Raw genomic sequence first — 55216 nt, 5'->3', positions numbered from 1 at the left:
AGCCCGGAACTCAACATCCTTCACCGTCCTGACAACTGTCGCCGAGCGCAAGCAGTTCGGCCATTGGGAGTGCGATCTCATTCAGTTTCGCAAGAAGTTCGGCAAGGCTAACGTGACCTCACACCGCAAAGTTAAAGTGTCCTGTTTCTGCAAAGTAAGAGTGTCACTCTCCCCGGGTTTTGATGAGCTGGGAGATTGCGGATGGGACTGATTGCGATGCGCGGTGTGTGCCCTGCAAAAATCTAGGTATCCATGCATCCGGACGGACGATATTCGAACCGTATTGGTCGGTTTAGCGTTGCCTTAAAGAAACTGTGCAAGGATACGCTCTTACCACCACACCGGCGAGCTGATGAAGTTTCGAAAAAACCCAGAGATAGCGCGCAGCCGCGCGGGCTGCCTAACCGGCCATGTAAGCGCCTTCGCGCCAGCGGTATTTGCGGCCATTATCGCGGCCATCGTCGTCTGGGTGGCAACGAATTGGCGGCTGGAGCGCGCTCTCGCCGATGAACGTTCGATTGTCGCCGGTGAGCTTGCCACGATATCATCTCGGCTGCAGACGAATCTGAATAGCAATGTGAAACTGTTACAAGGGCTGGCGGCGGGTATCTCCGTCGATCCCGCAATGGGTCAGAACGGATTTTCGAAACTTGCAGCACGGATCCTGCAGCCTGATTCACAATTGCGAAGCTTCGCCGCAGCGCCTGACATGGTGGTCAGTTGGGTCTATCCGGAAAAAGGAAATGAAAGAGCCATCGGGCTCGACTACCGGAAGAACGAGAAGCAACGGGCTGCCGCGATGCTGGCGCGCAACACCCACAACATCGTCTTGACTGGCCCGGTGGAGCTTGTCCAAGGCGGAATGGCTTTCGTGGTCAGGTGTCCTGTCTATATCACCGACGGAAATAGCCAGATATTTTGGGGCCTTCTTTCCGGAATCATAGATATTCCAAAGCTTTATGGAGATAGCGGTCTTCGTTCGACCGATCTTGAGATTGCCATCAGCACCGAACCGGAGCCGGAATCGCCCAAACAAGTGTTTCTCGGCGACCTGGAGACCTTTCAAAGAAAGCCGGTCGTCGCGAACGTGGATATGACCTACGGCCGATGGACCCTCGCCGCGCGTCCGAAGCATGGATGGGGCCAAAATAACGGGATCGGCGCCTTCGAGTTCTATGCAAGTTTATTGGCCTTCTGTGTCGTTGCCCCCATCGTCTGGGTCGGCTTTCTGACCAGATCGCGCCAAAGAACCATCGAAAAACTTCGCCTGCACAAGAAGAAGCTCGTTCGCGCGCGGCAGCGCCTGGAATACCTGTCACTGCACGACGCACTGACGGGACTTCCCAATCGACGATTCGTCGACCAGATGATCTCGCAGCCGCCGCGGCCGGCTCCGCACGATTGCCTGATCCTCATCCATATCGACCTTGACCGGTTTAAAGAGATCAACGACACGAAGGGCCATGCCGGCGGTGACATCGTCCTCCAGGCCACGGCTTTGCGGCTCGCCGATTTGGCCGGTCCGAACGACGTCGCGGCTCGCATCGGTGGAGACGAGTTCATTTTCGCCAGCTGGAGCGCCAATCCTGAGCCTAAAGCAACCGAATTGGCCAAGCAGATTGTCGACGCGCTTCAGCGCAACATTTTTATCGATGGAGCAGCCTATGTGGTCGGAGCAAGCGTCGGGGTCGCCTGGGAGGCTGAACCTTCTCGGCAGGACCTCGGCCAGTTGCTCCTGAATGCCGATCTGGCGCTCTACGAGGCGAAGAAGGCGGGTCGCGGTCGCGCCGCTATCTTCACCGAAGAGCTTCGAAGCGCCGCAGTCCATTCGAAAGAACTGGCGGATGAATTCAACCAAGCGCTCGAACGCGACGAGTTCGTCGCGTTCTTCCAGCCGCAGTTCGACGCAACCACATTGGCGGTCGCAGGCGTCGAAGCCCTCGCCCGCTGGGATCATCCGCGAAGAGGTCTGCTCGGCCCCACCGAGTTTCTTGATGCTGCGGAACGGCTCGGGCGTAGCGGCGACATGGATAGACTGATCCTGCAAAAGGCACTCTTCGAGCTGACGAGATGGGACGGCTTGGGACTGCAAATCCCCCGGGTCTCGGTCAATATATCCGCGCGCCGACTGGCGCAGGCAAATCTGCTTGCCGAGCTTTCGGCCCTTCCCGTAGTGAGGGGCCGCCTGTGTTTCGAGCTGCTTGAAACAATCTCCTTCGATGAGCTTCAGCCTGCTCTCAATGAGGTGATTCCAGCCATCAAGGCGCTCGGCATAGAAATCGAAATCGACGATTTCGGCACTGAACATGCCAGTATCGTCAGCTTGCTTCGATTTGAACCCCGAAGGCTCAAGATCGATCGAGAGATTGTCAAGCCGATCCTCGCCTCTCCTTCTCAACGCCGTCTGGTCTCCTCGATCATCGAAATCGGCCGATCACAGAACATCGACATCGTTGCCGAAGGCGTGGAGACAATGGAGCACGCGAAGATCCTGAAAGATCTCGGCTGCCATCTGCTGCAAGGTTACGCACTGGCGCGGCCAATGACCTCGGAGCAGCTGATCGAATTTTGCCGTCAGCCGCATAGAGGAACCGCAAAGGCAGGCCGCTAGGTTGGCCGTCGGCTGTTTGTGCTTGCGGGTCTTCGTAAGCAGGTTCATTCTTATCCCCATTGAGAAGCCGCCGGCAGCGGCCGATGTCGCTGTCGCACATGGGGTTTTCGTGAGATGCCTGCGATGGAATGCGCCGGCTGCGGTTTCGACATTCAGAGCGGTTTTGCTTTCTGTCCGCGATGCGGCGCAAGGCAACCCCTGTCCTGCGCGGCCTGCGGTTATCCATGTCAGCCTGATTTTGCCTTTTGCCCGAGATGCGGCGCGTCGATCTCAGGCAAAGCCCAGCCGGCCGCGAAGCCGGCCATCGAGACGGCACCGGCTGAATCCGATGGCGATGCCGACCGTCGGCCGGTGACGGTGCTCTTTGCCGATCTCTGCGGCTTCACGACGTTGAGCGAGCAGATCGACCCCGAAATCATGCGGGTGCTGCAGAACGAATTGTTCGAAGAGATGACCCGGGCGGTGGAAGCCTATGGCGGCTTCGTCGACAAATTTGTCGGCGATGCACTGCTGGCGCTGTTCGGGGCGCCGGTCGCCCATGAGGACGATCCGGTGCGGGCGCTTGGCGCCGCACTTGATATGATCGATCGGGCCGCTGCGGTCGACAAGCGCTGGCAGTCGCGTGCGGGCGTGCCGCTGCGCTTGCATATCGGCATCAATAGCGGCCCTGTGGTCACTGGCGGCTTCGGCGCCGCCAGTACAAAATCCTATTCCGTGACCGGCGACACGGTGAACACCGCACAACGGCTGCAATCCATGGCCGGCGAAAACGATATTCTCGTTGGTCCGCTGACCTACCGTCTCACCCGCCACGCCTTTGCCTTCGACAGCCTCGGCGCGCAAACCCTGCGAGGTAAGGTTGGAAACGTCCTCGTGCATCGGCTGACCGGACTGCTGGAAGCGCCGCATACGGCACGCGGGCTCGAAAGTTTCGGCCTTCAGGCGCCGATGGTCGGTCGGGACGCGGAATTGTCGCGCCTGTTGACCTGCCTCGATCTTGCCTGTGGCGGCGCCGCGCAGCTTGTCCGCCTGATCGGCGAAGCGGGCATCGGCAAATCGCGTCTGGCCAGCGAATTCGTCGGGATCGCCGGCAACACGGACCGTTTTCCTGGGCTTGCTATCCGCAGAGCCACCTGCTCTCCCCTCGGCGAACAATCCTACGGCACGCTCGCCGCGGTCGTGCGGAGCGCCTATGGAATCGGCGAGCGGGACGATCCCGACAGGACACGGCAACTGCTGACAACGGGATTCCGTGCCCTCGATCTCGGGCCTGACGACGTCGCGGCGCTTTTGCCGCTCTTTTTCCATGTTCTCGGCCTCGGCGATCCCGATGGCGCGCTCCGGCACATCGAACCGGAACAATTGCGTCGCCAGATCTTCTATGCGGTCCGAACCATCTTCGAGCGGCGGCTGGCACAAGGCCCTCTCCTGCTTGTGATCGAGGATCTCCACTGGGCGGATGCCGCCTCACTGGAAGTGCTGCGTTTCATGATGGACCGGCTGGAGCGCAGCCGACTGATGCTGCTTGCGATTTACCGGCCGACGTCGCAGACGGATCCGCTGAACTCCGATCGCGTCAGCGTCACTGTTCAGCGTCTCGGCCCCCTCTTCGCTGCCGATGGGCAGAAGCTGCTTGCCGCCTTTTTTGGCGAGGGTCACGGCAAGTTGCCGGCGCCAATGCGCAAGCGCATCCTCGAGCGCGCCGGCGGCAATCCGCTGTTTATCGAAGAAATCCTGCGCGGCCTGATCGACATGGGCGCGCTGCACAATGACGGGCAGCGCTGGCATGTCGCAGCCGAAGACGCGGATGTCGATATACCGGTCAATTTGCAAGCCCTGTTGCTTGCCCGCGTCGACAGGTTACCGCAGGAGATCAGACGTCTGGCGCAGGAGGCTGCCGTCGTCGGCCCGAAGTTCGATACCGCCCTGCTCCGCACCGTCGCGACCGATCCGGCCGGCATCGATGCAGCGCTGGATTATCTCTGCGATGCCAATATCATCGAGGAGTTGCGTGGACCGGACGCCGAGACAGCGCCGGGCTATCGCTTCAGCCAGACCTTGATGCACGATGTCATCTACCACAATCTGCTGCTGCAACGCCGCATGGAGCTTCACCGACGGATCGGCCGGGCGCTGGAACGCCAATATGGCGTGGCGCCGGATCGAGCAGAGCATCTGGCGCAGCTCGGCCATCATTTCAGCCTGACCACCGAAAAGGCCAAGGGGGCCAGCTATCTCATGGCGGCCGGCGATATGGCGCGCAAGATATACGCCAATGACGATGCCATGCGTCTTTACCGACAGGCTCTTGCTGCCTTCGCCGACGAGCAGGAGGCGCCGCCGGAGCAATTGGCACTGTTGGAGCGCCTTGGCGATCTCTGCGGTCCTGCCGGCCGGCGTGAGGCCGCCCTGAACCATTATCAGCGAGCACTCGCGATCCACCGCGCGAAAGATGATCGGATCGCCGCTGCGAGGATCTTGCGCAAGATCAGCCGCCTGCATCTCGATGCGGGACGCCGCGATCAGGCGGAGGCCCATTGTGCCGAAGCCGAAACGATGATCGCGCCGATCGATGCGCCGGTCGAACATGCCCATCTCCTGCAAGAACGCGGCCACCTTGCCTTCCGCACCGGCGACCAGGCTGCTGCTGCCGAATGGGCGACACAGGCGCTGCAATGCCTGCAAACACTGCCGATCGATGGAACGACCGAGGCCGGACGGGAGGCAGCGCGGGCGATGGCAGAGGCGCTGAACACCAAAGGTGCAGCACTCGCGCGTCTCGGACGCCGCCGTGATGCCGTGCAGGAAGTGGAGCGCAGCCTCTCGGTCGCCGAAAAGGCCGATCTGCAAAGCGCCGCCTGCCGCGCCTATTCCAACCTCGGCGTTCTCTACACGATCGTCGATCCGGCCAACGCCATCAGGATCTGCCGACGCGGATTGGAGGTCGCCACCCGCATCGGCGATCTCGGCTTCCAGGCGCGTCTTCTCGCCAATCTCGCGGTCTCCTGCTGCACCTTCACCGATCGCTGTGGAGCCGAAGGCGTGCCGGCGGCGGAGAAGGCGGTCGAAATCGACCGGGCGCTCGATCAGCGCGACCATCTGTCCGTACCGCTGATCGTACTCGGGCAGATACACCAATGCCATGGACAGCCAAACCTAGCTCGTAAGTATTACGAGGAAGCCCTTGAGGTGGCGAAGGAAATTGACGAGCCGCAACTGCTCTTTCCGTGTTATGATGGCTTGGCGACACTGAGCCTTGAACACGACGACATGGATGAAGCGGAACGGTATTTCGCGCTGGCGCAGGATGTGTGCATCCGCCACAAGCTTGACCCCGGCACATTCGTCGTCTTGCCGTTTCTCGACTGAAGGCTTCGCATCTCACTCGTCGCTCTGCATCAATTCGCCAAAGCGATTCAGAGACATAAAGGGAGGAACTAACAATGCAGGAGAACCACGCCGATAAACCATTACAGCCTGGGGATCGCGCGCCCAACGTGGTGCTGGATGCGATCACCCGCCATGGCAAGATCGCCATCGATGATTTTCGCGGTCAGAAGCCGGTGCTCGTCGGCTTGTTTCGCGGCCTGCACTGCCCCTTCTGCCGCCGGCAGATCGCCGCCATGGCCGAACTCACCGATGCGCTGCAGGAAAAAGGCATCGATAGCCTCACGGTCGTCAATACTCCGATCGAGCGAGCTCGCCTCTATTTCCGCTACCACCCGCTTCCCAATTTGCTCGCGGCCTCCGACCCCGAACGGGTATCGCACAGAGCTTTCGGCTTGCCGAATATCGAGTTCACCGAATCCGAGAACGAATGGCCGCACAAGGTCAGCATGAGCACAATGTCGTCAATGCAGGTCGACATGCCGGGCGAGCTGCCAGAGCCCATGGATGTGATGGCGGCGATGGAATATCTCGACAAGGCCGACGGTTATGAATTCACTGAGGACGACACGCGAATGATCGCCACTGGCCATGGCCAGCTTGTTGGCGAATTCCTGCTCGATCGAGATGGCGTCGTGCGCTGGTGTTTCACGGAAGTCGAGGAAGGTGGCCGCAACTTGTTCGGTGGTCCCGCCCCCCGCGATGTAATGTCGGCGGCTTCGAATATGGCTGTTTGACACCTGTTGTGCTTATTGCGCCCTGAAGCGGGCGTGGCAGGTCGTGCAGGTCTGCAGCATGAGGTGAAAGGCGTGCTCCGCCGGCATTGCCGACAGCTCCTGCTCGCTTCGAACGTGAGTGCCGAGGGGGCCGCCACCCATGGCCTCCCCAGGCTTCATGCGCATGCCGGCGGGCATCGGTCCCGGATTATTCCGCGCGGCGACGTCGAGCGCGACGGCATAGTCGCGCAGGTCGTTTGCGATGCGGTCGAATCGCTCGCGCTCCTCAAGAATGTTCGGCATGGCCTTTGATTGTGGGCTGGCCACCTCGGATGCGAAGTGTTCGGAAAGGACGACGCCGGATCTGTCGCGGATGGTGTCTGCTGCCCATCGGAACTCGGCTGCCTTATAGCTTGCCGGATCCTTGAACATGCCGGAAATTGTCTTTGCCGCCGCGGCCATGGCCTTCATGTCCGCTTGTCGAAGCGCCACGACATCCTCGGCGGCCGGCGACGGGACTGTCGTCAAGAGAGCGGCTCCCACGCCAGGGAGCAGTCCAAAAGTCGCCATGAAAAAGGTCCGTCTCATAGAGCTGCTTCCCAAACCGGCGTGATGCCGCCTCTACGCATATCCCTTCTCATCTGGGCAACAACAGGGCGGACACCCTCCCCGAGGTTCTCGGCAATGGGCGCTGCGGAAGCGTTAACCGCAGCCGAATAATCTGCGGCTTCGATTGGAGTGGATCAATGAAAAGTGGCTATTCGCTCGCTCAGATAGGGCTTCACTGGCTGGTCGCCTTCATGGTGCCGGTGCAGTATCTGACTGGCGGCAGCATCGAGAGAATTCATCATGCAGTCCACATGGGGATGACGCCATCCGCGTGGGATGTCGTCCAGCATCAGCTCCATAACTACGCGGGGGTCGCCATCGGCCTGCTGATGGGTGTGCGGCTCGCACTTCGCATATTTCAACCGCCCGAGCCCACCGCGCCCGGCACATGGACCGGATGGATCGCCACGGCGCTTCATCACGCCTTCTACGCCACAATCATCGGCCAGGCATGCATGGGCGCCGTCGCCAGCTATTTTTGGTTTGGAATCGCACCCTACCACGTTCTGGGGTCGAAGATCATCCTGGCGATGGTGGCGTTGCATCTGGCCGCAGCGGCCTGGCACACACTGGTCGCCCGTGACGAGACGGTCGACCGGATGCTGCTGCCGCACCGGAAGCGGCCGGCAAAAAACATCTAAGTGGCCAGCTTCAACCCCGCTGGATGCGTCATATTAAGGACTCGAATGTCGGCAATTGCTAGGTCCGCGATTGAAAACGGGCTGCATTACCTGTAGCTCTTCGGGAATGGGCAAGATGTACCGAATCACAGTGAGCACGTTGCTCGTGATGATGCGCCTGGTGATCGTCGTATCACTGGCGGGGTACTCGTTGGCGAACGCCAGCGCGGCGATGCATGGCTCACCGTTCCCCGAACCGCAAGTGGCCGCTGCAGAGATGATGCAATCCCATGAAGGCCACGACGTGGCGGCGGCGGGCCATCACGACCATTCGCGCATCGACATGCCCGATGACGATGGAGGTGCGAAGCTCGTCAAGCAGGAATGCTGCAAGGATTTCTGCGGCGGGCTCGGCATCATTTGTGAAAGCCCCGACGTCGGTGGGCCAGTCGTAACCTCGATCCGGCAGTTCGTGGACGACCGCACGACCTTCGGCGAACAGCCGCCGCTCCACCGCCCTCCGAATATCTGAATAGAGACGCGCCCGCTCGATCGGGTCCATTCGGTCGCCGCCTGACTCCGGGCGAGCGCCCGTAGCTATCTCTCATTCGGAAATTTCATAATGAAACCCTCGCTTTTTGTGGTGGGGCTGCCGCTTGTCATCGGCGGCTGCACATCCACGCTTCCTCCCGACGTGGTGGCGTCTTCCGCCACGGTCGAACAGCCGTCGCCGCACCCGGCCGCATATCGGTCACCGGTCTCGGGCTTTGTCGCCAGGCAGCCCGTCGATCCGAAGCCGTGGCGTAGACAAAACGATCTGCAGTCTCCCGCGAAAGGAGACGCCTCATGATCGGCCTCCGAAAATTGACGTCCGTGCTGGCGTTCCCGTTGGTGCTGAGCGGTTGCGTCACGGGCGCTGAATATTCCAGCAAGCAAGCAGGGTTCGCTTCTGTTGCCGACAAGACCGCGATAGCGACGGCAAAGCAAACGGTTTGGATCCAGAACCAGAATCAGGCGCGCTCTGTCGCTGCGGAGGTCAAAAATCTGCTCGCGCGACGGAAAACCCTCGATATCGAGACGGCGGTTCAGATCGCCCTGCTCAACAACAAGGGCCTTCAGGCTGCCTACGCCGATCTCGGCGACAGTGCGGCCGATGCCTGGCAGTCGACGATGTTCGTCAACCCGATAGTCTCGATCGGCGCGACAGGCATTGGCACGCCGGGATTGGAGGCCTTCAAGACCATCGAGGGGATGCTCACGACGAACATCCTGGCGCTTGCGACGAGGAATCGTGACGTGGCGATCGCCGACACCCGCTTCCGCCAGGCGCAACTGACCGCTGCCGTAAAAACGCTACAGGTTGCCGCCGAGACGCGGCGCGCCTGGATCGGGGCGGTGGCCGCCTGGGAGAATGTCGGGCAGTTGCAGCGCGCCCAGGCGACGGCGGACGCCGCCTCCGAACTTGCGGAGAAACTTGGCGAGACCGGTGCGATGACCAAGGGCGCCCAGGCGCGTGAACATGTGTTCGTCGCCGAGCTCGCCGGGGAGACTGCAAAGGCGCGCCTCGCAGCTCGCCTTGCCAAGGAGGAACTCACACGGCTGATGGGTCTCTGGGGGGCCGACCTGGACTACCGGATTCCGAACAGCCTGCCGCCGCTGCCCAAGGCCGTCGTCAGACGCGATACGATCGAAGCCGAGGCTCTGAGGAACCGCATCGATCTTCAGGTCGCGAAGCTCGAGCTGGAGGCAACCGCAAGATCCTACGGGCTCACCGAAGCGACGCGTTATGTAACCGATCTCGAAATCCTGACGGGTTTCGAAACGGAACGGGAAATCGAGGACGAGGAGAAGACCACCAGAACGACCGGCCAAATCGAGCTGGAGTTCGCGATCCCGATCTTCGACACCGGCAAGGCGCGGATGCGCAAGGCCGAGCTGGCCTGTATGCGCGCGGCAAACCAGCTCGCCGAGAAGGCCGTCAACGTCCGTTCGGAAGCACGCTCCGCATACGAGGCGTACCGCTCGAACTACGACATCGCGCGGCACTACCGCAACAATGTCGTGCCGTTGCGCACCAAGGTCGAGGAAGAATCCCTGCTGACCTACAACGGCATGATCACCAACACCTTCGAGCTGCTCACCGACACGCGCGACAAGATCAACTCCATTCTGCTCTCCGTCAACGCCAAGCGCGATTTCTGGCTCGCCGAAGCCAACCTCGCGCCTGCGATCTACGGCGGCGGCGCGACCAACGCGTCGGCAGAGACCGAAGTCGCCGCTGCCTCGGGCAGCAGCGGCGGCGGCCATTGAGAAAGGAACCCACCATGTTCAACAGACGACAATTGTTCGGTGCGAGCGCAGCGCTGCTGGCGGCGGGCACATGGACGAAAACCTCGGCGATGGGGCTGCCCGACGCCCCGACAATGGAATCGGCGGACATGCAGCCGCCTCTGCACCCGACTTCCGGCCCGGACTATCAGCCGGTCGTCACCCTCAACGGCTGGACCCTGCCCCATCGGATGAACAACGGCGTCAAGGAGTTCCACCTCGTCGCCGAGCAGGTGGAACGCGAGATGGCCGACGGCATGACCGCTTATCTCTGGGGCTATAACGGCCAGTCTCCGGGTCCGACGATCGAGGCGGTCGAAGGCGACCGGGTGCGCATCTTCGTCACCAATAAGCTGCCGGAACACACGACGATCCACTGGCACGGCATGATCCTGCCGTCGGGCATGGACGGCGTCGGCGGGCTGACGCAGCCGCACATCCCGGTCGGCAAGACCTATGTCTACGAGTTCGACCTCGTGAAATCAGGCACTTTCATGTACCACCCGCACTCCGACGAGATGGTGCAGATGGCGATGGGCATGATGGGCTTCTTCATCGTCCATCCCAAGGACCCGACATTCATGCGGGTCGACCGCGACTTCGTCTTCCTGCTCAACGCCTACGACATCGATCCCGGCTCCTATGTGCCGCGTGTCATGGAAATGACCGATTTCAACATGTGGTGCTGGAACAGCCGCGTGTTTCCCGACATCAGTCCGCTCGTCGTTTCAAGGAACGACAGGGTGCGGGTGCGGGTCGGTAACCTGACGATGACGAACCATCCGATACATATGCATGGCTATGACTTCGAGGTGACATGCACCGATGGCGGCTGGGTGCGACCTGAAGCGCGGTGGCCGGAGGTGAGCGTCGACATCCCTGTCGGCGCCATGCGCGCCTACGAGTTCGACGCCAAGTATCTCGGCGACTGGGCGATCCATTGCCACAAGTCGCATCACACGATGAACGCCATGGGTCACGACATCCCCACGTTCATCGGTACGGATAAGTCGAAGCTCGCCGAGAAGATCCGCAAACTTCAGCCGGACTACATGCCCATGGGCACCAAAGGCATGGCCGACATGGGCGAAATGGAAATGCCCATTCCCGAGAACACCGTCCCGATGATGACCGGCTGGGGGCCGCATGGCCCGATCGAGATGGGCGGCATGTTCTCGGTCGTGAAGGTCCGCGAAGGCATCGAAGCGGACGATTACTCGGATCCGGGCTGGTACGAGAACCCGCCCGGGACGCAGGCCTGGGAGTGGACCGGCGAGCTGCCGGACGCGACCAAGGCCAAGGACGCGAAGACGCAAATCACGCCGAAGCCGACAAACGGCTGAGGCTCAATCTCCCACTTCAAAAGAAGGATGCACGCATGAAGAACTGTGTACTCGCACTGGCGCTCGCAGCGCTCGCAACTCCCGCCTTCGCCTCGGGCAACCATGCCGGTGGTCACGGCGAGAAAATGGCGGTCGGAGAGCCTGGCGACAAGGCTAAAGCGACGCAGACGATCCGCGTCACAATGAAGGAAACCGACGACGGGCAAATGTTGTTCACGCCCGCGGTCTTCAACGTCCGCAAGGGACAGACAGTCAAGATCGCGGTCAAGAACGCCGGCACCGTCGACCACGAATTCGTACTCGATCAAGAAGACAAGATTCTCGAGCACAAGAAGGTCATGGAAAAGTTCCCGGAAATGGAACATGCCGACGCTAACTCCATCCGCCTTCCGGCCGGTCAATCCGGCGAGATCGTCTGGAAATTCACCACCGACGGCGAGTTCAAGTTCGCCTGCCTGATCCCCGGCCACTACGAAGCCGGCATGCACGGCGACGTTACCGTCGCTGGCAAGTAACCCTCAGTAAAAGGAGTCACGAAGATGAAATCCGCAATGATCAAAATCGGTGTTGCCGCCCTGTTTTCAGCCAGCGCGGCCTTCGGTGCGTTCGCCGAGGAATTTACCAAGGGCGTCGTCAACAAGGTCGACGCGAAGGCGAAGAAGGTCACCATCAAGCATGAAGACCTGAAGAACCTCGACATGCCGGCGATGACGATGGTCTTCAGGGTCGAAGACCCGGCTCTGCTGGAAAAGCTGAAGGCAGGCTCGAGCATCGAGTTCGTTGCCGAACGCGTGAACGGCAAGCTGACCGTCACCGAAGTAAAATGACGCACTCCCTGTCGCTCGGGTACGTCCGGGCGACAGGGCATCGAGGAGTGGAGACGATGCACAGGAGAAGCTTCATCGCAATGGCGGCGTCCGCCCTTGCGCTTCGTGGCGGAGGGGCCTTCGCCGCCCCAACGGCGAGAATGACGGTCTACAAGGATCCGAACTGCGGTTGCTGTCACGAATGGTCGAAGGCGATGGCTGCGGCGGGATATTCCGTGGACGCCCGCAACACCGACGACCTCGCCGCGGTAAAGGCTCGGCTTGGCGTTCCCGCCGACTTGGAGGGCTGCCACACCGCCGTCATCGGGGAATACTACCTTGAGGGACACGTTCCGCTCGAGGCCGTCCAGCGACTGCTGCGGGAGCGCCCGCCGGTCCAGGGACTGGCCGTGCCTGGCATGCCGTCCGGCTCGTTGGGAATGGGCGACGACCCGCAGGCGTCCTACGACGTTTATGCGATCCCATCGGGGATCGGTGCCCCATACGTGTTCATGGAAATCCGCCCGCCGAAGGGCTAATACCTCGATTGATCAAAGCACGCCGTAATGCCGATTAGGAGAGCGGGGCGCTGCAGAGCGCTGACCAGAGATCGTGCTTCCAGTCGGTTCCCGGCCGCGCCGAAATGTCGACCGCATAGTCGGCGGAATTGATCCGCACCATCGCGGGCGAAACGCAGCGCACGCTCGCCTTGTGTCTTCCTCCGTCTTGATAGAGCACAGCCCCGCCACCGTCGAATTCCGACAACGTGATGACGACGTCGAAGTCGAAGGCGGGATCGCGGGACGCAGTTCCCTCCGCGAGACTGAGACTGACCGACTGGCTGCCGCCGAACGAAGCGGTGTGGAATACGGCAAGCTCGGCCGCCGCCGACATCGATGCGGACTGCGCGCAAAGGAGCAAAGTCAGAAGGACACGGCGCATTTACCCCTCCCGTGGTGAATGCATTTTGATCCTATCATATCCTTGGAGGCTTCGCGACAGGGCCTTCGGGGTCGCCTCCGCTATGGCCTCCAGAACGTCTGCATCTCTTCGGGTGTGACCTTGCCGTCCTTGTTGGCGTCTACGCTACCGAAGATCCGCTTGTGGATCGCCGTCACCTCCTCGAAGGACAGCGCGCCATCCCCGTCGGTGTCGGCGATCGCGAACATGATCTTCATCATGGGCCCGCGCATACCCATCGTTGGCATCCCCCCCATCATGCCGGGCTGCATCGGCATGCCCCCGGCCGCGCCAGGCTGCATCATCATGCACTGCATTGGCATCGCATTGCCTTGGCCTTGTCCCATCATGGCGGACTGCATCATGCCTGATCCGCCCGACATTGCCCCCTGGCCTTGCGCGGTCGTGTCCTCCATTCCCGACGGCTCAGTCGCCTGCGCCGAGTCCGCAGGATGGTGGGGATCCCCCCCGCTCGTCTGCGCCAGGGCGAGCTCTGCACTGCCGACGGCAATCGCCGCGGCCAGCAGGATAACATTTGGCATTGTCATACCCATGTCGTTTCTCCTTTGGTTGGTTCTATCCACGCCTGCTTTCCGACGCGGGAATAGGATGAAGTCGAATATGGCGGCCGGCGGACGCGCCGCTAGGCTACCTGGTCGATCGCCCCACCTTTTGTTTCGAGTTTCGTGAAGCTCGCGGCAAACACGATGACCGCGGAATTGATGATCACGAGCTTCAAAGCCCGTAGGCCGATGTGTCAGACATCGTCTTCCTCCGTCTTCGGTTGGCTAGCACCGGTCCCATGACTGGCATGGTCGTGGCGGGAATGGCCGGTATGTCCGCCATGGCCGTGATGCATGAACAGATGCATCAGCGGGCAGGCCAGGATCAGAAGCCAGGGCAGAATGCCGAGGACGTGCACGCGGTGCTCGTAAGCAATGAGCGCCAGAGCGATCGCGGCGAAGGCGATGAAGACGGTGCGGCTGTATGCGCTCCAGGCCGCTGGGGAATGATTGTCGTTCATAACGGTGTCTCGTTCGAAAGGGTTTCGGAAAGGCTTTCGGTCTTGGGACCACTGAAAATTGCGGCGGTTCATTGCAATCGGTCCTCTATCGATGCCGGCCATTGTCTCAGGCTTCCTGAAGGAGGCCCGCGGATTCGACCGGATAGCGCCGAGGCGCAATCCGGCATCCTCAGACCGGGAAACGAGGAGGGCCTAGCGTGGGAGGAGATGCCAGGCCGCTGCCGGTCTGATTGCCCCACGCGACAGGAAGAAAGGAATTTTGGGCTGCCTGAGCTTCATTACGGTCCGTCAAGATCGCGGCAATGCAAAAACCGTATGCCACCGAGCAGCAGGCCTTGTGGTCGGGTGCTGCTTGAGAGCCGGTCTGACGCGAAGCATGGGCATCGTTGTAGAGGGGGGAGCGTTCGAACTGCTCTTGCACCGAACGGTCATGGCATAGCATCGCTTGCACGCCGGACGCCGGCACGAAAAGAAGCGCCAGCGCGACCAGGACGGCCTGCAATGCGTTCATCCAATCGAAACAGCAGCGGTCGGCGCCCATCTCTCCGGCTCCGTTACCCCGTTCAGCCGAAACGTCGACTGATGAAATTAAAGATAGCCGCAATCAACGCACCCGCATAGCCGCCGAAGATGAGGCTTTGAACGATGCCGAGTGCCAAACTTCGAACGTCGAAACCGGTCAGCCCCAGGTAGAACTGCAGCCATGGCCTATGTAGACCCCATTCCGGGGCGATGAAACCGAGCAGCATGCACAGCAGGAATGAGATGGTGGCGAAGGCGGCGAGCGTCGCGCCGAGCACCGGCACGGAGACATGCGCCGACATCGCCGGGGAACTTGCAGGTTGAGCATGAAGAACAGTGTTTGCCATCGAGCGATCCTCCGACCGGCCGCCGTTGCAGCCGTACGACAGCGCGATCATCTACCCGCTCACCGCAAACTTCCTTGATGCAAATCAAATACGAAGGCGATCCAACTCTGAGGACTCGCCTGGCCTTTGAAACCCTAGTGTAAGCGACATGGGTTAAGGGAGACCGGCCTTGCGGTAGCCATCGACGAAATGCTGAAGGGTTGCCGCATCGCGGAAAGGCTCCGTCGTCGCCCAGTGACCGATTGAAAAATGCGGGTTGGCGACGAGAAACAGTTCCGCTTCGGCACGCGCCTCGTCGAGCCGGCCGAGCTGGGCCAGGCTCGCCGCCAGGAACCGGCGTGAGCTTGTGCGATAAGTCTCATCCCGCCGCAGCGTCTCGATAGCGGCCTCGTATTTCCCCACCGCATACTGTGCCTGGCCGAGCGCCAGATAATACCAACTTGCCGGAAACGGGTTTAGCCGGAATGCCTTGCCGATATAGTCTAGCCCCTCGTCGATCCGCCCTGCGAGGACCGAGATGTCGGATAATGCGGCAAAGGTGTCCGCCTCATTCGGGTCGAGTTCGATCGCCTTGGCGAATTGCGCATCCGCTTCGGCGAAATCGCGTGCATAAGCAAGCAGATAAGCGAGGACCCAACGGCAGCCAGCATCGTTCGGATCGATCGCATCAGCCTTGCGCGCCAGTTCCAGAGCAGCGTCGCGGGTCGATTCCGTCGGTCCGCCGCTATGAACCCATCCCATCCAGTGGTTCACGGCAAGCCAGCGATAGGCCTCAGCATAGTAGGGGTCGAGGGAGATTGCGCGCGTCAGCATCAAATGCGCTTCCTCGGCGGCCTGCGGGGAATCATCCATGAGCTTGCGCGCCCGCACGCAGAGATCATAGGCCTCGAGGTTCTTCGGCCGATTTCGCGGCGGCGGCGCGCGCAGCCGGCCGAGCAGCGCTTCGACGATCCTGGCCGTCACCTCGTCCTGAACGGCGAAAATATCTCCCAAGCTGCGATCGAAGCGTTCCGCCCAGAGATGATCGCCGCTGACCGCGTCAATCAGCTTGGCGTTGACGCGCACGCGCCCAGCGGCACGCCTTGCGCTGCCCTCGAGCAGGTAGCGCACACCGAGCTCCTCGGCGATCCTCTGCACGTCGATCGCCTTGCCCTTGTATGCGAAGACGGAGTTGCGGGCGATGACGAACAGCCCGGGCATCCTGGAGAGATCGGTGATCAGGTCCTCCGTCAGCCCGTCCGCGAAGAATTCCTGTTCGGGATCGTTGCCGATATTGAGGAAGGGCACCACAGCGATCGACGGTTTATCAGGCAGCAGCAAGGTTTTTCGCTTCATGCCGCTCAGTCGATGCACGGCTCCCGTGAAGCGATAACCAACGCGCGGAACCGTTGCAATCCATTCGCCGCCGCCGGTGGACGGGCCGAGCAGCTTGCGCAGCTGCGCGATCTGGACGGTAAGGTTGCCTTCCTCGACCGCCATGCCTGGCCAGGCGGCGTCCATCAGTTCGGTCTTGGCAAGGATTTCACCTGGTCGCCCGACGAGCGCCGCAAGCAGCTTCAGCCCGCGGTGGCTGATGGCAATGGGATTATCGTTCCGAAGAAGCGTTCCCGCATCCGGATCAAGCACGAACGGACCAAAGGCAAAGCGCGAACCCTGCATAAAGCGGATCTATAGTCCGTTTGGTAGTTTTTGAGAACGTTTTGGCGAGGCTTAATTACGCCGCTCCTCCTATCCCGCAGAATTCCAACCTCTTTCAACTCATGGGCTCGACCCACTATTGACCGAGGAGGAGATCTGCATGACCGCCGCAAGCACGACATCAGAGAGCGGGGATCGGATTCCATGGACTGCGATGGCCGGCATTATCGCGACGGTGATGGTGTTTGCCGTCGCGCAAGGACTGACCTACCCGCTGCTGAGTTTCATCCTGCAGCGACAGGGAATAACATCAGGCCTGATCGGCCTCTCGGCAGCGATGACGCCACTGGGTTTCATCATATCGGCGCCCCTCATTCCGGCGCTTTCGCGAGGCGTAGGCGGGGCGCGGCTGGCCATCCTCTGTTCGATCCTGGCTGCCCTTACCCTGGTGGCGATTGCCTGGACCCAGCAGGTTTGGGCCTGGATGCCGCTGCGTTTCCTGCTCGGCTTCTTTGCCAATCCGCTCTACGTGATCAGCGAAACCTGGCTGATCACGATCACGCCGGCACCGCGCCGCGGCCGAATCCTCGGCCTCTATTCATCGATCGTTTCGGCTGGTTTCGGCGTGGGCCCACTAGCCCTCGGCCTCGCCGGCACGGAAGGCTGGCCGCCCTTCATGATCGGCACCATGGCCTTCCTGGCCTGCGGCCTGATCGTGCTTGCCGTTGCCCCACGCCTGCCCAACATGCCCGATGACGGCAAGGCAACTTCGGTCGGCGGCTTCTTCGCGCTGGCGCCGCTGCTGCTCTTTGCGGTTTTCACGGCCGCCGCTTTCGAGCAGATCCTGCTTTCGCTGTTCGCCGTCTACGGAGCGTCACTCGGCAGCACCGAGGGGCGCATCGCTTCGCTCATCACTTGTTTCGTCGCCGGCAATGCCGTGCTGCAGATTCTGCTCGGGCGGGCGGCCGAGCGGTTCGGCGCAACGCGCACGATATTATTCTGCGCCCTGACTTGCCTCACCGGCTGCCTGCCGCTGGCGTTCGTCTTCAACACCTGGCTCATCTGGCCTCTGGTTTTCGTCTGGGGCGGCGTCTCCTTCGGGCTCTACACCGCGTCATTGATCGAGCTCGGCGAGCGTTTCACCGGCCAGACCGTGGTCGCCGGCAATGCGGCCTTCGCCTTCGCATGGGGCATTGGCGGCATGGCGGGCTCGCCCGCGGCCGGATTGGCAATGCAGCTGATCGGGCATCAGGGTCTGCCACTATCCCTCGGTCTGCTCAGCGGTGTGCTGGCATTGCTCCTATGGGCAGAGAAACGGCGCGGCAGCGCCTCCCCGATCGCCGCAGTGAAGTGTCAGACCAATGTCATCGAGACCCTTTAATGCGCCCCGCTATGAATTGGATTGATGCGAGGTGCTTTCGATGGCGACATTGCAGCAGGTCGCGTTCCGGGCAGGATGTTCGCTGGCGACCGCAAGCAGAGTTCTAAACCGCAACGGGCCAGCCAGCGATCTGATGGTGCGCAAGGTGCGCCGGGCTGCCGCGGAACTCGGCTATCACTCCGCCGGCCGGCTCGGACGCAGGCCGGTGGTCGGCGTTTTAATCCCAAGCATCACCAATCCGGTCTTCGCCTCGTCGCTGTCAAGCATCCAGAACCGCATGCTGGTCGCCGGCCACGGCGTGTTGATCGCACAGTCGAATTACGATCCGGCGCGCGAGGCCGATGCCGTCGCCGCACTTCTGAACGACCGGCCGACCGGGCTGATCCTCACCGTGTGCGATCCGTCGACGAGCGAGGCGCTGCTTTCCGGGCTGCCACCGACCGTGCTTCTCAACAACCTGCCGACGGCGCGGTTTCCGGCGGCCGTCACCGCCGACAATCGCAGTGCCGGCCGCGAGATCACGGCCTTCCTGATAGGCATGGGACATCGGCACATACTGTTTCTCTCCGGCAATTTCGCAGCCTCCGACCGTGCTCGCCTTCGCTATCAGGGCTATCTCGACGCGATGGCCGAGAACGGCCTAACGCCGCATGATGCGATCCAGATCTCCTTCGTCGGCGGCTACGACCAGCTCGATCTCAGCACGGCGATGAATTCGCTTTCGCCGACGGCGATCATCGCGTCCAATGATCTCCTTGCCCTCGGCGTTATCGGCGCGCTGAAACGCGAGGGGATCTCGGTGCCGGAGGATGTTTCGGTCGCGGGCTTCGACGGCATCGCCATCGGCCGGCTGATCGATCCGCCGCTGACAACAATCGAAATGCCGGATGCCAGCATGGGTGCGACAGCCGCCTCACTGCTTCTCGACATGGCGGAGAACGCCGCCCCTGCCCGCCATCTCGACGTCACTTATACGCTGCGCCGCGGCGGCACGGTGCGCGCCATCTGAAATGCCAGGAAAAGCAAGAGGCCGCTACGCACTTGGCGTGGCGGCCCCTACCCTGGGTGGGGAAGCTGATCAGCTGCGCGGCAGCATGCCTTCGACATCGGCGGCCGCGTCGTCAAGCGCTTCCTTCGGATTGGCCGACTGGTCGACGATGCGCGACAGGTTATCGACGATCGTCTGCGTGACCTTGACGCCGTTCGAGCCGGGGAAGGCATACCAGGGGATCATGACCGGCATCTGGCTGAGACCTGCCTGGAACAGCGGGTTCTGCTTGTAGAAATCGCCGAGATATTCGGGCGACTTGGCGGCGAGCTCGTTGTTCGGGACATAACCGGTGCCGGGCACGACGACGGAAGCGCCGTAAGGACCGGCGGCGAATTTGGCGAACTTCCAGGCGGCATCCTGCTTGGCAGCGTCATGCGTCAGGATGACGACAGCGTTGCCGCCTGTGGGAAGGCGGCCGTTAACCGGATCGATCAGCGGGATCTTGGCGGTGCGCAGATCGAATTTGCCGCCGACATTCTTGATGGTGTTGCGCAGTGCGCCCGTCGTCTGGAATTCGAAACCGACCTTGCCGGCAGCGAAAGCCTGCTCGCCGGCGGGCTTGGTGAAGACGGGCATACCTCCTTCCGTTACCAGACGATGCAGGACCTCGACGGCCTTCTGGCCTTCCGGACCGTTGAAGGCGACCTTGCTTTCGTCCTCGCTCAGCATCTTGCCGCCGGCGCCGAAGAGCAGTGCGGAAAACATCCAGTCGTCGCCCTGCCAGCGGAAATCGATGCCGTCGACGCCGTTGCCGAGCGCCTTGATCTTGCCACCGAGCGCGATGACTTCATCCCAGGTCTTCGGCGGATTGTCGGGATTGCCGCCCGCCGCCTTCACCAGATCGGCGTTGTAATACATGATCGGGTTGGAAGTTGCGAAAGCGAGACCGACCTGCTTGCCCTTGACCTGGGCGAGTTTGAGGATCGTGTCGGAGAAGCCCTGCTCGGCCATGTTGCCGTCCTTCTGGACGAGCGGGCTGAGGTCGACGGCGACGTCGCGCTCGTCGAGCATGCGCAGGCGGTTCAGGCCGATGAAGGTGATGTCGGGCATTTCACTGGTGCCGGCCTGGCGAAGGATCGTCTGGATGCCTTCCTCATAGGTCGCGGACGGGCTGGCGAACTGGATCTTGATGTCGGGGTTCTCAGCCATGAACTTCTTCGAGATCGTGTCCATCACGTCCTTGAAGAAGCCCGGCATCGGGTAATGAACCGTCAGTGTCGTCTCTGCATGCGCCGGAAGCGCGATTGCCAAGGATATGGCCGCTGCGGCGAGAAGCTGGGTGATATGTTTCATCGCTCGTTCTCCTGGGTTGAAGCCGGTCAGCCTTTGAGACCGGTCATGGTGATACCCTCGACGAAACGCTTCTGCGCAAGCAGGAAGGCGGCAACGAGGGGAAGGGTAATGATGAGGGTCGCGGCCATCAGCGCGCCGTAATCGTCGCCGGCCTCGGCGGCGCGGAAATACATCAGCCCGAGTGGCGGCGTGGCGTAGTCCTGCTTGCTGATGACGACCAGCGGCCAGTAGAGATCGTTCCAATGCGCGACGACCGAGAAGATGGCGAAGGCAGTAACGGCCGGCCAGGCATTCGGCACGATGACGCGGGAAACGATGCCAAGTTCCGACATGCCGTCGAGACGCGCGGCATGGATGAGATCATCCGGCATGGCGCGGAAGAACTGCAGGAACATGAAGATCGCGAAGACCGAAATGGTGAAGGGCGCAACGAGGGCGGCGTAGCCGTTCAGCAGCGAGGCGCGGTCGAAGGCGACATAGAGCGGCAAGGCAGTCGCATGGATCGGCACCAACAGGCCGAGCATGACCAGCACCATCATGGCCCGGGCGGCGCCGAAGCGCAGCTTCGCCATGGCAAAGGCGCAAGGGATCGCCACCAGCACCTGGAAGAAGAAGATCAGCCCACAGACGACGACGCCGTTCCACAGGAGCCGCGCCATCGGCACCCGGATCAGCGCCTTGGCAAAGTTCTCCGCATAGGTGAGATGCGCCGGGATCAGCGACAGCGACGAGGTGAAAATATCGCTCTGGGCTTTGCCCGCCGCCGAAATCATGAAGACATAGGGCGAGAGGAAAATGATCGCGCCGAGCGAAAGCAGCGTCAGGCGGATGATCCGGCCGAGAGAAAAAGCGCCCGTCATGTGTAATGCACCCGCCGATCGAGGATGCGGTACTGCAGGAACATCAGCACCACGAGGATCAGGAGAAAGACGACGGTCATCGCCGAGGCGTAGCCGACGCGCAGGTAGACGAAACCTTCCTGATAGATTGTAAAGAGCAGCACCTCCGACGCCTTGTTCGGGCCGCCTTCCGTCAGCGTCTTGACCGTCTCGAAGACCTTCACAGCGTTGGTGACGCTGATGGTGATGACGAAGAGCGTCGTCGGCCCGAGCATCGGCCAGGTGACGAGCAGAAAGCGATCGAGGGCGGATTTGGCGCCGTCCACCTCGGCTGCCGCGTAAAGCTCGCGCGGGATCGCGGTAAGCCCGGCCAGGAACAGCACCATATTGAAGCCGGCCGACTGCCAGACCCCGATAATCGACAGGCTGTAAAGCACCGTGCCGGAGCTGCCCAGCCAGTTCGGGCCGGGCAGCCCTGCAAGAGACAGCAGCGCATTGATCGGGCCGATGGTCGGATGAAACATATATTGCCAGACGGTCGCCATGGCGACGATCAGTGAAGCAACCGGCAGGAAATAGGCGGTGCGGAAGAAGCTGCGCGCCGTCGTCCCGCTCTCGATCAGCATGGCAATGACGAGGCCAAGAAGGATCGAGACGGGCGCGACGATCGCCGTGTAGACCGTCGTATTCCAGAGCGACTTGCGGAACGTGCGGTCGGTGATCAGATGCGCGTAATTCTCGAAGCCGACGAAACGGAACTTGCCGTAGCCGAGTTCAAAATCGGTAAAGCCGAGGAAGATGACAGCCGCGACCGGCAAAAGCACGAAGAGGAACAGCAGGACGATCGCCGGCAGCACCAGCATCCAGGCGATGCGGGCCTCGCTGCGCCGATGCGTAACGGCGGGATTGGCTGGCATGGCCATGGAGACGACGCTAGACATGCGCCCTCTCCTGCGCGATGTCGCCTGCGGCGAGCCCATTGCCGGCCTCGGCGCGAGCAGCCAGCCGTCTACCATCCTCGGCGAAGGCCATGATCCGGCCTGTGTCGAGCCGCAGCCCGACCGGATCACCGGCGGCGAGGCCTGCAGCTTCCGGCGGCTGAACCTTGGCGATTACGGCCTCTCCGATCGCATCGAGGCGGCAATAGAGGATGACCTCCGATCCCAGGAACTCGACGCGCTCGATCCGGGCGGCAAGCCCGTCCCGGCGGTTGTGGTCGAGAGAGACGAACTCGGGGCGAATGGCGAGCGTGACCGGCATCTTGCCGGCAGGCGGGTTTTTCAGCGTCAGCCGCAGGTCGCCAAAGGAAATCACACCCTCTTCGGCTCCCGCCGGCAATTGATTGATGCGCGGCTGGCCGATGAAGCGGGCGACCTCGATATGGGCGGGATCGTCATAGATGACCTCAGGGCTTGCAATCTGCAGCAACCGGCCGCCAATCATCACAGCGACGCGATCCGCCATCGACAGCGCTTCCGCCTGATCATGGGTGACGTAGAGCGTCGGCACACCGGCGCGGCGATGAAGGTCGACGATCTCGCCACGGGCATGGACGCGCAGGTTGGCGTCGAGGTTGGACAGCGGCTCGTCCATCAGGAAGACGCTCGGCCGGCGCACCATGGCGCGAGCGAGCGCCACGCGCTGACGCTGGCCGCCGGACATCTGACCGGGCTTGCGGTCGAGCAAGTGTTCGATCTTGAGTGATGTCGCCATTTCCCCAACGTCGCGGGCGATTGCCGCGCAGGTGGCGCGCTGGCCCGGCATCAACGAGCCTATGAAGGGCAGCCGCTGCGTCGTCGACAGCCGGCGCATCGCCAAGGGCACGGCGATGTTTTCAGAGGCCGTCAGATGCGGATAAAGGGCGTAGGATTGAAAAACCATCGCGATGTTGCGGTCGGCGGCTGCCACGCCGGACATATCTTTCCCGCCGATCAGGATCTCGCCCCGGTCGGCGTGGTCAAGGCCGGCAAGCACGCGCAGGAGCGTGCTCTTGCCGCAGCCGGAGGGACCCACCAGCGCGATGAATTCGCCGGCGCCGACATCGAGGCTGACGCCATTGAGGATCTGGTTGCCAGCGAAGGACTTGGTGATGCCGCGAAGCGAGAGCGCGCTCATTCCACCGGTTCCCGCTGCTTGACCGCCTGGGGATAGACCTCGTGAACGACGTCGTCGAGCACATGCGCGGTCATGCCGGGAACGGCGACGACCGCGCTTGCGACCGACGTATCGAACTCATGGATGACGGCGCCGATCAGGCGCTCGCCCGGCATTTCCCGTTCCATCTTGTCGATGATAAAGGCGGCGGACGGCCCCCATGTCAGCTGGGTCTTGCCAAAGCCGCCCTGCCAGGCCCAATGAAGATGGCCGCTCGCGAAGAGAGCCACGTCATGGGCACCGATCAGATCAAAGAGCCTCTGGCGCTGAGCAGGTCGGACGCTCCAATAGCCGGTATCGCCTTCGTCGGGTGCATCGACGAACAGCGGCTTATGCGCGAACAGCGCCACGCGCCGCCCTGCCCTATCTTCGAGCGCCTTGGCAAGCCACTCGAACTGCGCCTCCTCCTCATCATCTTCATGGCCGAGAAGCAGCGCGTTCAATCCGATGAAGCGCCAGCCGGCCGCATCCTCCAGCCAGCGATCGTCACCGGCAAGGCTGCGCCAGCGGGCGAGCCGCTCGGCATTGACGGGCTGGTCCGAACCCTTGAGGTGCCCGACATCATGATTGCCGGGAACGATCAGCATCGGGATCGATACCTGGCGCATGAGATCCATCGAGAAGATGATGTCCTCATCCTTGTCGGCGCCGTCGACGGTGAGATCACCGGTGTGGACGATCAGATCGGCATCGGTCTCTTCGATCCAGCTCAAGAGCGGTGCCCAGTTGCCGTTGAAATGCGGCTTGCCGGGGCTGAAATGCGTGTCGGTGATGTGAATGATTTTCATGGGGCGCGTCTCCGAGAACCTCGGAAGCGTCTCCTGGACGCTCCCTTCTCGGGGCCTCTCTAGAGGGCTCCCATGTCAATCAGACATCTGCGGTTTTCAGCTGTTTTTCAGTTTTGACATCAATCTGTCACACAGCCGCAGGCCGCCTCCCGAACTGGGAGCCGGCCCATCTCCTGATTGGGTGGCGATCAGTGCCGCGGCGCGTTCGCGGGGATGGACGATACGGTCGCCGAAACGGGGTCGCTTGCGGGGAAGGTGTCTTCGAGACCTTCGTTCAGCTCCTCTTCCAGTGTTTCGCTGTCGTGGGTGGAACGCGCGCTCGGCTGGCCGATGAGACCCTTGCTGCCTTCGTCGAAGTTGCCGTTGCTCAAGGCATCATACCGATTGATGCTGCCGTCCGGGCTGCGGCCGGGAAAGGCCGTCAGCTGAACCATCATTACCTTGGCGTGGTCGAGCGCCGTCGAACTGTCTAGTTCGCCGTGCGAATTGTCGATTTTGACGGCAATCGACTCTCCTCCCTCGCCCAGAAATTCCACCGTGAAGAAGTTGCCGGACTGTGTCACGCGCGTATCGATCAACTGCATGGGAACCTCCTGTGTTAATGCCAAACCAACGGCGATCAGCATCAGGAGTTCCACGACAACGCCACTTCAACGCGATGCGTGGCGCGCCGACGGTGAAATCCGCTGATAACTCGGCCGGCATTTATGGTTAATTTATTAATAATTCGGCGCTTATCATTGGAACCATGCGGCCTTTCCGAGTGTTGTTGCTGCGCCGTGGAGGAACCCCGATGATACTGAAAATCCTTGCGCCAAAGATCGACGTCGATTGCCATGATACCGGCACCTATCCCGACGGGATCTTCGCCGAAAACCGCATCGACCTTTCATCGCGCCGCGACGACCGCCGTCGCTCGCCGCATGAACGCGATTACGGCGCCGACAGAAAACTGGAAAAATTGCCGCTCGGCTTCGCCTGAGACTACCAGCGGAAGGCCACAACCTCCTCTTGCCGGCCGGATGATCCCGGCCACATTCTCCTTTACGCCACTCGCGCAGATCAGGAGAAGCCTTTGCCCTGGATCGCCTACATCACCCATTTCATCGCCGCGGCATTTCTGGCCAACGGCATTCCGCATTTCGTCAATGGCGTCAGCGGCCGGCCCTTCCGCACCCCATTCGCCAATCCAAGTTCGCCGACGGTGAATGTCATATGGGGCTGGGCCAACTTCCTCGTCGCCTTTCTGCTCTTTGCCAATATCGGGCCGCTCTACATCGGCACTCCGGGCGATACGATTTTTGCCGCGGCCGGCGTGCTCGTCACCGGCATCCTGCTCGCCCGCTTTTTCGAAGGCAGCGCCAGATAGTAGCTTGCATGATGATAGTCACTCCTGTAGTGACATCTGCCATGCAGCGGACAAGTTTCGGCCAATTCAAATGCCCGGCGGCGCGCGCGCTCGACAGCGTCGGCGACTGGTGGAGCATCCTGATTCTGCGCGACGCCTTCCAGGGGCTGTCGCGCTTCGACGAGTTTCAGAAAAGTCTCGGCGTGGCCCCGAACATTCTGACGCGGCGGCTAAAACATCTGACGGACCGGGGCCTGTTCGAACGACGGCTCTACCAACAGCGCCCTGCCCGCTACGAATATGTGCTGACCGAGAAGGGCCGCGATTTCTTTCCGGTGTTAATGGCGCTGTTTTCCTGGGGGAGCCGGCACATTCCGGAAGAGGATCTCGCCTTTCTGCTCAGCGACGCCGCTTCCGGCAAAGCGCGCGAGACGGTGCTTGTGGACGCTCGGACCGGCGAAGAAGTAACGCCCGAAAACACCAGCCTGCTCCCTGGACCAGCCGCCGATGACGAGGTGCGTGCGCGAATCGCCCGCATGCGCGCCTGGTATCTCGGTATCGACGCATAGAGAGGAAAAGAGCATGGATCGCATCGTTGTCACCGGCATGGGACTTGTCTCGCCACTCGGCACCGGCGTCGAGCCTGCCTGGACACGTCTCGTCAACGGCGCCTCCGGTCTCAGGGTGCTGCCGGACGATGTTGTCGGCGAGCTCTCGGCCAAGGTCGGCGGTGTCGTTCCCGGCATCGCCGAGGACGCGCAGGCCGGCTTCGATCCCGACCGCTCCATCACGCCGAAAGACCAGAAGAAGATGGATCGCTTCATCCAGTTCGCGATGGCGGCGACGGAGGAAGCGGTGAAGCAGGCCGGCTGGATGCCGACCGACGAAGGCAGCCGTGAACGCACCGCAACGATCATCGCTTCGGGCGTCGGCGGCTTTCCTGCAATCGCCGAAGCGGTGCGGATCGGAGAGACGCGGGGCGTCCGGCGGCTATCACCCTTTACCGTGCCCTCCTTCCTCGTCAACCTCGCCGCCGGCCAAGTCAGCATCCGCTATGGGTTCAAGGGGCCGCTCGGCGCGCCGGTGACGGCCTGTGCCGCCAGCGTTCAGGCGATCGGTGATGCGGCGCGGCTGATCCGCTCCGGCGAAGCCGATGTGGCGATCTGCGGCGGTGCCGAGGCCTGCATCGACAAGGTTAGCCTCGGCGGTTTTGCCGCCGCGCGTGCGCTGTCCACCGGCTTCAACGAGACGCCGGAACTGGCCTCGCGGCCCTTCGACACGGCACGCGACGGTTTCGTCATGGGCGAAGGCGCCGGCATCCTGGTCATCGAAACGCTCGCCCACGCGCTGGCCCGCGGGGCGACACCACTTGCCGAACTCGTCGGCTACGGCACGGCGGCGGATGCCTACCACATGACCGCAGGTCCCGAAGATGGCGACGGCGCGCGCCGGGCGATGGTGGCGGCACTCAGGCAGGCGAAGATTCCGGCCTCCGAGGTCAGGCACCTCAACGCGCACGCGACGTCGACACCGGTCGGTGACAGAGGCGAGATCGCTGCGATCGGCACGGTCTTCGGCCGCAATGGCGCCATTGCCGTCAGCGCGACGAAGTCGGCGACAGGCCATCTGCTCGGCGCGGCGGGCGGGTTGGAAGCAATCTTCACCATTCTTGCGCTGCGCGACCAGATCGCGCCGCCGACCCGCAACCTCAACGAAGCCGATCCGGCCGCCGACGGCATCGACATCGTCGGCAAGACGGCGCGGCCGCTTGCCATGGACTATGCCATCACCAACGGCTTCGGCTTCGGCGGCGTCAATGCCAGCGCCCTCTTCCGGCGCTGGTCGTAAAGTCCGTTTTCCTTGTGCTGAAATTCGCTTACACTTCCGCTCTATCGGGGGCTCGCTCCCCGATGGAGCCGGAGATCAATCCATGCGCGCCTTTCTCGCACTTCTCATTCTGTGTGCCGCGTCCGCCCTCTCTCCTCTCTCGGCCCATGCCGAAGATCCGATCGACACCACGCGAACGATGATCGAGGAACAGATCAAAGCCTTCCTCAAGGACGATGCCGAAACCGCCTATTCCTTCGCCGCCCCCGGCATCAAGGCGATGTATCCCGACAAGAACCTGTTCTTCGCCATGGTGAAGAAGAGCTACGAACCGGTCTATCACCCCGGCAATTACGCCTTCGGCCGCAGCCGCTCGATCGATAACGGCGCGCTGATCTACCACGAAGTGCTGATTTCGGGCCGTGACGGCAAGGACTGGACGGCGATCTACCAGGTCATGCGCCAGCCCGACGGCAGCTACCGGATCAACGGCGTTCAGATCATGCCGGATGCGGACAGCAAAGGAATTTGATCAAACTGCGTTCGGCCGATCAAACGGGATCGAGATCACCCCTCGCCCATTCTTCCATAGTTTCCGCCATGAAATCGGCGAAGCGGCCTTCGGCGATCGCCTTGCGGATGCGCTGCATCAGTTCCTGATAATAAGCGAGATTGTGCCAGGAGAGTAGCATGCCGCCGAGGGCTTCGTTGGCGCGGACGAGATGGTGGAGATAGGCGCGCGAATAATCGCGCGAAGCCGGGCAATTCGATTGTTCGTCGAGCGGACGCATATCCTCGGCATGGCGGGCATTGCGGATATTGACCTTGCCGCGGCGGGTAAAGGCCAGGCCATGGCGTCCGGAGCGGGTCGGCATGACGCAGTCGAACATGTCGATGCCACGGGCGACGGATTTGAGGATATCGTCAGGCGTGCCGACGCCCATCAAGTAACGCGGCTTTTCCACGGGCAGGACCGGAAGCGTCTCTTTCAGCATGTTCAGCATCACGTCCTGCGGCTCGCCGACCGCGAGACCGCCAACGGCGTAGCCCTTGAGGTCGAGCTTGGTGAGTTCCTCGGCCGAACGGATGCGCAGGGCCGGAATATCGCCGCCCTGAACGATGCCGAACATCGCCTTGCCCGGCTGCTCGCCGAAGGCCACCTTGCAGCGCTCGGCCCAGCGCAGCGACATTTCCATGGCGCGCTCGATCTCCTTCGGTTCGGCCGGCAGCGCCACGCATTCGTCGAGCTGCATCTGGATGTCGGAGCCGAGCAGCCCTTGGATCTCGATCGAGCGCTCCGGCGACATATGATGCAGGCTGCCGTCGACATGCGACTTGAACGTGACACCCTGCTCGTCGAGCTTGCGCAGGCCGGAGAGCGACATGACCTGGAAGCCGCCTGAATCCGTCAGGATGGGATGTTCCCAGCGAATCAGCTTGTGCAGGCCGCCGAGGCGGGCGACGCGCTCCGCTGTGGGGCGGAGCATCAAGTGATAGGTATTGCCGAGGATGATGTCCGCGCCGGTCTCCCGCACCTGATCGAGATACATGGCCTTGACGGTGCCGACTGTACCGACCGGCATGAAGGCCGGCGTGCGGATCGCGCCGCGCGGCATGGAAATCTCACCGAGACGGGCACCGGCATCGGTCTTCTCGAGCGTGAATTGGAAGTTCTCTGTCATCTAGTCTTTCCGGAAAAGAAGGCTCGCGTCGCCGTAGGAGTAGAAGCGGTAGCCAGTGGAAATCGCGTGTTCATAGGCGGCATGCATGGTTTCGAAGCCTGCGAAGGCCGAGACCAACATGAACAGCGTTGAGCGCGGCAGGTGGAAATTGGTCATCAGCATGTCGACCGCCTTAAAACGGTAACCGGGCGTGATGAAGATCCCAGTGGCGCCGGCCCAGGGTTTGATCTCTCCGCTTTCCCCGGCGGCGCTCTCGATCAGCCGCAGCGAGGTGGTACCGACGCAGACGATACGCCCGCCTCTTTCCCGCACGGCATTCAAGCGCGCGGCGACATCGGCGCTGACATAGCCGCTTTCGAGATGCATTTTGTGATCGTCGGTATCATCAGCCTTAACAGGCAGGAAAGTGCCGGCGCCGACATGCAGCGTGACGAAATGACGTTCGATGCCGGCCCTGTCGAGCGCGTCGAACAGGCCAGGCGTGAAATGCAGACCGGCGGTGGGGGCTGCAACGGCGCCTTCCTCGCGGGCATAGATCGTCTGGTAGTCGGCCCGGTCGCGCTCGTCCTCGGGGCGCTTGGCGGCGATGTAGGGCGGCAGCGGAATATGGCCGACGGCGGCGATCGCCTCGTCGAGCACCGGACCGGAAAGATCGAAGGCGAGCGTCACTTCGCCCGCTTCGCCTTTTTCCTCCACCGTCGCATCGAGCGAGCCGATCATGCAGCTTTCGCCGCTGTGGCCGAAGGCGATGCGATCGCCTTCCTTGATGCGCTTGCCCGGTTTGGCGAATGCCTTCCAACGGCTGGGACCGACGCGCATGTGCAGCGTTGCCGAGACCTGCTGACCGCCGGCGCCGTCGCGATGGCGGATGCCCTCGAGCTGGGCGGGGATGACCTTCGTGTCGTTGAAGACGAGCGCGTCGCCGGCGCGCAGAAATGACGGCAGATCCGAAACGCGATGGTCCGACAGTGCGATTGCCGCTTTTGCATCCACGACGAGCAGGCGTGCGCTGTCGCGCGGCTCGGCGGGCCGCAGGGCGATGCGCTCCTCGGGCAGATCGAAATCGAAAAGATCAACGCGCATAAGCGTACTTTCAGGCAAAGCGAAACCCGCCCCGCGCTCTCGCGCAAGGGCGGGTTCCAGCAGAAATCACAATCAGACGTCGGCGGCAACCCGCATAGAGACGATCGAGTCCGGATCGGGGACCGGCTCGCCGCGCTTGATCTTGTCGACATTGTCCATGCCTTCGATCACCTGGCCCCAGACGGAATACTGCTTGTTCAGCCACGGAGCGTCGGTGAAGCAGATGAAGAACTGCGAATTGGCCGAGTTCGGGTTCTGCGAACGCGCCATCGAGCAGGTGCCGCGCACATGCGGCGTCGCCGAGAACTCCGCCTTCAGGTCCGGCTTGGCGGAGCCGCCCATGCCCGCGCGGCCGGGATTGAAGGTTTCCGAACCCTTCTTGCCATATTCGACATCGCCCGTCTGAGCCATGAAATCCTGGATGACGCGGTGGAAAACGACGCCGTCATAGGCCTTCTCGCGGGCGAGTTCCTTGATGCGGGCGACATGCTCCGGCGCGACCTGCGGCAGCAGCTGAATGACTACTTTGCCCTTGGTGGTTTCTAGAATGACTGTGTTTTCGGGATCCTTGATCTCGGCCATTATCTTCTCCTCTTCTTTCTCTCGTAACCTACTTCTTGCCCAGGGTGACCTTGATCATCCGGTCGGGATTGCTGACTTCGCCATTCTGGCCTTCACCGCGCTTGATTTTGTCTACGTTCTCCATGCCGGACACGACCTTGCCGACGACGGTGTATTGGCCGTTGAGGAAGGAACCGTCGGCAAACATGATGAAGAACTGCGAATTGGCGGAATTCGGATCCTGCGAGCGGGCCATGCCGACGGTGCCGCGCACGAACGGTGTCTTGGAGAATTCAGCCGGGATATCGGGCATGTCGGAGGAGCCGGTGCCGGCGAGGCTGGCATCGAAGCCCTTCTCCATGTTGCCGTATTTGACGTCGCCGGTCTGGGCCATGAAGCCGTCGATGACACGGTGGAAGGCGACGTTGTCATATTCGCCCTTCTTGGCAAGCGCCTCGATCTGGGCGACATGTTTCGGCGCTACATCCGGCATCAGCTGGATCACCACCGGGCCGTTCTTCAGCTGAATGGTGAGATAATGATCGGCCGACTGGGCCAACGCATCCCCCGCGAAGGAGGCGAGATACAGCACGCCGGCAAATGCGAGATAGAAGAGTTTCATGTGAGCTCCGTTGCGGCGTTATCCGCCTAGGCTTTGCGCTTGCTAGTTTGGGCGCTTGGATGTGAGGGCTTGCAGGACTGCGGCCGGGACGAAAGCGCTGACATCGCCGCCCATTGCGGCGATCTGGCGGACCAATGTGGCGGTAATGGGCCGCGACGCCGTGCCGGCCGGCAAAAAGATGGTCTGGATATCGGGCGCCATCGTTCGGTTCATGCCGGCCATCTGCATTTCATAATCAAGGTCCGTGCCATCGCGGAGGCCGCGGATCAGAAGCGTGGCGCCATGGGCACGGGCGGCGTCGACGACCAGATTGTCGAAGGCAACGACAGTGATGTTGCCGGTCTTGCCGGGCAAGACTTCGGCCAGCGACAGGCGGATCAGCTCGGCTCTCTCTTCGAACGAAAAGAGCGGCGCCTTGCCGGGATGGATGCCGATCGCGACGATGACTTTTTCGGCGACGTTCAGCGCCTGGACCAGAACATCCACATGTCCGTTGGTGATCGGGTCGAAGGACCCAGGATAAAAAGCTGTCGTCATCTGGCCCGGCCATTCGTTTGACGCCTTTTGTCACGGATGCAGACTTGTCGCAAGTGATTTACCGGGCCGCGCCGCACGGCTGAACAGCGGATGAACATGCCATTCAAGGCCGTTTCAGACGGGATCTGCTTAACTCGGATCATCAATGCAGCCGATGCCATTCCGGCAGCCGGCGCGCCCCGAAAGACCTGGATCCATGCTGATCGTGCTCGTCGCGTTTGCCGTCACTTTCTCCCTCGCCGCCGAGCTGGCCTATGGCTATTTCGCCGATCGCCACGAGGTGAACTGGGTGCGGCCGGAGCTTGCCGAACATGCGGCGATCGTGCGTGCTCAAGGCCGGCTGCGCGGAATGAAGGCCGGCTGCGCCAGGAGAAACGGTCTTCGAATCTGAACGCCAGATGAACGAGACATTCAAGGAGGCTTCAGACCGCCATTGCTAAACACCCCCTCAACATCCGACGGAACCATTCTTAAACGGATGCGTTCACTCAACCGACACAGAAATGCGTCAAAGCGCGGCAGGAAGGACTAATAATGCCCGGCAAGATTACGATGATTAACGTGCTCTGGATGGTTATGGTCACGGGCATGCTCACCGCAACTGTCGCTCTTTATGATCAGAAGGTCGATACCTCCAAGGTTTATGGCCCCTATGCCTCGGCCCGCACGGCCGTACTGGGCCAGTACTGAGGAGCGAGTACGCAACTCCCCAGGAAAGGAATGCCTATGTTCACGATCTTGACAGTGCTAACCGCCCTCATCAGCGTCATGTTCATCGTGTCTGTGGCCTCGACGATATCAGCGCTGCGGCGCGAAGGCGAAGAGGTGAAGGCGCTGAACGAAAAGCATAGCGCGTTCTGACATTCCTCTCTTCCCCTCCCATGAGCGGCACCCTTTCGCTGCCTGGGCTTTTCAAAGCCGGATGCAACCAGCGTCCGGCTTTTTTCTTGGGCAATGAGCCGGCTTGAGCCAACAGAGTGCTTCAGCTTGGAAGCAACGCTCTAACAGAAAAGGGCGGCTTGAAGCCGCCCAGTTCATTCGATCATTCCTCGGCAGCACCGCCCGGATCGCCATCGGCGACAGGTGTTTCATCGGCGCCGGCGGTACCTTCGGCCGCGTCGACCGCCCCTTCCGTCTCATCATCCTCCGGCTCGCTGATGCGCTCGACCGAGACGACCTTCTCGTCCTTGGCCGTCGAGAAGATGGTGACGCCCTTTGTGGCGCGGCTGGCGATGCGGATGCCGCCGACCGGAACTCGGATCAGCTGGCCGCCGTCGGAGACCAGCATGATCTGATCGCCGTCATCAACCGGGAAGGCCGCCACCAGCTCGCCGATCTCTCCGGTTTTCGACGTATCGGTGGCGCGGATGCCCTTGCCGCCGCGGCCGGAGATGCGGAAGTCGTAGGAGGAAGAGCGCTTGCCGAAGCCCTTTTCGGAAACGGTGAGCACGAATTGCTCGCGTGCCCTGAGCTCTTCATAACGCTCGTCGGAAAGCTGCCCCTCTTCTGTGACTTCTTCGCCAACGAGAGCGATGTCCTCTTCATCAACGCCTATCGCCCGGCGTTCGGCGGCGGAGCGCTTGAGGTAGGCGGCACGTTCCCATGGCTCGGCATCAACATGGCCGACGATCGTCATCGAGATGATGCGGTCGCCGTCGCCGAGATTGATGCCGCGCACGCCGATCGAGTTGCGGCCGGCAAAGACACGAACGTCGTCGACGGAGAAGCGGATGCACTGGCCAAGCGCCGTGGTCAGGAGAACGTCATCCCGATCAGTGCAAGTCTCGACGGAGAGGATTTCGTCGCCCTCCTCCTCGAGCTTCATGGCGATCTTGCCGTTGCGGTTTACTTGGACGAAGTCCGAAAGCTTGTTACGGCGAACCGTACCGCGCGTCGTCGAGAACATGACGTCGAGATTGTCCCAGCTCGCCTCATCCTCGGGCAAGGGCAGGATGGTCGTGATGCGTTCGCCGGGTTCGAGCGGCAGCATGTTGATCAGCGCCTTGCCGCGAGAGGTCGGCGTGCCGATCGGCAGGCGCCAGACCTTCTCCTTGTAGACAATGCCGCGCGACGAGAAGAACAGAACCGGCGTATGGGTATTGACGACGAATAGCCGACTAACGAAATCCTCGTCGCGGGTGGTCATGCCGGAGCGGCCCTTGCCGCCGCGGCGCTGGGCCCGGTAGGTGGTCAGCGGCACGCGCTTGATGTAGCCGAGATGCGAGACGGTGACGACCATGTCTTCGCGGGCGATCAGATCCTCGTCGTCCATTTCGAGGCCGCCATCGACGATCTCGGTGCGGCGCGGCGTGCCGAACTCGTCGCGGACGGCTGATAGTTCGTCCTTGACGATGGTCTGGATGCGGACACGCGAGGAAAGAATATCGAGATAATCCCGGATCTCCTCACCTATCTTGTTGAGTTCATCACCGATCTCGTCGCGGCCGAGTGCGGTCAGCCTGGCAAGGCGCAGTTCGAGGATAGCGCGCGCCTGCTCTTCGGAAAGGTTGTAGGTGAGGTCGTCGTTGATGCGGTGACGCGGGTCGTCGATCAGACGGATCAGACTTTCGACATCTTCGGCCGGCCAGCGGCGCGTCATCAGCTCTTCGCGGGCCGACTGCGGATCAGGCGCCTGGCGGATGACACGGATGACTTCGTCGATATTGGCGACGGCGATCGCGAGACCAACCAAGACGTGGGCGCGCTCGCGCGCCTTGCGCAGCAGGAACTTCGTTCTCCGGCTAACGACTTCTTCGCGGAAGGAGACGAAGGCGCGCAGCATGTCGAGCAGCGTCAGCTGCTCCGGCTTGCCGCCGTTCAGCGCCACCATGTTGCAGCCGAATGAGGTCTGCAGCGGTGTGTAGCGGTAGAGCTGGTTGAGGATGACCTCGGCATTGGCGTCGCGTTTCAATTCGATGACGACGCGATAGCCCTGGCGGTCGGATTCGTCGCGCAGGTCGGAGATGCCCTCGATGCGCTTTTCGCGCACGAGTTCGGCCATCTTCTCGATCATCGTCGCCTTGTTCACCTGGTATGGAATTTCGGTGATGATGATCTGCTCGCGGTCGCCGCGCATCGGCTCGATGGTGGCGACGCCGCGCATGATGACGGAACCGCGTCCGGTCTCGTAAGCCGAGCGGATGCCGGCGCGGCCGAGGATCTTGGCGCCCGTCGGGAAGTCGGGGCCGGGAATGATCTGCATCAGTTCCGGCAGCTCGATCGCCGGATCGTTGATCAGCGCAATGCAGCCGTCGATGACTTCGGAGAGGTTGTGCGGCGGAATGTTGGTCGCCATGCCCACCGCGATGCCGCCGGCGCCGTTGACGAGCAGGTTCGGGAACTTGGCGGGAACGACGACCGGCTCGGAGAGCGTGCCGTCATAGTTGTCGCGGAAGTCGACGGTTTCCTTGTCGAGATCGTCGAGCAGCGAATGGGCAGCCTTCTCCAGGCGGCACTCGGTGTATCGTTCGGCCGCCGGCGGATCGCCGTCGACCGAGCCGAAATTGCCCTGACCGTCGATCAGTGGCAGGCGCAGCGACCAGGGCTGCGCCATGCGGGCAAGCGCGTCGTAAATCGCGGCGTTGCCGTGCGGATGGTATTTACCCATCACGTCGCCGGTAACGCGGGCGCATTTGACGTATTTCTTGTTCCAGTCGATGCCGAGCTCGGACATGCCGTAGAGGATGCGCCGGTGCACGGGCTTCAGGCCGTCGCGCACGTCGGGCAACGCGCGGCTGACGATGACGCTCATGGCGTAATCGAGATACGACCGCTGCATTTCCTCCATGATGGAGATGGGCTCGATGCCTGGCGGGAGCTTCCCGCCGCCGGGGGGTGTTTGCTCAGTCAAAACAGATCACGATCTCTTCTAGAATCACTTGAAGATTTATAGCGGAAAGCCTGTTCCCGCGCCATTTTCTGAGCGCGTTTTGAACAGGCTTTTGCGGCCGAAAAAGGGTAAAGCACCGGACTTGTGCGGCCGGACCGGACAAATCCGCCGCGGGCCGCCGCAGCATATTTGCCAAATCGAAATCCCCGCTTCACAATCGTAGAAAACCACGCACCCATATGGGCTTCCGGAGAGACGATGGCAAGCGCCGACCAGTTGATCAACGCCTTTACCACGCTCATCGTCACCATCGACCCGCCGGGGCTCGCACCGCTCTTCCTGGGGCTGACGATCGGCATGAGCCGGACCGAGCGCCGGCAGGTGGCGCTGCGCGGCTCGACCATTGCCTTTATCATCCTTGCCGTCTTCGCCCTGTTTGGCGCAGGCGTGCTCGGCGTGCTCGGGATCTCAATCGGCGCCTTCCGCCTCGCCGGCGGGCTCCTGCTCTTCTGGATCGCCTTCGAGATGGTGTTCGAGAAGCGGCAGGACCGCAAGGAGAAGACGACCGAGGTGGCGATCACCAAGGATCATATCGAGAATATCGCCGTCTTTCCCCTCGCCCTGCCGCTGATCGCCGGCCCCGGCGCGATCTCTGCAACCATCCTGCTTTCCGGCACGCTGGCGACCTCGGTCGAAAAAGCCCAGCTGATCGGCGTCATCGCCGCCATTCTGCTGCTGACCTTCCTCATGCTGCTGATTGCTGAAAGGCTCGACCGCTTTCTCGGCGTCACCGGTCGGGCGATCCTCACCCGCCTGCTCGGCGTCATCCTCGCAGCCCTTGCGGTGCAGTTCGTCGTCGACGGCGCGAAAGCCGCGCTCAATCTCATCAGCGCGACTCCGCATTGAAATGGCAGCACATGTTCGGGGTGACCCGACGAGATCAACTGCCGTGACATCAAAGAAAAAGAGCATGACGCCGGCCCGGCCATCATGCTCTCGGATGCTCTCATAAAGCCAGAACAGGCGGCCGATCAAAACGGGATGTCGTCGTCGAGATCGCGCGAGAAATTGCCGCCGCCACCGCCGCGGCTGGACGATGAGGATGACGGGGCGCCGTAGTCGTCGCCATAATCATTGTTGCTGCTGCCGCGGCCGCCGCCGAAGCCGGAGCTCGCGCCGCCGCCATCGCCGCGGCCGTCGAGCATCGTCAGCGTCGAGTTGAAGCCCTGCAGCACGACCTCAGTCGAGTAGCGATCCTGGCCCTGCTGGTCCTGCCACTTGCGGGTCTGCAGCTGGCCCTCGACATAGAGCTTGGCGCCTTTCTTCACATATTGCTCGACGACTTTGCAGAGGCCTTCGTTGAAGACGACCACAGTGTGCCATTCGGTCTTTTCGCGGCGCTCACCCGAATTGCGGTCGCGCCACGTTTCCGAGGTCGCGATACGGAGGTTGGCGATCGGCCGGCCATCCTGAGTGCGGCGGATTTCGGGGTCTGCACCCACGTTTCCAACCAGAATTACCTTGTTCACGCTACCAGCCATGCTTTTCACCCTGCCTGCCGCCCTGCCCGGCGGCGTTAATCGATCAGCGCACCTTAAACCATAGCGAACCGCAGATGCGCGCGAACGGTGTTTAATCCACAGTTTATCCCATCAGAAAGCGGCATGCATTCATCAGGAATTTTGTTCTTTATTTGTTCTAGTTTATCCGTATGATCCTGTCAACAGAATCGAAAACCTTGAGTCATCCAGGATATTCAGCCTCGACTCGCCCGCCGGCATCACTAAATAAGGGCTGTTATCCAGAAAACCAAAGCAGAGACGATGAGCGAACTGAAGACGATCTCCATCCGCGGCGCGCGCGAGCACAATCTGAAGAGCATCGATCTCGATCTGCCGCGCAATAAGCTGATCGTCATGACCGGTCTTTCAGGCTCGGGCAAATCCTCGCTCGCCTTCGACACGATCTATGCCGAGGGCCAGCGGCGCTATGTCGAGAGTCTGTCAGCCTATGCCCGGCAATTCCTCGAAATGATGCAGAAGCCCGATGTCGACCAGATCGACGGGCTGTCGCCTGCCATTTCGATCGAGCAGAAGACCACCTCGCGCAACCCGCGCTCGACGGTCGGCACCGTCACCGAGATCTACGACTATATGCGCCTGCTCTTTGCCCGCGTCGGCGTGCCTTATTCGCCGGCGACCGGCCTGCCGATCGAGAGCCAGACCGTCAGCCAGATGGTCGACCGCATCCTCGCTTTCGGAGAGGGCACGCGCCTTTACATTCTCGCGCCGCTCGTGCGCGGCCGCAAGGGCGAATACAAGAAGGAACTGGCGGAGCTGATGAAGAAGGGCTTCCAGCGCGTCAAGGTTGACGGCCAGTTCTACGAGATCGCCGAGGCGCCTGTTCTCGACAAGAAATACAAGCACGACATCGACGTGGTGGTCGACCGTATCGTCGTGCGCCCGGATGTGTCGGCGCGTCTCGCCGACAGCCTTGAAACCTGCCTGAAACTCGCCGACGGGCTGGCGATCGCCGAATTCGCCGACAAGCCGCTGCCGCCGGAGGAGACTTCGGCCGGCGGTTCGGCCAACAAGTCGCTGAACGAGACGCATGAGCGCGCGCTATTTTCGGAAAAATTCGCCTGCCCGGTCTCGGGCTTCACCATCCCGGAAATCGAACCCAGGCTGTTCTCCTTCAACAACCCCTTCGGCGCCTGCCCGACCTGCGACGGTCTCGGCGCCCAACAGAAGATCGATCCCGACCTGATCGTACCCGAACCGGAGCGGACGCTGCGCGACGGGGCGATCGCGCCCTGGGCCAAATCGACTTCGCCTTACTACAATCAGACGCTGGAAGCGCTCGGCAAACATTACGGCTTCAAGCTCGGCACCCGCTGGAACGACCTTTCCGACGAGGCCAAGGACGTCATCCTCAACGGCACCGACGACAAGATCGAGTTCCACTACGCCGACGGCGCCCGTTCCTATACCACCCACAAAAATTTCGAGGGCATCATCACCAATCTCGAGCGGCGCTGGAAGGAAACGGATTCCGCCTGGGCGCGCGAGGATATCGAGCGCTTCATGTCGGCCGCCCCCTGCCCTGCCTGCAATGGCTATCGGCTGAAGCCGGAAGCGCTGGCGGTGAAGATCAATAAGCTGCATATCGGCGAAGTGACCGAAATGTCGATCCGCATCGCGCGCGACTGGTTCGAGGCGCTGCCGGCGACATTCAATGCCAAGCAGAACGAGATTGCCGTCCGGATCCTCAAGGAAATCCGCGACCGCCTGCGCTTTTTGAACGATGTCGGCCTGGAATATCTGAGCCTGTCGCGCAATTCCGGCACGCTGTCAGGCGGCGAGAGCCAGCGCATTCGCCTCGCCTCGCAGATCGGCTCGGGCCTGACGGGTGTGCTCTACGTACTCGACGAACCATCCATCGGACTGCATCAGCGCGACAACGCCCGGCTGCTGGATACGTTGAAGCACCTGCGCGACATCGGCAACACCGTCATCGTCGTCGAACATGACGAGGATGCGATCCTGACGGCCGACGACGTGGTCGACATCGGTCCGGCCGCCGGCATCCACGGCGGCCAGGTTATCGCCCATGGCACGCCGCAGGATATCATGAACAATCCGAAGTCGCTGACCGGCAAATATCTCTCGGGCGAACTCGGTGTGCCGGTTCCTGAGGAGCGCCGCAAGCCGAAGAAGGGCCGCGAAATCAAGGTGATCGGCGCGCGCGGCAACAATCTGAAGAACGTGACGGCATCCATCCCGCTCGGAGTCTTCACCGCTGTGACGGGTGTTTCCGGCGGCGGCAAGTCCACCTTCCTGATCGAGACGCTTTATAAGTCGGCGGCACGCCGCGTCATGGGGGCGCGCGAAATTCCGGCTGATCACGACCGCATTGATGGTTTCGAGCATATCGACAAGGTGATCGACATCGACCAGTCGCCGATCGGCCGCACGCCGCGCTCGAACCCCGCGACCTATACCGGCGCCTTCACGCCGATCCGCGACTGGTTCGCCGGCCTGCCGGAAGCCAAGGCGCGCGGCTACCAGCCGGGCCGCTTCTCCTTCAACGTCAAGGGCGGGCGCTGCGAAGCCTGCCAGGGTGACGGCGTCATCAAGATCGAGATGCACTTCCTGCCCGATGTCTACGTCACCTGCGACGTCTGCCACGGCAAGCGCTATAACAGGGAGACGCTCGACGTTACCTTCAAGCAGAAGTCGATCGCCGACGTGCTCGACATGACGGTGGAGGAAGGCGTCGATTTCTTTGCGGCGGTGCCGGCCGTGCGCGACAAACTGCAATCGCTGAAGGATGTCGGCCTCGGCTATATCAAGGTCGGCCAGCAGGCCAATACGCTCTCGGGCGGCGAAGCACAGCGCGTCAAGCTCGCCAAGGAGCTGTCGAAACGTTCGACCGGACGCACGCTCTACATTCTCGACGAGCCGACGACCGGCCTGCATTTCCACGACGTCGCCAAGCTGCTCGAAATGCTGCACGAGCTGGTCAATCAAGGCAATTCGGTGGTGGTGATCGAACACAATCTCGAAGTCATCAAGACGGCCGACTGGGTGCTCGATTTCGGCCCCGAGGGCGGTGATGGCGGCGGTGAAATCGTGGCTGTCGGCACGCCCGAGGCAATTGTCAGGGAACAGCGCTCCTATACCGGCCATTTCCTGAAAGAATTGCTGGAGCGGCGGCCTGCGAAGAAGGCGGTTGCGGCGGAATGACGATGAGGCTGGCGTCGCCTGATGATCTGGAAACGATCGCGACGCTGACGGCAGCCGCCTATCGTCCCTATACCGAGCTCTTCGGCGCTCCACCGATCCCCGTGACGGAGGATTACGCGCCGCGGATCGACCGCGGCGAGGTCTGGCTGCGCGAGATCGGCGGCGAAACGGCCGGCCTCGTCGTCGCAGAGCAGCATTCCGATTACCTCATGCTGTTCAGCATCGCGGTCTCGCCGACCTTTCAGGGCGCCGGACATGGGCTCTCGATGTTGCGCTGGCTGGAGGGCAAGGCGCGGGAATGGGACATTCCGGAGATACGCCTCTACACCAATGCGCGGATGGAGCGAAATATCGCGCTTTATCGCGCCTTCGGATTTCAGGAAACGGGTCGGCGGCCAAGCCGTTATCGGCCAGGATGGACGCTCGTCGATATGGCGAAAAAGATAGATGCAGCCTGAACGGCTGCGAACCGGGAGGACGACATGACGAAATCCGGCACTATCCGCACCGGCATCGGCGGCTGGACCTTCGAGCCGTGGCGCGGGCATTTCTTTCCCGCCGACCTGAAACAGAAGGACGAGCTGCATTATGCCAGCCGCCAGTTGAAGGTCATCGAGGTCAACGGCACCTATTACAGCACGCAGAAGCCGGCGGTTTTTGCCAAATGGGCAGCCGATGTGCCCGAGGGATTCATCTTTTCGCTCAAGGCGACGCGTTTCGTCACCAATCGGCGGGTGCTTGCGGAAGCCGGTGAATCGATGGAGCGTTTCCTCACCTCGGGAATCAGCGAGCTCGGCGATCATCTCGGGCCGCTGCTCTGGCAATTCGCCCCGACGAAAAAGTTCGATTCGGAAGATTTCGAGGCCTTCCTGAAGCTGCTGCCGGCAAAGCAGGATGGGTTGGCGCTCCGTCACGTCGTCGAGGTGCGGCACGATTCCTTCAAGGTGCCGGAATTCGTTGCTCTGCTTGCTAGATATGGCGTGGCGCCGGTTTGTGCCGAACATTTCGAGTATCCGATGATCGCCGATGTGACGGCCGATTTCGTCTATGCCAGGCTGCAGAAGGGATCGGATGATATCCCGACCTGCTATCCCGATAAGGATTTGAAGGCCTGGGCTAAGCGGCTCGAGACCTGGGCCGAGGGCAAGGTCCCGGACGATCTGCCGCTGATCGACGGGAAGCGCCAGGTCAATGCCGAGCCGCGCGACGTCTTCGCCTTCATGATCCACGAGGGCAAGGTCAATGCGCCGCACGGGGCGATCGCCCTGCAGCAGTTGCTGGCGAAATAGGCGGTTGAGACTTAGCCGGGCTAAAGTGGCAACACCTCGGCCGCGAGCTCTTCCGCCGTCAGCCCCTTGCCGGCGCGCTGGCCAGCCTCTCCGTGCAGCCACACGCCGGCGGCCGCAGCCTCGAAAGTCGGCAGGCCCTGGGCGAGCAGTCCGCCGATGATGCCGGCAAGCACATCGCCGGAACCTGCGGTGGCAAGCCAGACAGGCGCATTGGTATTGATGAGCGCGCGCCCGTCCGGCGAGGCGATGACTGTGTCGGCGCCCTTATAGACGATCGCGGCATTGGCGCGGCGGGCAGCGGCAACCGCCTTGTCCACCTTCCCCAGTGCGTCGTCCTCGCCGATATCGGGAAAGAGCCGCGAAAATTCGCCCTCGTGCGGCGTCAGCACCAGACGCGGCTCGCCGCGAAACAGGGCGAAAAGCTGTTGCGGATCGTCCTTGAACGACGAGATGCCGTCGGCGTCGAGCACGAGCCGGCGATCGGCAAGCGCAGCGACGAAATCGCGTGCCCTTGCCCCCATGCCGAAGCCAGGACCGAGGACGAAAGTCTGCAGCCGCTTGTCGGACAGCCACTCCGCAAGGTCTGCCTCGTCATCGACTGCATGCAGCATGACCGCCGTGAGATGCGCGGCATTGGCGGCCATCGCTGCGCCGGGTGCGGCGATCGTTACCAGGCCGGCGCCGGCCTTCAAGCCGGAGACCGCCGACATACGGGCAGCCCCGGTCTTGTCGGCCTCGCCTGAAAAAACGACGAGATGACCGCGCTTGTATTTATGGGTTTCGAGCCGCGCGGCCGGCAGCACGGCCTTCCAAGCCTCAGGTGTGTTCTCGGCGATTGCGCCGCCCGCCTCAGCCCGGATGATCCGGGCGGGAATGCCGATGCCGAAGACCTCCAACTCGCCGCAAAGCTCCCTTCCCGGCATCAGGAGATGGCCGGGCTTGCGGGTCATGAAGGTAATGGTGTTGCGAGCCTGGAAGGCAGCACCCAGCACCTTGCCGGTGCGGCCATCGACGCCGGAGGGCAGATCGATGGCGAGCACTGCAATACCGGCCTCGGCGACACGCTCCGTCAAGGCGGCCACATCGGCCGGCACCGCGCGCCCGAGCCCTGCTCCGAACAGACCGTCGATGACGACGTCACCGGCTTCCGGCCGGTAGAGGCCGAGCTCCTGTCCCTGCAATGGGCAGCCGGCCCGAGCGCGAGCGGCATCGCCTTTCAGCTTTGCGGAATCGCCGAGATGAAAAAGCGCCACGGTCGCTCCGCTCTCCAGCAGATGCCTTGCCGCGACATAGGCGTCGCCCCCGTTGTTACCGGGGCCGCAGATCACGACGAAACGCATCGCCCCAGGATGAAGCCTGAGCGCGGCAGCCGCGGCGGCGGCCCCCGCCCTTTCCATCAGGCCGAAGGAATCGATTCCCGAAGCAGCCGCGGCCGCATCGATGGCGCTCATTTCGGCAGGCGTGACCAGAAGCTCTGAGAGATGTTGGCTCATGAGCCTATTCAATTAAAAAAACGCACAAAAAACAACCGCCTGAAGAGACGAGCAATGGGGCTAAATTTGTGCATTTGCTTATATTTTAATCGACTCGCATCCTGCTTTTGCAGTCGACGGAAAACCTGACTTTTTCGGTTTTCGGCCCATTTTTCTTCAATGGCGATGTTTTTTCCACCTCTCTTGTCACCAAATCGACATTAAATCACCCACAGACGCGCCGGTTTCGACAAAATTGACGTCTTTTTTCAATCAGACGGATTTCAAACTGGCACGATATCTGCATCATGTCCGCGAGCGGGAACATCCCTGCCATAACAGGAGAAGCGGAGAGACATTTTCTCATGAAAAAGATCGAAGCGATCATTAAGCCCTTCAAGCTGGACGAAGTGAAGGAAGCCCTTCAGGAAGTCGGCCTGCAGGGTATTACAGTCACGGAAGCCAAGGGCTTCGGTCGTCAGAAGGGCCACACGGAACTCTACCGCGGTGCCGAATACGTCGTCGACTTCCTGCCGAAGGTGAAAGTCGAGGTGGTGCTGGCGGACGAGAACGCGGAGGCGGTCATCGAGGCCATCCGCAAGGCGGCTCAGACCGGCCGCATCGGCGACGGCAAGATCTTCGTCTCCAACGTCGAAGAGGTTATCCGCATCCGTACCGGCGAGACCGGCATCGATGCCATCTGACCACTTTGCCAAGCGCGCAAAGTCCGATAGCGTCACCGCGCCCACCTATTGTTATCACAAATTGGAGGAAGGTATTTAATGGCGACCGCAAGCGAAATTCTGAAGCAGATCCAGGAAAACGACGTCAAGTTCGTCGATCTGCGCTTCACCGACCCGAAGGGCAAGCTGCAGCACGTCACGATGGACGTTGCCAGCGTCGACGAGGACATGTTCGCTGACGGCGTGATGTTCGACGGCTCTTCGATCGGCGGCTGGAAGGCCATCAACGAATCCGACATGGTGCTGATGCCCGACACTGAAACGGTGCATATGGACCCGTTCTTCGCTCAGTCGACCATGGTTATCGTCTGCGATATTCTCGATCCGGTTTCTGGCGAAGCCTATAACCGCGATCCGCGCGGCACCGCCAAGAAGGCCGAAGCCTATCTCAAGGCATCCGGCATCGGCGACACGGTGTTTGTCGGCCCGGAAGCCGAATTCTTCGTCTTCGACGATGTAAAGTACAAGGCCGATCCCTACAATACCGGCTTCAAGCTCGATTCGACGGAACTGCCGTCGAACGATGACACCGACTATGAAACCGGCAATCTCGGTCACCGCCCGCGCGTCAAGGGCGGCTATTTCCCGGTTCCGCCTGTTGACAGCGCCCAGGACATGCGTTCGGAAATGCTGACGGTGCTCTCCGAGATGGGCGTGGTGGTCGAAAAGCATCACCATGAAGTCGCCGCCGCCCAGCACGAGCTCGGCATCAAGTTCGATACGCTGGTGCGCAACGCCGACAAGATGCAGATCTACAAATATGTCGTGCACCAGGTGGCCAACGCCTACGGCAAGACGGCGACGTTCATGCCGAAGCCGATCTTCGGCGACAACGGCTCGGGCATGCACGTGCACCAGTCGATCTGGAAGGGCGGCAAGCCGACTTTTGCCGGCGACGAATATGCCGGCCTCTCGGAGACCTGCCTGTTCTACATCGGCGGCATTATCAAACACGCCAAGGCGATCAACGCCTTCACCAATCCGTCGACGAACTCCTACAAGCGTCTCGTCCCGGGTTATGAAGCCCCAGTTCTGCTCGCCTATTCGGCCCGCAACCGCTCGGCTTCCTGCCGCATTCCGTTCGGCTCCAACCCGAAGGCCAAGCGCGTCGAAGTCCGCTTCCCGGATCCGACTGCCAACCCCTATCTCGCCTTTGCCGCCATGCTGATGGCCGGCCTCGACGGCATTAAGAACAAGATCCATCCGGGCAAGGCCATGGACAAGGATCTCTACGATCTGCCGCCGAAGGAGCTGAAAAAGATCCCGACCGTCTGCGGCAGCCTGCGCGAAGCGCTCGAAAGCCTCGACAAGGACCGCAAGTTCCTGACAGCAGGCGGCGTCTTCGACGACGACCAGATCGATGCCTTCATCGAACTTAAGATGGCAGAGGTGATGCGCTTCGAAATGACGCCGCATCCGGTCGAATACGACATGTATTATTCGGCCTGATCGGCCGCAATGACGGAAAGTCCCGGTTCGCCGGGGCTTTCACCTCCCCCGGTCATGAACGCCAGAAGGAGGATATGACGTTCATGTGACGCGCTGGTGCAAAAATCTTGATTTGCACCGCACCAATCACCAAATTTGGTGATGAAAGGAAGTCGTACCATGAAAGAAAGACTAGCAAAGTTCAATATCGGCGAAGTGGTCCGGCACAAGGTATTTCCGTTTCGCGGCGTCATCTTCGACGTTGATCCGGAATTCGCGAACACGGAGGAATGGTGGAATTCCATTCCGGCCGAGGTGCGGCCGAGCAAGGACCAGCCGTTCTACCACCTGCTCGCCGAAAATGACGAAAGCGAATATGTCGCTTATGTCTCCGAGCAGAACCTGGTGAATGACGAAAGCGGCACGCCGCTTCGCAACCCTCAGATCTACCAGATTTTCGATCAGGCCCCGTCGGGGCAGTTCAAACCCAAGATGAGCTTCGCCCACTAGGAGCGGATGACCGACGACATCGACAAGGCCTCGCATCTCCCGGCGAGGCCTTTTTCTTTGGTACAAAACCCGGCGGAATGCCCCTCATCCGGCTGCCGCCACCTTCTCCCCGTAAACGGGGCGAAGGGACCCTGCCGCCGCCCTCTCCGTTCCCTCCTCGCTCTCGCAGGGCACGTCCCCTCGCCCCGTCAGAACGGGGAGAGGGTTAGGGTGAGGGGCAGCCATTGGCGCCGTAAAGAGAGCAAAGTCCAGCAACAAAAAACCCGGCCTGAAGCCGGGTTTCCATTCCATATAGCGGCAGTTTTTACTGCGCCTTGGCGGCCTTCTGGGCGTCTTCCAGCTTCTTGCGGGCTTCTTCAGCCTTCTTCTGCATGCCTTCTTGCAGGCTGCGCTGGCTTTCGGCGAGCTTCGATTCGGAAACCGGTTCGCCGTCATAAGCGCCGGTGAAGCCTTCGAGCGAAATCTTGATCGGGTTCGGCGCGCGGCGGAAGTTGATCGAGGTGAAGATCACATCGCTGCCCTTCTTGAGGCTGGCGATCATCGCGTCGGTCAGCGGAATTTCGGCAGTGCACTTGTCCGGCAGGCAGACGGCGTAGTCGAGCTTCTGGCCCTTGCCGCCATCGATTTGCATGCTGATGCCCGGAGGAATGAGGCGTGCCGTGGGAACCGAGACCTGCAGGAGCTTGCGGTTGATCTTGCCAGTGACCGAAATCAGGCCGACAGCCGTGACGAGCTGGCCGCCATTTGCGAGGATCAGGTTCTGGACAACACAGATGTCGTTGTCTTCCTGCTTGCTGCAGGTCTTGTACCAGCCAAGCTTCGGTGCGCCAGCGGCCTGTGCCGGAGCATCGGCCGGAGCCTGTGCCGCCGCATCCTGTGCGAAGGAGGAGACCGGAGCCGAAGCGGCGCCGAACATCACTGCCAGAACGGACAGTGCTGCCCGCATTTTCTTTTCAGACTTGAACATCATAACGAATTCCGTCTCCTGATATCCGTTCAGAGCAGCGACGTGCCGCCCTAACCATCGGGTCGTTCGGCACTCCACCTCATGGAAAAATAAGGCAAATGCATGACCCCAAAACTTCGGGTTCACCTGTTACATCGCAGCGTTCAAGATATCCAGCATTTCTTTGGCGATTTGCGACGCAATTTCATATGCCGCGGAAAGAAATGGCCCCTGCGTGTTGGAATTGGTCGACCCCATGCTAATCTCCGGCATGAATCATGCCCGTTTTTCGCGAATTCAAGGATCGCCGAATGCTCCGGATCGCCATCCCTCTCGTCCTCTCGTTGCTGTGCGGCACCGTCGCCGCTGAGCCGCTGCACGGCATAGCAATGCATGGCGGGCCGGCATTGCCGGCTGACTATAAGCAATTTCCCTACGTCAATCCCGACGTGAAAAAAGGCGGCAAGATCACCTATGGCGTCGTCGGCACATTCGACAACCTCAACCCGTTCATCCTGAAGAGCATGCGCACGACGGCGCGCGGCATGTGGGATCCGGAATATGGAAACCTTGTCTACGAATCGCTGATGCAGCGCTCCCGGGATGAGCCGTTCACGCTTTACGGCCTGCTTGCCGAAACGGTCGAATGGGACGACGACAGGAGTTTCATCCAGTTCAACCTCAATCCGAAGGCGAAATGGTCCGATGGTCAGCCGGTGACGCCGGAGGACGTCATGTTCACCTTTGAGCTGATGCTTGACAAGGGACGTGTGCCCTATTCCGAACGCTTAAAAGTCGTCGCCAAGATGGAGAAGGTTGGCGAACACAGCGTGCGCTTCACTTTCAATGAGAAAGCTGACCGCGAGACGCCGCTGATTTTCGGCCTTTTCCCGGTATTGCCGAAACATGCGATCGATCCGGAAAGCTTCGACCGTACGTCGCTGACGCCGCCGGTCGGTTCCGGTCCCTATAAGGTGAAGACGGTGAAACCCGGCGAGAGTATCACATATGAGCGCGATCCAACCTACTGGGGCAAGGATATTCCGGCGAAGGTGGGGACCGACAATTACGACCAGATAACCGTTCAATATTTTCTGCAGGATACAACGCTGTTCGAGGCCTTCAAGAAGGGGGACGTCGACCTCTATCCCGACGGCAATCCCGGCCATTGGGCTAACGCTTACAATTTCCCGGCGGCCACCTCTGGGGCCGTCATCAAGGACGTGTTCACGCCGAAACTGCCAAGCGGCATGCTCGGTTTCGTGTTCAACACGCGCCGGCCGATCTTTGCCGATCCAAAGGTGCGCGAAGGCCTGTCGCTGGTGTTCGATTTCGAATGGGCGAACAAGAACCTCTATTCCGGCGCCTACAAGCGCACCCAGAGTTTCTGGCAGAATTCCGAGCTTTCGAGCTTCGGTGTTCCCGCCAGTTCAGCTGAGCTGGCTCTGCTGGGACCGATCAAGGACAAGATCGCGCCGGAGATTCTGAACGGGACCTATAAACTGCCGGTTACCGACGGCTCCGGCCGTGACCGCAACGTGCTGAAGCAGGCGGTCGGATTGTTGAAACAGGGCGGCTATACGATCCAGGGCGGCAAGATGGTCGACACCTCCGGCCACCAACTCGCGTTCGAGATCATGACGCAGAATGCCGACCAGGAGAAGCTTGCCGTCGCCTATCAGCGTTCGCTGCAGACGATCGGCATTGCGGCTTCGATTCGCACAGTCGATGATTCGCAGTATCAGAGCCGGACGAACAGCTTCGATTACGACATGATCATCAAGTCCTATACTTCGTCGCTGTCGCCTGGAACCGAGCAACTCGGCCGCTGGTCTTCGGCAGCGCGCACTCAAGAGGGCAAGGATAGCTTTGCCGGCGCCAATGATCCCGATCTCGACACGCTGATCGATCACGTATTGCGAGCACGCTCGAAAGAGGATTTCACTGCCGCCGTGCGCTCTTACGACCGGCTGCTGCTATCCAGCCACTACGTGCTGCCGCTGTACCATATGGACCAGCAGTGGGTTGCCCGCAGCAAGCGCATCGGCCATCCCGACGCGGTACCGCTTTACGGCTACCAGCTGCCGGTCTGGTGGGATACAAGCGCCCAATAGAAGCGGCCGAAACACTTCGGCCCAATGTCTCTTCCGGAGACACACAGAAGGAACATCATCATGGAGCGCATCACCATCGACGTCGTCTCGGATGTCGTCTGCCCCTGGTGCTATCTCGGCAAGGCACGGCTGGAACTCGCCATCGCCGAAGTGCAGGACGAGATCGGCGTCGACATCAACTGGCGGCCATATCGGCTCAATCCGGACTACCCGAAGGAAGGCGTCGACCAGAAGAAGGCGCTGGCTGAGAAGCTCGGGGGCGAGGAGCGCGTGGCGCAGGCGCACAAGATGCTGACCGACTACGGTCGCGAGGTCGGCATCGCCTTCGATTTCGCGGCGATCAAGATCGGCCCGAACACGCTTGACGCCCACCGGCTGATCCACTGGGCGATGATCGAAGGCCGCGAGAAGCAGGACAAGGTCGTCACCGCCCTGTTCAAGGCGAATTTCGAGGAAGGCCGCAATGTCGGCGACCATGCGGTGCTGCTCGACATCGCCGAGAAGGCCGGCCTCGACCGGTCGGTCATCGCCTCGCTGCTTGCGTCCAATGCCGATAGCGATCTGATCGTCGCCGAAATCAAGGCGGCACAGGAGATGGGCGTCAACGGCGTGCCGTTCTTCATCTTCGACCAGCAATATGCCGTCAGCGGCGCCCAGACGCCTGATGTGCTGGCGAATGCATTACGTGATATCGCCAAGGCGAAGGCCGAGGCGCGATCGGGCCTCAACTGAGGCGGAGGCTGTGCGGATCGAGATCGGCGCCAAAGTGAAATCTCAACGCATTTACCTGCTTAGTTCTAATGATAATTATGGCTGGGAATTCGCGAACCTTGAGCGGCTGCAGCTAGATAGCGGCTATCTCGGCTTAAATCACATCCGTACTCCCTGGCCGGATAGTATGCTCGGTTTGCCTCGGGGCCCGTGGCGAATACCCGACTACGCTGAAACGCCAAAGCTCATCTTTAATCCGAAGCGAAAGGTGCAAGACGTTTATGCTGTGGATTATTTCCTTTTCATCTCCGACAAATTGAAGAGCTTGCTTGAGGAGTTCGCTCCAAACTCTTGCGAATACTTGCTTTGCGAGACCGAGTTTTCGAACGGAAAAGCCGGCCCAAGAATCTGGCAGTGCAGCGTTGTCGATTCATATAGCAAGGCGGTGGATGTCGAGAATTCACCTTTAATTCGCGTCACCAAATGGGGCTGCTATATGATATCGAGCGGAGCTGATTGGTGTTTTCTGCCTCATGTTCTTAAAGCCGTGCACGTGTTTCGCTTGATAGAGTACGCGGTGGCAATTTTTTGCGATCAAACGGTCAAGGACATATGCAAAGAGAGAGGTATAAAAGGGACCACCTTCCGGCAAGTTGGTTTTTTACAGAAATAGTAAGAGACGTTTCAATGAGCATTATAACTTTACCGAAAGCGAAGTTACGGCGATTTCCTGCCTGAAACGCTTCCCCACTCAGCCCAGAACCGGAACGCAGCGCACCTCGGTTTTCACCGAATTGGCGATGAAGCATTCGTCGTGGGCGCGATGATGCAGGGTGTCGAGTTCGCCGAGCGAAGGCTGCTTTTCGCCGCTGAAGACGACATGCGGCCTTAGCGTCACCACGGTCATGGCAAGACGGCCTTCGCTGTTCTTCTCCATGACGCCCTCGGCGGCATCGGTATAGCTGTCGACGCAAAAGCCTTGCTTGGCGGCAATCGACAGGAACCAGAGCATGTGGCAGCTGGAGAGCGAGGCGACGAAAGCCTCCTCCGGATCGACCGCATCCTCGGCGGAATAGGGCAACGGAACCACATGCGAGGATGAGGACGCCCTCACCTCGATGCCGCCGTCGAAGGTCCAGCGATGGACGCGGCTGTAGCGGTTGTCGGTGAAGGTCTCGCCGTTGCGCTGCCAGGCAATCCTCGCGGCATGTGTCGCCATAGCCGTCTCCCTCTATTGCTTGGCCATCTCGGCCAGTTGCGTCATGATGACTGCCGCGCCCTGCAAGCGCTTCTCAGGCGTCGGCAGGTCGCGGGTCAGAAACAGGCTGTGATCGGGGCGAATCTTCGCCATCGTACCCTGCTTGCCGATATAGGCGACGAGATTTGCCGGGTTCGGAAATTCCTTGTTGCGGAACTGCACGACCACACCCTTCGGGCCGGCGTCGAGTTTTTCGACATTTGCGGTGCGGCAGAGCGACTTGATGTAGACGATCTTCAGGAGATGCTGGACTTCGATCGGCATCGGCCCGAAGCGGTCGATCATCTCGGCGCCGAATCCGTCGATTTCCTTGAGTTCGGTAATCTCGCCCAATCGGCGGTAGAGCGCCATACGCAGATGCAGGTCCGGCACGTAACTCTCGGGGATCATCACGGTGGTGCCGACCGAAATTTGCGGCGACCAGCCGGTATCATGGATTTCGTCGACACCCTTGACCTCGGCGACCGCCTCTTCCAGCATCTGCTGATAAAGTTCGAAACCGACCTCCTTGATGTGGCCTGACTGCTCCTCGCCGAGCAGGTTGCCTGCGCCGCGGATATCGAGGTCGTGGCTTGCGAGCTGAAAGCCGGCGCCGAGCGTATCCAGTGACTGCAGCACCTTCAGCCGGCGCTCGGCCGTCGCCGTCAGCACCTTGTTGACCGGCAGGGTAAAGAGCGCGAAAGCGCGCACCTTGGAGCGGCCGACGCGACCGCGCAGCTGATAGAGCTGGGCAAGGCCGAACATATCGGCGCGATGGACGATCAGCGTATTGGCTGTCGGCACGTCGAGGCCGGATTCGACGATGGTTGTGGACAGCAGCACGTCGTAACGGCCTTCATAGAAGGCGTTCATGATGTCTTCCAGTTCGCCGGCCGGCATCTGGCCATGGGCGACGGCGACCTTCAGCTCCGGCACGTCGGACTGCAGGAAGGCGTGCACATCCGCCAGATCGGCAAGCCTCGGGCAGACATAGAAGCTCTGGCCGCCGCGATAGTGCTCGCGCATCAGCGTCTCGCGAATAACTAGGCTGTCGAAGGGCGAGATGAAGGTGCGCACCGCCATGCGATCGACCGGTGGCGTGGTGATCAGCGACAGTTCGCGCACGCCAGTCATGGCGAGCTGCAGCGTGCGCGGGATCGGCGTCGCCGACAGCGTCAGCACATGCACGTCGCTCTTCAGCTCCTTCAGCCGCTCCTTGTGCTTGACGCCGAAATGCTGCTCCTCGTCGATGATCAGCAGGCCGAGATTGGCGAATTTAATGCCGGCGCCGAGCAGCGCATGCGTGCCGACGACGATGTCAGTCTTGCCGTCCGCCACTTCCTTCTTGGTCAGCGCCAGCTCCTTCGATCCGACAAGCCGAGAGGCCTGCTGGACGCGAACCGGCAGGCCGCGGAAACGCTCGGAGAAGGTCTTGAAATGCTGACGGGCGAGCAAGGTCGTCGGCACGACGACCGCGACCTGGACGCCGTTCATCGCCGCAACGAAAGCGGCGCGCAAGGCCACTTCGGTCTTGCCGAAACCGACATCGCCGCAGACGAGCCGGTCCATCGGCCGGCCGGCGCCGAGGTCGGAACGCACCGCGTCGATGGCGTTGTCCTGGTCCTCGGTCTCGTCATAGGGGAAGCGGGCGGCGAATTCGTCGTAAAGGCCGTCCGGCGCCGTCAGCATCGGCGCATGGCGCGTAAGGCGCTCGGCGGCGATGCGGATCAGCGCATCGGCCATGTCGAGCAGGCGCCGCTTGAGCTTGGCCTTGCGCATCTGCCATGCGCCACCGCCGAGCTTGTCGAGTTGGGCATCGGTGCCCTCGCCGCCGTAGCGCGAGAGAAGATCGATGTTTTCTACCGGCAGGAAGAGCTTGGCCTCGTCGGCATATTGCAGTTCGAGGCAGGCATGCGGAGCGCCCGCCGCCTCGATGGTCTTCAGCCCGATGAAACGGCCGATGCCATGTTCGGCATGAACGACGATCGATCCCTCGTCGAGGCCGGCGACCTCCGAAATGAAATCGGCGGCGCGCTTGCGGCGCTTGGAGCGGCGGACCATACGGTCGCCGAGAATATCCTGCTCGCCGATGACGACGAGCTCGCCCGCCTCGAAGCCGGATTCGAGATTGAGCACCGCGGCAGCGGCCTCGCCTTTCTCCAGCGAGCGTATATCCTTCAGCGCCTCGACAGGCTTGACCTTTTCCAAGCCGTGTTCGTTCAGCACCTGCAGCAGGCGCTCCAGCGAACCTTCTGTCCAGGCGGTGATGAGCACCTTCGCGCCGGCGGCGCGGCGGTCGGCGACATGCTTGACGACGACGTCGAAGATGTTGATGCGTTCGGCATCCCCTCCGCCTTCGGCATTCGAGCGAGCCCAGCGCTGGCCCTGGCGGGCGTCGACATTGACGACCCGCCTTGCCTCACCCTCGACCTCGTTGAACGGGCTGATGCGGATCGCGCCGAGTGCGTCTAGGGTTTTGGCGAAGAGTTTGCTGTCGAGATAGAGCTGGCCTGGCGTCACCGGCTTGTAGGGCGTGCCCTGGGCCATCTGGCCTTTGGCCGGCTGACCGGAATTGAGGCGGGCGTCGTAATAGTCGAGGACAAGCTTGGAGCGTTCCTCGGCTGCTTCGCGCACCGTGTGGTCAGTGACGATGCGGAAGCCGCTGAGATAATCGAAGACGGTATCGAGCTTCTCGTAGAAGAGCGGCAGCCAGTGCTCCATGCCGGGGTAGCGCCGGCCTTCGGAAACGGCGAGATAAAGCGCATCGTCACGCGTTGTCGCGCCGAAAGCGGAGAGATAGTTCTTGCGGAAGCGGCCGATCGTATCCGGCGTCAGCGTCACCTCGCTCATCGGGTTGAGATCGAGGGAGCGCACCTGGCCGGTGGTGCGCTGGCTGGCGGGATCGAAGCTGCGGATACTCTCCAGCGTATCGCCGAAGAAATCGAGGCGGACCGGCTCTTCCGAACCGGGCACGAAGACATCGAGAATGCCGCCGCGCACGGCATATTCGCCAACTTCGCGAACGGTCGCGACGCGGTCGAAGCCGTTGCGCTCCAGGCGCCCGGCGAGATCATCCATGCGCAGCTGGTTGCCTGGACGGGCCGAAAAACTCAGGCTTTCGATGACATCATGCGGCGCCACCTTCTGCAGCATGGCGTTGGCGGTGACGAGCACGATCGCGGCATGCGGCTTCTTGCGATGGGCGATGAGGCCGCCGAGTGCGGCAAGCCGGCGCGCCGAGGTATCGGCGCTCGGCGAGACGCGGTCATAGGGCAGACAGTCCCAGGCCGGCAGGGTGAGAACCGGAATGTCGGGGGCGACGAAACCGAGCATCTGTTCCAGATCAGCCATACGATGGCCGTCCGACATGACATAGGCCACCGGCTCTCCCGCTCGGGCAAGCTCGGCGAGCAGCAGCGGTTCGAGGCCGGCGGGCACATTACCGATCGTCAGCGGCTCGGCAATGGCCGCAAGCTTCTTCGCATCAAAACCAGGGATCATTCCGGCGTCCTGAGGGGCTTGTCGAAATCGGGCTTGTAGGCGGCAAGCCTGGCAAACATCGGAGTCTGGAAACGCTCGGGAACTGGCCAGGTTCCCATAATCCAGCGGACCAGATCATTGTCCTCTTCGGCCATAATCGTTTCGAACTCGTCGAGCTCGGCTTCCGACAGCGTCGCGAGCTCGGCTTCGGCGAACTGGCCGAAAACCAGATCCATCTCGCGGATGCCGCGGTGCCAGCAGCGGAAAAGGATCCGGCGGCGGCGCGGGTCGAGACCGGCACTCGTGAGCGTGACACCTGTCATGGCATTACCTTCCTGTTGATGCGCCTCTATAGACCCTCGAAAGCGGCTTGTCAGCCTTGCCAAGGCGGCATTGTTCATCGCATTTTGGCCGCATGCGCCCCGCCATTCTCGATCCGCTGTTTTCTCCTGTTTCGGGCCTTCCGGGCGTCGGCCCGAAGATCGCCGAACTGCTGGTCAAGCTGCTCGGACGCGAGACGCCGGAGGATTGCCGGGTCATCGACCTTTTGTTTCACGCACCCTTCTCGCTGATCGACCGGCGCAATCAGCCGGGGATCGCCCGGGCGCCGCAGGGCGCGATCGTCACCATCACCG

The 55216-nt window shown here is 61.4% G+C and carries 56 protein-coding genes and 2 pseudogenes (2 of these 58 only partly in view); 33 read left to right on the top strand and 25 right to left on the bottom strand.

Annotated elements, in window-relative coordinates:
* From NMA58_RS09715 to NMA58_RS09700, 4 genes and pseudogenes are all read left to right on the top strand, one after another.
* Window positions 1-121 (top strand): annotated as a pseudogene (locus NMA58_RS09715) (IS30 family transposase) (its annotated part extends 474 nt beyond the left edge of the window); the annotation flags it as partial.
* Window positions 122-352: 231 nt separating this feature from the next.
* On the top strand, window positions 353-2611 hold the full coding sequence (locus NMA58_RS09710) for a bifunctional diguanylate cyclase/phosphodiesterase (RefSeq protein WP_430959931.1): 2259 nt from the start codon (window positions 353-355) through the stop codon (window positions 2609-2611).
* 123 nt (window positions 2612-2734) lie between these two features.
* Entirely contained in the window at window positions 2735-5980 is a 3246-nt protein-coding gene (locus tag NMA58_RS09705) for an adenylate/guanylate cyclase domain-containing protein (protein WP_430960006.1), read from the top strand.
* Window positions 5981-6054: 74 nt separating this feature from the next.
* Window positions 6055-6735: a peroxiredoxin-like family protein gene (locus NMA58_RS09700; protein WP_434713155.1), complete on the top strand. Its 681-nt coding sequence runs from the start codon at window positions 6055-6057 to the stop codon at window positions 6733-6735.
* 12 nt (window positions 6736-6747) lie between these two features.
* On the opposite strand, the gene NMA58_RS09695 is transcribed toward NMA58_RS09700, so the two are convergent.
* Window positions 6748-7284: a cytochrome c gene (locus tag NMA58_RS09695; protein WP_434713399.1), complete on the bottom strand. Its 537-nt coding sequence runs from the start codon at window positions 7282-7284 to the stop codon at window positions 6748-6750.
* A gap of 176 nt (window positions 7285-7460) precedes the next feature.
* Between NMA58_RS09695 and NMA58_RS09690 the strand changes: the two genes are divergently transcribed.
* The 8 genes from NMA58_RS09690 to NMA58_RS09655 all read left to right on the top strand — a co-directional run bounded on the left by NMA58_RS09690 (window position 7461) and on the right by NMA58_RS09655 (window position 12959).
* A complete protein-coding gene (locus NMA58_RS09690) occupies window positions 7461-7964 on the top strand; it encodes a cytochrome b (RefSeq protein ID WP_430959932.1) in 504 nt (167 codons plus the stop codon).
* A 115-nt stretch (window positions 7965-8079) separates the two neighbouring features.
* Window positions 8080-8475 (top strand): hypothetical protein, encoded by a 396-nt coding sequence (locus NMA58_RS09685; RefSeq protein WP_434713153.1) that lies wholly within the window; start codon window positions 8080-8082, stop codon window positions 8473-8475.
* Window positions 8476-8565: 90 nt separating this feature from the next.
* A complete protein-coding gene (locus NMA58_RS09680; RefSeq protein WP_221112432.1) occupies window positions 8566-8793 on the top strand; it encodes a hypothetical protein in 228 nt (75 codons plus the stop codon).
* A complete protein-coding gene (locus NMA58_RS09675) occupies window positions 8790-10253 on the top strand; it encodes a TolC family protein (RefSeq protein ID WP_434713151.1) in 1464 nt (487 codons plus the stop codon). Before NMA58_RS09680 ends, NMA58_RS09675 begins: the two co-directional genes overlap by 4 nt.
* A 14-nt stretch (window positions 10254-10267) precedes the next feature.
* Window positions 10268-11614 carry a multicopper oxidase family protein gene (locus NMA58_RS09670; RefSeq protein WP_434713150.1) on the top strand — a complete coding sequence of 449 codons (1347 nt, stop codon included), beginning with the start codon at window positions 10268-10270 and terminating at the stop codon, window positions 11612-11614.
* A gap of 35 nt (window positions 11615-11649) precedes the next feature.
* Window positions 11650-12129: a cupredoxin domain-containing protein gene (locus NMA58_RS09665; RefSeq protein WP_430959936.1), complete on the top strand. Its 480-nt coding sequence runs from the start codon at window positions 11650-11652 to the stop codon at window positions 12127-12129.
* A 24-nt stretch (window positions 12130-12153) separates the two neighbouring features.
* Entirely contained in the window at window positions 12154-12441 is a 288-nt protein-coding gene (locus tag NMA58_RS09660; RefSeq protein ID WP_434713149.1) for a copper-binding protein, read from the top strand.
* Between the two features lie 56 nt (window positions 12442-12497).
* The gene (locus NMA58_RS09655) at window positions 12498-12959 is read left to right on the top strand and encodes a DUF411 domain-containing protein (protein ID WP_434713148.1); all 462 of its coding nucleotides are present in this window, start codon (window positions 12498-12500) and stop codon (window positions 12957-12959) included.
* A gap of 34 nt (window positions 12960-12993) precedes the next feature.
* Here NMA58_RS09655 and NMA58_RS09650 read toward each other — a convergent pair whose 3' ends face one another.
* The 6 genes from NMA58_RS09650 to NMA58_RS09625 form a co-directional block, all read right to left on the bottom strand.
* A complete protein-coding gene (locus NMA58_RS09650; RefSeq protein ID WP_434713147.1) occupies window positions 12994-13362 on the bottom strand; it encodes a hypothetical protein in 369 nt (122 codons plus the stop codon).
* Between the two features lie 80 nt (window positions 13363-13442).
* Window positions 13443-13934 (bottom strand): EF-hand domain-containing protein, encoded by a 492-nt coding sequence (locus NMA58_RS09645; RefSeq protein ID WP_434713146.1) that lies wholly within the window; start codon window positions 13932-13934, stop codon window positions 13443-13445.
* 203 nt (window positions 13935-14137) lie between these two features.
* Window positions 14138-14404 carry a DUF2933 domain-containing protein gene (locus NMA58_RS09640; RefSeq protein ID WP_430959941.1) on the bottom strand — a complete coding sequence of 89 codons (267 nt, stop codon included), beginning with the start codon at window positions 14402-14404 and terminating at the stop codon, window positions 14138-14140.
* A gap of 169 nt (window positions 14405-14573) precedes the next feature.
* Window positions 14574-14945, bottom strand: coding sequence for a hypothetical protein (locus tag NMA58_RS09635; RefSeq protein ID WP_434713145.1), 372 nt, complete (start codon window positions 14943-14945; stop codon window positions 14574-14576).
* 22 nt (window positions 14946-14967) lie between these two features.
* The gene (locus NMA58_RS09630; RefSeq protein ID WP_430959943.1) at window positions 14968-15273 is read right to left on the bottom strand and encodes a hypothetical protein; all 306 of its coding nucleotides are present in this window, start codon (window positions 15271-15273) and stop codon (window positions 14968-14970) included.
* Window positions 15274-15426: 153 nt separating this feature from the next.
* Entirely contained in the window at window positions 15427-16932 is a 1506-nt protein-coding gene (locus tag NMA58_RS09625; protein WP_434713144.1) for a winged helix-turn-helix domain-containing tetratricopeptide repeat protein, read from the bottom strand.
* A gap of 139 nt (window positions 16933-17071) precedes the next feature.
* Here NMA58_RS09625 and NMA58_RS09620 point away from each other — a divergent pair, with 139 nt between their 5' ends.
* Window positions 17072-18292: an MFS transporter gene (locus NMA58_RS09620; RefSeq protein WP_434713143.1), complete on the top strand. Its 1221-nt coding sequence runs from the start codon at window positions 17072-17074 to the stop codon at window positions 18290-18292.
* 40 nt (window positions 18293-18332) lie between these two features.
* Window positions 18333-19301: a substrate-binding domain-containing protein gene (locus tag NMA58_RS09615; RefSeq protein WP_430959947.1), complete on the top strand. Its 969-nt coding sequence runs from the start codon at window positions 18333-18335 to the stop codon at window positions 19299-19301.
* 69 nt (window positions 19302-19370) lie between these two features.
* On the opposite strand, the gene NMA58_RS09610 is transcribed toward NMA58_RS09615, so the two are convergent.
* From NMA58_RS09610 to NMA58_RS09585, 6 genes are all read right to left on the bottom strand, one after another.
* The gene (locus NMA58_RS09610) at window positions 19371-20636 is read right to left on the bottom strand and encodes an ABC transporter substrate-binding protein (RefSeq protein WP_430959948.1); all 1266 of its coding nucleotides are present in this window, start codon (window positions 20634-20636) and stop codon (window positions 19371-19373) included.
* A 26-nt stretch (window positions 20637-20662) separates the two neighbouring features.
* Entirely contained in the window at window positions 20663-21496 is an 834-nt protein-coding gene (locus tag NMA58_RS09605; RefSeq protein ID WP_430959949.1) for a carbohydrate ABC transporter permease, read from the bottom strand.
* A complete protein-coding gene (locus NMA58_RS09600; protein WP_434713141.1) occupies window positions 21493-22416 on the bottom strand; it encodes a carbohydrate ABC transporter permease in 924 nt (307 codons plus the stop codon). Before NMA58_RS09600 ends, NMA58_RS09605 begins: the two co-directional genes overlap by 4 nt.
* Window positions 22409-23590, bottom strand: coding sequence for an ABC transporter ATP-binding protein (locus tag NMA58_RS09595; RefSeq protein WP_430959951.1), 1182 nt, complete (start codon window positions 23588-23590; stop codon window positions 22409-22411). Before NMA58_RS09595 ends, NMA58_RS09600 begins: the two co-directional genes overlap by 8 nt.
* Window positions 23587-24417 carry a metallophosphoesterase family protein gene (locus NMA58_RS09590; protein ID WP_430959952.1) on the bottom strand — a complete coding sequence of 277 codons (831 nt, stop codon included), beginning with the start codon at window positions 24415-24417 and terminating at the stop codon, window positions 23587-23589. Before NMA58_RS09590 ends, NMA58_RS09595 begins: the two co-directional genes overlap by 4 nt.
* A 188-nt stretch (window positions 24418-24605) precedes the next feature.
* Window positions 24606-25001 (bottom strand): hypothetical protein, encoded by a 396-nt coding sequence (locus NMA58_RS09585; protein ID WP_221112418.1) that lies wholly within the window; start codon window positions 24999-25001, stop codon window positions 24606-24608.
* Window positions 25002-25210: 209 nt separating this feature from the next.
* Here NMA58_RS09585 and NMA58_RS09580 point away from each other — a divergent pair, with 209 nt between their 5' ends.
* The 5 genes from NMA58_RS09580 (at window position 25211) to NMA58_RS09560 (ending at window position 28124) form a co-directional block, all read left to right on the top strand.
* On the top strand, window positions 25211-25399 hold the full coding sequence (locus tag NMA58_RS09580; protein ID WP_434713139.1) for a hypothetical protein: 189 nt from the start codon (window positions 25211-25213) through the stop codon (window positions 25397-25399).
* Between the two features lie 93 nt (window positions 25400-25492).
* On the top strand, window positions 25493-25786 hold the full coding sequence (locus NMA58_RS09575) for a hypothetical protein (protein ID WP_434713138.1): 294 nt from the start codon (window positions 25493-25495) through the stop codon (window positions 25784-25786).
* Window positions 25787-25827: 41 nt separating this feature from the next.
* Complete coding sequence (locus NMA58_RS09570; protein WP_434713137.1) at window positions 25828-26334, top strand: winged helix-turn-helix transcriptional regulator; 507 nt, start codon at window positions 25828-25830, stop codon at window positions 26332-26334.
* Between the two features lie 13 nt (window positions 26335-26347).
* Window positions 26348-27613, top strand: a complete 1266-nt coding sequence (fabF, locus tag NMA58_RS09565) for a beta-ketoacyl-ACP synthase II (protein WP_434713136.1) — start codon at window positions 26348-26350, stop codon at window positions 27611-27613.
* An 82-nt stretch (window positions 27614-27695) separates the two neighbouring features.
* Window positions 27696-28124: a DUF4864 domain-containing protein gene (locus NMA58_RS09560; protein ID WP_434713135.1), complete on the top strand. Its 429-nt coding sequence runs from the start codon at window positions 27696-27698 to the stop codon at window positions 28122-28124.
* 19 nt (window positions 28125-28143) lie between these two features.
* Here the strand turns inward: NMA58_RS09560 and tgt are convergent, their stop codons facing one another.
* From tgt to coaD, 5 genes are all read right to left on the bottom strand, one after another.
* Window positions 28144-29274: a tRNA guanosine(34) transglycosylase Tgt gene (tgt, locus tag NMA58_RS09555; RefSeq protein ID WP_434713134.1), complete on the bottom strand. Its 1131-nt coding sequence runs from the start codon at window positions 29272-29274 to the stop codon at window positions 28144-28146.
* The gene (queA, locus tag NMA58_RS09550; RefSeq protein WP_434713133.1) at window positions 29275-30357 is read right to left on the bottom strand and encodes a tRNA preQ1(34) S-adenosylmethionine ribosyltransferase-isomerase QueA; all 1083 of its coding nucleotides are present in this window, start codon (window positions 30355-30357) and stop codon (window positions 29275-29277) included.
* A gap of 72 nt (window positions 30358-30429) precedes the next feature.
* Window positions 30430-30939 carry a peptidylprolyl isomerase gene (locus tag NMA58_RS09545; RefSeq protein ID WP_434713132.1) on the bottom strand — a complete coding sequence of 170 codons (510 nt, stop codon included), beginning with the start codon at window positions 30937-30939 and terminating at the stop codon, window positions 30430-30432.
* A gap of 28 nt (window positions 30940-30967) precedes the next feature.
* Entirely contained in the window at window positions 30968-31540 is a 573-nt protein-coding gene (locus tag NMA58_RS09540; RefSeq protein WP_183703310.1) for a peptidylprolyl isomerase, read from the bottom strand.
* A gap of 42 nt (window positions 31541-31582) precedes the next feature.
* Window positions 31583-32077: a pantetheine-phosphate adenylyltransferase gene (coaD, locus tag NMA58_RS09535; RefSeq protein ID WP_097601109.1), complete on the bottom strand. Its 495-nt coding sequence runs from the start codon at window positions 32075-32077 to the stop codon at window positions 31583-31585.
* A gap of 90 nt (window positions 32078-32167) precedes the next feature.
* On the opposite strand from coaD, the pseudogene NMA58_RS09530 reads away from it, so the two are divergent.
* From NMA58_RS09530 to NMA58_RS09520, 3 genes and pseudogenes are all read left to right on the top strand, one after another.
* Window positions 32168-32468 (top strand): annotated as a pseudogene (locus NMA58_RS09530) (hypothetical protein).
* 143 nt (window positions 32469-32611) lie between these two features.
* Window positions 32612-32767, top strand: a complete 156-nt coding sequence (locus NMA58_RS09525; protein WP_003539654.1) for a hypothetical protein — start codon at window positions 32612-32614, stop codon at window positions 32765-32767.
* A 36-nt stretch (window positions 32768-32803) separates the two neighbouring features.
* The gene (locus NMA58_RS09520) at window positions 32804-32938 is read left to right on the top strand and encodes a hypothetical protein (RefSeq protein WP_010056528.1); all 135 of its coding nucleotides are present in this window, start codon (window positions 32804-32806) and stop codon (window positions 32936-32938) included.
* A 181-nt stretch (window positions 32939-33119) separates the two neighbouring features.
* Here the strand turns inward: NMA58_RS09520 and gyrA are convergent, their stop codons facing one another.
* A complete protein-coding gene (gene gyrA, locus NMA58_RS09515) occupies window positions 33120-35927 on the bottom strand; it encodes a DNA gyrase subunit A (protein ID WP_183703308.1) in 2808 nt (935 codons plus the stop codon).
* A gap of 237 nt (window positions 35928-36164) precedes the next feature.
* Here gyrA and NMA58_RS09510 point away from each other — a divergent pair, with 237 nt between their 5' ends.
* Window positions 36165-36812 (top strand): MarC family protein, encoded by a 648-nt coding sequence (locus NMA58_RS09510; RefSeq protein WP_183703305.1) that lies wholly within the window; start codon window positions 36165-36167, stop codon window positions 36810-36812.
* 125 nt (window positions 36813-36937) lie between these two features.
* Here NMA58_RS09510 and NMA58_RS09505 read toward each other — a convergent pair whose 3' ends face one another.
* The gene (locus tag NMA58_RS09505; RefSeq protein ID WP_097601112.1) at window positions 36938-37447 is read right to left on the bottom strand and encodes a single-stranded DNA-binding protein; all 510 of its coding nucleotides are present in this window, start codon (window positions 37445-37447) and stop codon (window positions 36938-36940) included.
* A gap of 282 nt (window positions 37448-37729) precedes the next feature.
* Between NMA58_RS09505 and uvrA the strand changes: the two genes are divergently transcribed.
* Genes uvrA through NMA58_RS09490 form a run of 3 tightly spaced genes read left to right on the top strand, consistent with a single transcriptional unit; the run spans window position 37730 to window position 41940 of the window.
* Window positions 37730-40651 carry an excinuclease ABC subunit UvrA gene (gene uvrA / locus NMA58_RS09500; protein WP_434713130.1) on the top strand — a complete coding sequence of 974 codons (2922 nt, stop codon included), beginning with the start codon at window positions 37730-37732 and terminating at the stop codon, window positions 40649-40651.
* Window positions 40648-41109, top strand: a complete 462-nt coding sequence (locus NMA58_RS09495; RefSeq protein ID WP_434713129.1) for a GNAT family N-acetyltransferase — start codon at window positions 40648-40650, stop codon at window positions 41107-41109. The genes uvrA and NMA58_RS09495 overlap by 4 nt, the downstream gene beginning before the upstream one ends.
* 24 nt (window positions 41110-41133) lie before the next feature.
* A complete protein-coding gene (locus NMA58_RS09490; RefSeq protein WP_434713128.1) occupies window positions 41134-41940 on the top strand; it encodes a DUF72 domain-containing protein in 807 nt (268 codons plus the stop codon).
* A gap of 20 nt (window positions 41941-41960) precedes the next feature.
* Here NMA58_RS09490 and NMA58_RS09485 read toward each other — a convergent pair whose 3' ends face one another.
* Complete coding sequence (locus NMA58_RS09485) at window positions 41961-43433, bottom strand: NAD(P)H-hydrate dehydratase (protein WP_434713126.1); 1473 nt, start codon at window positions 43431-43433, stop codon at window positions 41961-41963.
* Between the two features lie 344 nt (window positions 43434-43777).
* On the opposite strand from NMA58_RS09485, the gene NMA58_RS09480 reads away from it, so the two are divergent.
* From NMA58_RS09480 to hspQ, 3 genes are all read left to right on the top strand, one after another.
* Window positions 43778-44116: a P-II family nitrogen regulator gene (locus tag NMA58_RS09480; protein WP_015339877.1), complete on the top strand. Its 339-nt coding sequence runs from the start codon at window positions 43778-43780 to the stop codon at window positions 44114-44116.
* A 78-nt stretch (window positions 44117-44194) separates the two neighbouring features.
* Complete coding sequence (gene glnA, locus NMA58_RS09475) at window positions 44195-45604, top strand: type I glutamate--ammonia ligase (RefSeq protein WP_085778160.1); 1410 nt, start codon at window positions 44195-44197, stop codon at window positions 45602-45604.
* Window positions 45605-45763: 159 nt separating this feature from the next.
* A complete protein-coding gene (gene hspQ / locus NMA58_RS09470) occupies window positions 45764-46093 on the top strand; it encodes a heat shock protein HspQ (RefSeq protein WP_097601118.1) in 330 nt (109 codons plus the stop codon).
* Window positions 46094-46397: 304 nt separating this feature from the next.
* Here hspQ and NMA58_RS09465 read toward each other — a convergent pair whose 3' ends face one another.
* Window positions 46398-47063 (bottom strand): invasion associated locus B family protein, encoded by a 666-nt coding sequence (locus NMA58_RS09465; protein WP_064691599.1) that lies wholly within the window; start codon window positions 47061-47063, stop codon window positions 46398-46400.
* A gap of 287 nt (window positions 47064-47350) precedes the next feature.
* Between NMA58_RS09465 and NMA58_RS09460 the strand changes: the two genes are divergently transcribed.
* Genes NMA58_RS09460 through NMA58_RS09450 form a run of 3 tightly spaced genes read left to right on the top strand, consistent with a single transcriptional unit; the run spans window position 47351 to window position 50537 of the window.
* Window positions 47351-49153, top strand: coding sequence for an extracellular solute-binding protein (locus tag NMA58_RS09460; protein ID WP_434713125.1), 1803 nt, complete (start codon window positions 47351-47353; stop codon window positions 49151-49153).
* Window positions 49154-49213: 60 nt separating this feature from the next.
* A complete protein-coding gene (locus NMA58_RS09455) occupies window positions 49214-49885 on the top strand; it encodes a DsbA family oxidoreductase (RefSeq protein ID WP_097601120.1) in 672 nt (223 codons plus the stop codon).
* A gap of 10 nt (window positions 49886-49895) precedes the next feature.
* Window positions 49896-50537: an imm11 family protein gene (locus NMA58_RS09450; RefSeq protein WP_434713123.1), complete on the top strand. Its 642-nt coding sequence runs from the start codon at window positions 49896-49898 to the stop codon at window positions 50535-50537.
* A gap of 78 nt (window positions 50538-50615) precedes the next feature.
* Here NMA58_RS09450 and NMA58_RS09445 read toward each other — a convergent pair whose 3' ends face one another.
* Genes NMA58_RS09445 through NMA58_RS09435 form a run of 3 tightly spaced genes read right to left on the bottom strand, consistent with a single transcriptional unit; the run spans window position 50616 to window position 54904 of the window.
* Entirely contained in the window at window positions 50616-51083 is a 468-nt protein-coding gene (locus NMA58_RS09445) for an OsmC family protein (RefSeq protein WP_434713121.1), read from the bottom strand.
* A 12-nt stretch (window positions 51084-51095) separates the two neighbouring features.
* Window positions 51096-54602: a transcription-repair coupling factor gene (gene mfd, locus NMA58_RS09440; RefSeq protein WP_221112405.1), complete on the bottom strand. Its 3507-nt coding sequence runs from the start codon at window positions 54600-54602 to the stop codon at window positions 51096-51098.
* On the bottom strand, window positions 54599-54904 hold the full coding sequence (locus NMA58_RS09435) for a succinate dehydrogenase assembly factor 2 (RefSeq protein WP_097601123.1): 306 nt from the start codon (window positions 54902-54904) through the stop codon (window positions 54599-54601). The genes mfd and NMA58_RS09435 overlap by 4 nt, the downstream gene beginning before the upstream one ends.
* Window positions 54905-54996: 92 nt before the next feature.
* Here NMA58_RS09435 and recG point away from each other — a divergent pair, with 92 nt between their 5' ends.
* On the top strand, window positions 54997-55216 hold the beginning of the coding sequence (recG, locus tag NMA58_RS09430; RefSeq protein WP_434713120.1) for an ATP-dependent DNA helicase RecG. 1886 nt of this gene lie beyond the right edge of the window; the window shows 220 of its 2106 coding nt (coding positions 1-220); the start codon lies at window positions 54997-54999; the stop codon falls past the right edge of the window.

It is taken from the genome of Rhizobium sp. YTUHZ045, from assembly GCF_051124255.1.
In the GTDB taxonomy this organism is placed as follows: Bacteria; Pseudomonadota; Alphaproteobacteria; order Rhizobiales; family Rhizobiaceae; genus Rhizobium.
This window is presented reverse-complemented; position numbering and strand designations above follow the sequence as displayed.

Excerpts from the sequence above, each read along its gene's own strand:
- NMA58_RS09710 (WP_430959931.1), top strand. The coding sequence starts at position 353 with ATGAAGTTTCGAAAAAACCCAGAGATAGCGCGCAGCCGCGCGGGCTGC.
- NMA58_RS09705 (WP_430960006.1), top strand. The coding sequence starts at position 2,735 with ATGGAATGCGCCGGCTGCGGTTTCGACATTCAGAGCGGTTTTGCTTTC.
- NMA58_RS09700 (WP_434713155.1), top strand. The coding sequence starts at position 6,055 with ATGCAGGAGAACCACGCCGATAAACCATTACAGCCTGGGGATCGCGCG.
- NMA58_RS09695 (WP_434713399.1), bottom strand. The coding sequence starts at position 7,284 with ATGGCGACTTTTGGACTGCTCCCTGGCGTGGGAGCCGCTCTCTTGACG.
- NMA58_RS09690 (WP_430959932.1), top strand. The coding sequence starts at position 7,461 with ATGAAAAGTGGCTATTCGCTCGCTCAGATAGGGCTTCACTGGCTGGTC.
- NMA58_RS09685 (WP_434713153.1), top strand. The coding sequence starts at position 8,080 with ATGTACCGAATCACAGTGAGCACGTTGCTCGTGATGATGCGCCTGGTG.
- NMA58_RS09680 (WP_221112432.1), top strand. The coding sequence starts at position 8,566 with ATGAAACCCTCGCTTTTTGTGGTGGGGCTGCCGCTTGTCATCGGCGGC.
- NMA58_RS09675 (WP_434713151.1), top strand. The coding sequence starts at position 8,790 with ATGATCGGCCTCCGAAAATTGACGTCCGTGCTGGCGTTCCCGTTGGTG.
- NMA58_RS09670 (WP_434713150.1), top strand. The coding sequence starts at position 10,268 with ATGTTCAACAGACGACAATTGTTCGGTGCGAGCGCAGCGCTGCTGGCG.
- NMA58_RS09665 (WP_430959936.1), top strand. The coding sequence starts at position 11,650 with ATGAAGAACTGTGTACTCGCACTGGCGCTCGCAGCGCTCGCAACTCCC.
- NMA58_RS09660 (WP_434713149.1), top strand. The coding sequence starts at position 12,154 with ATGAAATCCGCAATGATCAAAATCGGTGTTGCCGCCCTGTTTTCAGCC.
- NMA58_RS09655 (WP_434713148.1), top strand. The coding sequence starts at position 12,498 with ATGCACAGGAGAAGCTTCATCGCAATGGCGGCGTCCGCCCTTGCGCTT.
- NMA58_RS09650 (WP_434713147.1), bottom strand. The coding sequence starts at position 13,362 with ATGCGCCGTGTCCTTCTGACTTTGCTCCTTTGCGCGCAGTCCGCATCG.
- NMA58_RS09645 (WP_434713146.1), bottom strand. The coding sequence starts at position 13,934 with ATGGGTATGACAATGCCAAATGTTATCCTGCTGGCCGCGGCGATTGCC.
- NMA58_RS09640 (WP_430959941.1), bottom strand. The coding sequence starts at position 14,404 with ATGAACGACAATCATTCCCCAGCGGCCTGGAGCGCATACAGCCGCACC.
- NMA58_RS09635 (WP_434713145.1), bottom strand. The coding sequence starts at position 14,945 with ATGGGCGCCGACCGCTGCTGTTTCGATTGGATGAACGCATTGCAGGCC.
- NMA58_RS09630 (WP_430959943.1), bottom strand. The coding sequence starts at position 15,273 with ATGGCAAACACTGTTCTTCATGCTCAACCTGCAAGTTCCCCGGCGATG.
- NMA58_RS09625 (WP_434713144.1), bottom strand. The coding sequence starts at position 16,932 with ATGCAGGGTTCGCGCTTTGCCTTTGGTCCGTTCGTGCTTGATCCGGAT.
- NMA58_RS09620 (WP_434713143.1), top strand. The coding sequence starts at position 17,072 with ATGACCGCCGCAAGCACGACATCAGAGAGCGGGGATCGGATTCCATGG.
- NMA58_RS09615 (WP_430959947.1), top strand. The coding sequence starts at position 18,333 with ATGGCGACATTGCAGCAGGTCGCGTTCCGGGCAGGATGTTCGCTGGCG.
- NMA58_RS09610 (WP_430959948.1), bottom strand. The coding sequence starts at position 20,636 with ATGAAACATATCACCCAGCTTCTCGCCGCAGCGGCCATATCCTTGGCA.
- NMA58_RS09605 (WP_430959949.1), bottom strand. The coding sequence starts at position 21,496 with ATGACGGGCGCTTTTTCTCTCGGCCGGATCATCCGCCTGACGCTGCTT.
- NMA58_RS09600 (WP_434713141.1), bottom strand. The coding sequence starts at position 22,416 with ATGTCTAGCGTCGTCTCCATGGCCATGCCAGCCAATCCCGCCGTTACG.
- NMA58_RS09595 (WP_430959951.1), bottom strand. The coding sequence starts at position 23,590 with ATGAGCGCGCTCTCGCTTCGCGGCATCACCAAGTCCTTCGCTGGCAAC.
- NMA58_RS09590 (WP_430959952.1), bottom strand. The coding sequence starts at position 24,417 with ATGAAAATCATTCACATCACCGACACGCATTTCAGCCCCGGCAAGCCG.
- NMA58_RS09585 (WP_221112418.1), bottom strand. The coding sequence starts at position 25,001 with ATGCAGTTGATCGATACGCGCGTGACACAGTCCGGCAACTTCTTCACG.
- NMA58_RS09580 (WP_434713139.1), top strand. The coding sequence starts at position 25,211 with ATGATACTGAAAATCCTTGCGCCAAAGATCGACGTCGATTGCCATGAT.
- NMA58_RS09570 (WP_434713137.1), top strand. The coding sequence starts at position 25,828 with ATGCAGCGGACAAGTTTCGGCCAATTCAAATGCCCGGCGGCGCGCGCG.
- fabF (WP_434713136.1), top strand. The coding sequence starts at position 26,348 with ATGGATCGCATCGTTGTCACCGGCATGGGACTTGTCTCGCCACTCGGC.
- NMA58_RS09560 (WP_434713135.1), top strand. The coding sequence starts at position 27,696 with ATGCGCGCCTTTCTCGCACTTCTCATTCTGTGTGCCGCGTCCGCCCTC.
- tgt (WP_434713134.1), bottom strand. The coding sequence starts at position 29,274 with ATGACAGAGAACTTCCAATTCACGCTCGAGAAGACCGATGCCGGTGCC.
- queA (WP_434713133.1), bottom strand. The coding sequence starts at position 30,357 with ATGCGCGTTGATCTTTTCGATTTCGATCTGCCCGAGGAGCGCATCGCC.
- NMA58_RS09545 (WP_434713132.1), bottom strand. The coding sequence starts at position 30,939 with ATGGCCGAGATCAAGGATCCCGAAAACACAGTCATTCTAGAAACCACC.
- NMA58_RS09540 (WP_183703310.1), bottom strand. The coding sequence starts at position 31,540 with ATGAAACTCTTCTATCTCGCATTTGCCGGCGTGCTGTATCTCGCCTCC.
- coaD (WP_097601109.1), bottom strand. The coding sequence starts at position 32,077 with ATGACGACAGCTTTTTATCCTGGGTCCTTCGACCCGATCACCAACGGA.
- NMA58_RS09525 (WP_003539654.1), top strand. The coding sequence starts at position 32,612 with ATGCCCGGCAAGATTACGATGATTAACGTGCTCTGGATGGTTATGGTC.
- NMA58_RS09520 (WP_010056528.1), top strand. The coding sequence starts at position 32,804 with ATGTTCACGATCTTGACAGTGCTAACCGCCCTCATCAGCGTCATGTTC.
- NMA58_RS09510 (WP_183703305.1), top strand. The coding sequence starts at position 36,165 with ATGGCAAGCGCCGACCAGTTGATCAACGCCTTTACCACGCTCATCGTC.
- NMA58_RS09505 (WP_097601112.1), bottom strand. The coding sequence starts at position 37,447 with ATGGCTGGTAGCGTGAACAAGGTAATTCTGGTTGGAAACGTGGGTGCA.
- uvrA (WP_434713130.1), top strand. The coding sequence starts at position 37,730 with ATGAGCGAACTGAAGACGATCTCCATCCGCGGCGCGCGCGAGCACAAT.
- NMA58_RS09495 (WP_434713129.1), top strand. The coding sequence starts at position 40,648 with ATGACGATGAGGCTGGCGTCGCCTGATGATCTGGAAACGATCGCGACG.
- NMA58_RS09490 (WP_434713128.1), top strand. The coding sequence starts at position 41,134 with ATGACGAAATCCGGCACTATCCGCACCGGCATCGGCGGCTGGACCTTC.
- NMA58_RS09485 (WP_434713126.1), bottom strand. The coding sequence starts at position 43,433 with ATGAGCCAACATCTCTCAGAGCTTCTGGTCACGCCTGCCGAAATGAGC.
- NMA58_RS09480 (WP_015339877.1), top strand. The coding sequence starts at position 43,778 with ATGAAAAAGATCGAAGCGATCATTAAGCCCTTCAAGCTGGACGAAGTG.
- glnA (WP_085778160.1), top strand. The coding sequence starts at position 44,195 with ATGGCGACCGCAAGCGAAATTCTGAAGCAGATCCAGGAAAACGACGTC.
- hspQ (WP_097601118.1), top strand. The coding sequence starts at position 45,764 with ATGAAAGAAAGACTAGCAAAGTTCAATATCGGCGAAGTGGTCCGGCAC.
- NMA58_RS09465 (WP_064691599.1), bottom strand. The coding sequence starts at position 47,063 with ATGATGTTCAAGTCTGAAAAGAAAATGCGGGCAGCACTGTCCGTTCTG.
- NMA58_RS09460 (WP_434713125.1), top strand. The coding sequence starts at position 47,351 with ATGCTCCGGATCGCCATCCCTCTCGTCCTCTCGTTGCTGTGCGGCACC.
- NMA58_RS09455 (WP_097601120.1), top strand. The coding sequence starts at position 49,214 with ATGGAGCGCATCACCATCGACGTCGTCTCGGATGTCGTCTGCCCCTGG.
- NMA58_RS09445 (WP_434713121.1), bottom strand. The coding sequence starts at position 51,083 with ATGGCGACACATGCCGCGAGGATTGCCTGGCAGCGCAACGGCGAGACC.
- mfd (WP_221112405.1), bottom strand. The coding sequence starts at position 54,602 with ATGATCCCTGGTTTTGATGCGAAGAAGCTTGCGGCCATTGCCGAGCCG.
- NMA58_RS09435 (WP_097601123.1), bottom strand. The coding sequence starts at position 54,904 with ATGACAGGTGTCACGCTCACGAGTGCCGGTCTCGACCCGCGCCGCCGC.